Below are 44,509 nucleotides of genomic sequence, written 5' to 3'. Positions count from 1 at the left end.
CCACCGCGATTCCTGCGGCCAGCGGCGGATTCTCGGGCATCCCGGTCTTCGCCATCAGGCCGCTAGCCGCCTGCGCCAGCGTGTCGCGGCTCGGCCGCTTGACCCACGGCCCTTTCGGTCCCCATGAACTCGCCTGCGCATAGACGATTTTCGTATTATCCTTGAGCAGGTCGTCGAAGCCGAGTCCGAGGCGGTCCAGCACGCCGGGGCGGTAGTTGGTGAGCAAAACGTCGCATGATTTGGCGAGGCGATGGATGAGCGCGACGCCGCCGGGCTTCTTGAGATCGACGGTGATGCTGCGCTTGCCGCGATTCATCGCGGTGAAGTAGAACGAAACGTCCTGGTTCCTGGCCTCGGGCCCGCCGATCAGGCCGCACGTCAGCCATCGGCTCAAATCGCCGGTCTCGCGGTTTTCGATTTTGATTACGCTTGCACCCATGTCGGCGAGGACCAGCGCCGCGAACGGTCCCTGGATCTCCTGCCCGACTTCGATCACCTTGATGCCCTCAAGCGGCTTGCTCATCGTCCTTGCACTCTCCGTATGAGTTCGGTCGCGCCCCGAATATAGCGCGAATCGCACATTTGGCGTGTGCCGGCAAGAAGCGGGTGGGAGCGGCTTGGTGATCGCTCCGGGGCGCGGCTAATCTCGGATCGCGATGGAGCCAAGCATCTACAAGTATCCAGCGATTTTCCGCCGCGTGCACATGGAGAAGCCCGCCGAGATCGGCGCCGAGATCGATTTCATGCGCAAGGTCTGGCATCGCCATCTGAAGCGCCCCGTGCGCCGCGTGCTCGACGTCGCGTGCGGCGATTCTCCGCACGGGATCGCGCTTGCGCGCGCGGGAATTACGGTTGCCGGCATCGACCGCTCGCCGACGATGATCGCGGCCGGACGCAAGGCGGCGGGCGCTGCGCCGATTCGCTTTTACCGGAGATCGATCGAGCGGTTTCGGCTTCCCGAGCGTCCTTTCGACGCCGCCTTCTTCATGTCCGAGACGTTTCCGATCATGACCGGCAACCGCGAGCTGCTTTCCCATCTGGCGTCGGTCGGCCGGATGCTCGGACGCGGCGGACTCTATTGCGTCGATATCGATCGCCACGACGGCGTCGAGGTAGTCGCCGCGCGCAAGCTCTGGCGCAAGCGCAAGGTGCTGGCCGCCGGAACGCGAGTCGACGTGCGCGAATACCATTGTCCGATCGCCTGGTCGTCGGGACTGCATTCGATCTACGAGCTCGAGTGCACGATTCATTTTCCCGCCGGACCGGTGGTCACGCGCGACATCGTGCCGGTGCGCTACACCCTGCCGAGCCTGCTCGAGCTGGCTGCGCGCGCGAGCGGATACTTCACGATGGCGGCGTGCTATGCCGACCTTTCATTCACCAGGCCGATCGAGAAGTGCTACGGGCGCTGGCTCGGCGTGTTGCGCCGCGTATAGTTGCGATATGGCATCAGCAGCCGCCGGGCCAGGGAAAGAATAGATGGCGACGCGCGAAGCCGAGCGGGCGGCCCGGATGCTCACCGCGGACGAAGCCGCCGCGCAGCTCGGGGTCAAGCTCGGCACGCTCTACGCCTACGTCAGCCGCGGATGGCTTCGCAGCTATCGCCGGCGTATCGGACGCCAGGCGCTCTACCGCCGCGACGATATCGACGCGCTCCGCGATCTGGCCACCGCCGAGGGCGGGCGGCGCGGACGCAGCCTGCCCGACGCGTCTTCGTGGGTGACCGTCGCGCAACCGCCGTCGAGCGACGGTTCAACCTATGGCGTGATTGTCGCCGAGTCGGCGGTCAGTTCGATTATCGAAGGGCGGCTCGCCTATCGCGGTTATCCGGTGGAGGAACTGATCGCGCGGGCGCCATTCGAGGAAGTTTGCCTGCTGCTCTGGGAGGGCAAACGGCCGCTGCCCGGAGCGCTCGCGGCGCTACGCCAGGCGATATCGCGGGCCGAGGCGCCCGAGCGGGTCATCGGCGCGCTGCGCGCGGTTGGCGAAGACGCCTCGCCGCTGTTGCGCCTGGAGGTCGTGATGCCGGCGCTCGCGTCGCTTGAACGCCATCGCGGCACCCGTCCCACGGTCGAGCAGGGCACACGAATCATGAGCATCTTGCCGCTCGCGTTCGCGCGCGGCCGCTCGAGTTCCAACGGCGCCGGCGCGGGCGGCGCGGGGATGGCGGCGCGTCTGGCCAACGTCGCCTTGCACGCGCCCGCCGCCGAGTGGGAGATCGCGACGCTCGATCGCATCCTGGTCGCATGCGCCGAGCACGAGCTCAACGCCTCGACTTTTGCCGCGCGCGTGGTGGCCTCGACCGGCGCCGACCTTTACGCCTCGGTGCTGTCCGCGCTCTGCTCGCTCTCGGGCCCGATTCATGGCGGTGCGTGCGATCGGATCGAACAGATGTTCGCGCAACTCGACGCCGGCGCCCGTTTGGAGGACTGCCTCGCCGCGTTCAGCGTCAAATGGCGGCTGCCGCCGGGCTTCGGCCACGCGATCTATCCGTCCGGCGATCCGCGGGCGGTGCTGCTCAAGAAGGAAGCCGCTGAAATCGCGCGCCGGCGTGGCCGCCGACTGTTCGAGACCGCGCTCCGCGTCGAGGAGACCGTGTGGCAGCGCGAGCGGCTGCGTCCGAATCTCGATTTCTACCTGACCGTATGCGCCCGGATGCTCGGATTCGCGCGCGGGCTGCCGGCCGCGATTTTCGCTGTCGGCCGCGCCGCCGGATGGATCGCGCACAGCCTCGAGCAATACGCCGATAACCGGCTTATCCGACCGCGGATGCGCTATCGGGGCGTCCCGATGCGCCACTGGACCTGAAGGCGCGCGCTCGGCTTGCGCGCCTTTGACGGCGGACGCTCCGGGGTCGTATTAAATGACATCGCAGAGGTGAGCCGATGAAAGCGATTGCCAAGACCCGCCCGGCGCCCGGCGCGGAACTTATCGAAACCCCGGTGCCGCGTCCGGGCGAGGGCGAACTGCTGGTTAAGGTCGCGGCCTGCGGTATCTGCGGCTCCGATCTCCACATCTATGAATGGGAACTCGGCGCCGAGCGCGCGGTCGGCCGCCTGCCGGCGGTGCTCGGCCATGAGCCGGCTGGCGAGGTGGTCGAAGTCGGCGCCGGAGCGAGCGGCTTCAAGGTGGGCGATCACGTCGCGCTCGATCCGTTCGGCCAGTGCGGTCGATGCGGCTCGTGCACGGCAGGACGCTTCAACTATTGCGATTCGCCGACGCGCCTTAGCGGCGCGTTCGCCGAATTCTGCATCGCGCCGGTCACCAATTCATGGCTGGTGCCGAAGTCGATGGACATGGAGAGCGCCGCGATGCTCGAGCCGTACGCGACCGGCGTGCACGCGGTCGAAATCTCCGGTCTCCACGCCGGTGACAGCGCGGTAATCGAGGGGCCGGGGCCGATCGGGCTAAGCGCGGCGCTGTCGGCGCGTGCGCTCGGTGTCACTTCCATCGTCGTCACCGGGCTCAAGGTGGACTCCGAGCGGTTGGAACTCGCGCGGCGGATGGGCTTCAAAACCGTATGCGCGAGCGATCGCGACTGGCTCGACCAGGTCCGTGCGCAGATGCCGCCGGGCGGCGCCGACGTGGTCTTCGACGCGTCGGGAGCGCTGGATTCGGCGCGCCATATCGTGCGCAAGGGCGGTGCTCTGGTCCAGCTCGGATGGCCGGCGCGCGACGTTGCCGGGACGGAATTGCGCTCGCTTTTTTTCCACGGCGTCAGCATCATTCCCTCCCGCGTGCGCACGCCCGAGACCTGGCGGCGCGCGATCGCGAGCGTGGCGAGCGGCGCGGTTGATCTTAAGCCGATGGTTACGCATCGCTATGATCTGGATCACGGGCTGGAGGCGTTCGAGCTTTTGAAGGCGCGTCAGGGGGTCAAGGCTCTGATCTTGCCGGGTGCGTGAGGGTGCCCGCGATGGCTTCGGGAGCCGTCGCGGTTGCAACTTAAAGTTGTACTTCAGAATAGAGGTTAAGCAGCGATGAAGGACGGATACAGGATCGTCGACGTCGACAGCCATATGATGGAGCCCGAGTGGCTGTGGGAGAGACATATCGAGGACCGCTACAAGAGCGCCGCGCCCAAGATGGGAATCGCGGCCGCCTCGGGACGCCGCACCTTCCTCGTCGAAGGCGAGCCGTTCACGCGCGAAAAGGGCAAGTACCCGATGGCCGCGCCGGCGTTTTTCAAAACCGTGGCCAAAGCTATGGAGCGGTTCAAGCGCGCGAGCTCGACCGGCTTCAGCCCGCAGAGCCGTCTGCAGGACATGGACGAGCAGGGCGTGGACATCCAGGTGCTCTATCCGACCTTCGCCGGCCAGATGCTCGGGCGGCGCTTCAACGATCCCGAACTGCTCGCCGCCTGCTGCCGCGCCTACAACAACTGGGCGATCGAATACTGCTCGGCCAACTCAAAGCGGCTTCGTCCCGCGGCTATCCTGCCGATGCAGGACGTGGACAAGGCCGTCGCCGAGGCGAATCGCGCGGCCAAGCTGGGCGCGGTAAGCTTTTACGTGCGGCCCAACCCGGTGGACGGCTATTCGATTTTCGACGATTACTACCTGCCGCTGTGGACCGAGGTCGAACGCCTCGGCCTTCCGATTTCGACTCACGATTCGGCGTCCTCGTCGGTGCCATCGTTCGGCGACCGGATGAACACCCACGTGAGCGGCCACATCCTGTCCCATCCGTTCGAGGCTATGGCGGCGATGGCCGGGCTCATCTGGTACGGCGTGCTGGAGAAGCTGCCGAAGCTCAAGGTGGTCCACGTCGAGGCGGACGGCGGGTGGGTGCCGTACTGGCTGCAGCGGATGGAGCAGCATTGGAAGTACGGCGGGAATGCCGAACATGAGTATCTGACCAAGCCGCCGACCGAATACTTCAAGCACAACTTCTGGGTGGCGTTTCGCGGCGACGAGCCGACGATGAAGGCGGCGGTCGAACTGATCGGCGACGACAATTTTCTCTGGGACACCGACTACCCGCATCCCGACGGAACTTTCCCGTGGGGTATCGAAGCGATGCTGCGTCAGCCGATCGATCAGGCGAGCAGGCGCAAGATCCTGTGGGACAATGCGGTGCGCGCTTTCAATCTCAACTGAGAGGCGATCCGGCGAGGCTATAGGATGGATTTCGAATACACACCCGAACAGGAGGCCTTCCGCAAGGAGGTCCGCGCGTGGCTGCGCACCAATCTGCCGCCCGAGCTGTGCGTTGACGACGCGATGGACGAGCGGATCGCGCCCACGCGGGAGATCTTCGAGAAGCGCCGCCATTGGCAGGCCAAGGTCAACGCCGCCGGTTACGCGGGCCTTGCCTGGCCCAAGGAATACGGCGGACGCGCTGCGCCGCTGATGGAGCAGATCATCTTCGACGAAGAATACTCGCGCGCCCGCGCGCCTGTGCTGCCGGGCTACTCCGGCCTGCAGCTGCTCGGGCCGACCATGATGTACTGGGGCAGCGACGAGCAGAAGAAATACTACATCCCGCGCATCTTGAGCGCCGAGGACATCTGGTGCCAGGGTTACTCGGAGCCCGGCGCGGGCTCCGACCTCGCCGGACTGCAGACCCGCGCTGCGGACCATGGCGACTACTTCGTGGTCAACGGCCAGAAGGTGTGGACCTCCGGCGCGCAGTACGCCGATCGCATTTTCATGCTCGTGCGCACCGACCCGGAGGCGCCCAAGCACAAGGGCATCAGCTATCTGCTGGTTGACATGAAGAGCCCCGGCGTCGAGGTGCGGCCGCTGGTCCTGATGAACGGCCATCGCCACTTCAATGAGGTCTTCTTCGACAACGTCCAGGTACCCAAACAGAACCTGGTCGGGCCGCAGAACGAAGGATGGAAGGTCGCGATGACCACGCTCGGCTTCGAGCGCGGGATGGCGAGCGGCGGCGGCCATTCGTCCCAGGTGCGCCGGCTCGCGGAACTGGCGCATGCGGTGAAAATCGACGGCCGGCCGGCGTGGGAGCAGGAGTGGGTGCGCCAGCGCCTGGCCGAGTTCATGACCGAATGCGAGGCGCTCAAGTACACGCGGCTGCGCTCGCTAACGCGGCGGCTGAGGGGCCTGCAGCCCGGACCCGAGGGCTCGGTGTTGAAGCTCGCCGGCTCGGAGCTGGGGGTCGCGATCGCGCGCTTCGCAAGCGAGCTCCTGGGCCATCACGCGCTGCTGAGCGAGCCGATGGGTGAAGTGCCCGACGCGCCGCGCTGGCTCAACCGGCTGCTCAGCTCGCGCCAGTACACGATCGCGGGCGGCACGAGCGAGATCCAGCGCAACATCATCGGCGAGCGCCAGCTTGGCCTGCCCAAGGGCTGAGCGGCCGCGGTCCGAGAACGGATGAAACGGGCACGCGCCGCGATCGCGGCGCATGCCCGTTCTATTCGCGAATCGTGCGACGGACTATCCGGCGAGCTTGCGGCGCAGGACCTCGTTGACCACCTTGGGATTCGCCTTCCCGCCCATCGCTTTCATCACCGCGCCGACGAAAAATCCGTACAGCTTGTCGCGCCCGGCGCGGTATTCGGTGAGTTTTGCGCCCTCGGCCGCGAGCACCTTATCGCACGCCTCGGCGATCGCGGCCTCGTCGGACACTTGCGCCATCTGTTCTTGAATCTCCGCCAGTTTGGCTGCAACGCTGTTCTTGCTGTAGAAGGTTTTCGGCTCGCGCTGACCTGTCTCGCACCACTTCGAAAATGCATTTTTTGCGGCGTTCAAGCTCAAGCTTCCCATAAGAACCATCACCAACAAGCGGGCGGTTCCCTCGGCTGGCGGGACGGCCTCTTTTAGTCCCTTTCCTGACTCGCGGACCGCACGCAACACTTCGGTCATAACCCAATTGGTTGCGAGTTTCGTAGCATTCATACGTTCGAAGCCAGCTTCCGTCAGCTCGCTACCCCGGAGTTGCTCCAACACCTCCTCGAAGTAGCTAGCCACCTCGCCATCGCTCGTTATTACGCCGGCCTCGTACGCGCTGAGGTTAAAATCCCGTACATAGCGCGCCCGGCGCTCAGCCGGCAGTTCGGGCATCGCCGCGTGGACTTCCTCGACCAGGTCCGGCGGCACGACGAGCGGCGGCAGGTCGGGTTCGGGAAAGTAGCGATAGTCGTTGGCGAACTCCTTCGAGCGCATCGGGCGCGTCACTTCTCGCTCGGAGTCCCACAGATGAGTCTCCTGGGCGATAGGGCGCCCGGCGCTCAGTTCTTCGATCTGGCGATTGACTTCATATGCGATCGCCTTCTCCACGAAGCGAAAGGAGTTGAGATTCTTTATTTCGGTCCTGGCGCCTAACTCCGCAGTCCCGCGCGGACGCACCGAGACATTGACGTCGCATCGCAGACTTCCTTCTTCCATCTTGCCATCGGAAGCGCCGACGGCGACGAGGATCGCGCGCAGCTCGCGCAGATAGTCAACCGCCTCTTCGGGCGAGCGGATATCCGGCTCGCTGACGATCTCCATCAGCGGCACGCCCGAGCGGTTGAAATCCACCAGGCTCGCGTTCTCCGCATGGATGTTCTTGCCGGCGTCCTCTTCCAGATGGATTCGCACGAGCCGGATGCGTTTCGGCTCTCCGCTGGCGTGCGCCGGCAGCTCTATATAGCCGCCGCTGCATAGCGGTTGATCGTACTGACTAATCTGATAGCCCTTGGGCAGGTCGGGATAGAAATAGCTTTTGCGCGCGAACACCGAGTGTGGCTCGATTTTGCAGTGTGCAGCAAGGCCCGTGCGAATAGCCAGTTCGAGAACGTGGCGATTGAGCACCGGCAGCACTCCCGGCATCGCCATGCACACCGGGCAGACGTTATGATTGGGTGGCGCGCCGAAATCCGTCGCGCATCCGCAGAACAGCTTGGAGCGCGTGAGCATGTGGGCATGGACTTCCAGCCCGATTACCATCTCGTATGCGTTGTTAGTCCGCATTTCCTTTGATGTCCGTGGATGCTTTTACCGGCGTCTCAACCAGTGTGTTACGCGCGACGTCAATCGAGACCGCGACCCCTACAAAGTTCAAATCGGGGCCGAGCGGCGTCGGAACCTACACGTCGGCTTGGAGGAGCCTCACATAATCCGGCGACCTTAGTCCATCCTGTCGATTCATAAAATATCGCGCTGCCGCATCGTCGGGAGTGAGATGGGAGACGCGGGAGAACCCGAGCCCGATCAGGTGCTGCGATATCGCGTCGGGTGTGAAGTAGGTTAGCCATGGTTCACCGGCCTCAGCGGCTAACTTCAGAACAGCTTGGAGAAAAGCCGTTTCTTCCGGAGTCCATGAGTCAGGAGGAAGTATAAACTCAATGATGATTGTGCTCCGTTTCGGCATCGACAAAACGAACTGCAAGGTAGAGTCTATGGCTCGTTTGGTCAAATACTGGGTAACGCCGAGCCACGAAAAGAAGGTAAGCGCTCGATGATCCAGAGAGGATGTGGCGAGGCCCTCCGTCAACGACGCCCGCTCGAAGTCAATCGGGCAGAACTCCACATTGGCCGGGACGGCTATCCCGCGCTTAGCCAGGTATTCGCGCTTGACCTTCTGACTCTCCGGGTGGTCGACCTCGAAGATACGAAGTTTTGCAGCCCAGCTCGGCTGGCGGTACGCGAACGTATCCATCCCTGCACCGAGCAGGACGTATTGCGCGATACCATTGGCGACCGCCTCCTGGAGCGAGTCCTCCGTGTAGCGGCTTCGCAGTACGAAGATGGAGCGGAACCAAGTTGGAGGTCGGAAGAGAGAGTCCGGCGGTGCTGCCAAGATCTCCTCACGGCTGGAACCCTCGACCAGTCCCACGGCAAGAGGATCGTCGAGAATTTTTGGGTCGGCGTCCAGGACCTGATGCACCGCCCTGAAAATCGCGGCACCGAGCATCGTGCGGCTGGGCTTTCGCTGCGCCATTAACTTAATCCGGTCGTTACTCGATGTTGTGTTCAGTTGTGCGATGCCAACTTAAAGCCGCGGCGCGGGCTGCGCAAATCCGCCCGAGCGCTCCCACGCGTCGCCTGCCCGCAGGATCGCCTCCTCGCCGAAAGGAGGGCCGATCAGTTGCAGGCCGATCGGCATTCCCAAGGCGTCGGCACCGCACGGCACCGACATCCCGGGCAGCCCGGCGAGATTCACCGAGATGGTGAAAATATCCGACAGGTACATCTTGAGCGGATCGTCGGTCTTTTCGCCGAGCCGAAAGGCGGTAGTCGGCGCAACCGGCGCCGCGATCAGGTCGCACTGCTCGAATGCGCGCTCGAAGTCGCGCCGGATGAGCGTGCGCACCTTTTGCGCCTTCAGGTAGTAAGCGTCGTAGTAGCCGGCGGAGAGCGCGAAGGTGCCGAGCATGATGCGCCGTTTGACCTCGGCGCCGAAGCCTTGTGCGCGCGTGCGATTGTAGAGCTCGATATTGTTGTCGGCGCCGGCGCGCAGTCCGTAGCGCACGCCGTCGTAGCGCGCCAGGTTCGCACTCGCCTCGGCGGTGGCGATGAGATAGTAGGCCGCCACCGCGTAGCCGGTGTGAGGAAGCGAAATCTCGACCGTCCGCGCGCCCATCGCCTCCAACCGCTGGAGCGAGGCGTGCACCGCGGCTTCGACCGCCGCGTCCATCCCCTCGACGAAGTATTCTTTGGGCACCCCGATGTGCATCCCGCGCACCTCGCCAGTTAGTGCGCGTTCGTAGTCGGGAACCGGCCGCGCCGAGCAGGTCGAGTCGCGCAGGTCGGCGCCGGCGACTGCGTACAGCACCGTCGCGGCGTCGCGCACGGTGCGCGCGAACGGGCCAACCTGATCGAGCGACGACGCGTACGCGATCACGCCGTAGCGGCTCACGCGACTGTAGGTCGGCTTGATCCCGACCACGCCGCAAAACGAGGCCGGCAGCCGAATCGAGCCGCCGGTGTCGGTGCCCAGCGAGGCGAGACATTCCCCGGCGGCGACGGCCGCGGCCGATCCGCCGGAGGAGCCGCCGGCGACGCGTTCGAGGTCGTGGGGATTGCGAGTCGGTCCATAGGCCGAGTTTTCCGTCGACGATCCCATCGCGAATTCGTCAAGGTTGGCCTTGCCGACGAAGACCGCGCCCGCGGCGCGCAGCCGCTCGATAACGGTCGCGTCGAACGGCGGGACGAAGTTGTCGAGGATCTTCGAGGCGCAGGTCGTGCGCACGCCGCGCGTACAATAGATGTCCTTGATGCCGAGCGGGATGCCGCAGAGGTCGGGCGCGCCGCCCTGGGCGAGGCGGCGGTCGGCGTCCTCGGCTTGCGCTATCGCCTCGGCCGCGGAGACCGTGATGAAGGCGTTGAGGCGCGGCTCGACAGCGGCGATGCGCTCGAGGCAATCGCGGGTGAGCTCGCGCGCGCTGATTTCGCGCCGCCGCAGGCGCTCGCGTGCTTCGGTTATCGTGAGCCGGTTCAGGTCGGACCCCATGTTGGTCGCCAGTCTCTACTCGATGATTTTTACTGGATGGTCTTTATTCGATGATCTTGGGCACTTTGAAGAAGAAGCCTTCGCGCGCGGGCGCGTTGGCCAGCATCGCGTCGGCCGCCGCCGGATTGGTCACTTCGTCCTCGCGCATCGGCGTGCCGGCCTCACCGACCTGCGCCGTCGGCTTGACCCCGCCGGTATCGAGCTCGTTGAGCTTGTCGACGTAGCCGAGCATTTCGCTCATCTCAGCCTGGAGCCGCTGCTCCTCGGCCGGTGCAAGCTCCAGGCGCGCGAGCCGCGCGACGTGGCGGACTTGCTCAAGACTGATTTTTTCCCGTGCCATCGCGGTTAATCCTAACATCGGTTGTGCGCCAAGTCAGGTTCCGGGGCGAAGACGGCTTGCCAGCGGCCATGGAGAACCCTACCTTTGTGAGCAGTGAAACTCGCGGGCCGCGTTGGCGCTTGGATCGAGGAGCTCTCGAATCTGCGCGATTTCGGATGGCGCTCGCTTGCGGGACTGGACCGGATCGCGCTGGGGCGCAGGGGCGAGCGCATCGCCGAGCGCCATCTGAAGCGAAAAGGATACCGGATCCTGGAACGCAATTTTCGCGGCGCGGGAGCGGAGATCGACCTGGTCGCGATGGACGGTGAAACGCTGGTCTTCGTCGAAGTCAAAACCCGGCGCACGGCGCTCGCGGGAACGCCCCAGGAAGCGGTGAACTGGCACAAGCAGCGCCATCTGCGGCGCGCGGGCGAGATATACGCGCGGCGCCATCGCATGGACGGCCGCCCGATCCGCTTCGACGTGGTCGCGATCCTTGAGGACGGCTCCGGCCGCCATCTCGAACTTTTGAGGGACGCCTTCTGAATGCTTGATATCCGACTCATTCGCGAAAAACCTGACTTCGTAAAAGCCGAACTCGCCAAGTGCGGCGTCGATCCCGCCGAGATCGATCGGATGCTGGAGACCGATGCGCGCCGCCGCCGCTTCCAGCACGAGCTGGATGAGCTGCGCGCGCAGCGTACCCGCGAATCGCGCGAGCTGGGCAAGGCGTCGCCCGAAGAGCGCGAGCGGCGCCGCGCCGAGATGCGCGCGCTCGGCGATCGCATCTCGGTCGACGAGCGCGAGCTGACTGAGACCGAGCGGCAGTTCGAAGAATTGATGCTCGCCATGCGCAATCTGCCGCGTCCGTACGTCCCGGCCGGGAAGAGCGAAGCCGACAACAGGATCGTTCGCAGCGAAGGTCAGCCGGGCGAATTCGCTTTCAAGCCGCTGCCGCACTGGGAGTTGGGCGAACGGCTCGGGATTATCGACTTCGAGCGTGGGGTGAAGCTCGCGGGCACGCGCTTTTACGTGCTGATGGGAATGGGGGCGCGGCTCGAGCGCGCGCTCATCGCCTGGATGCTCGACCTCAAGACGCTGGAGCAGGGTTACCTGGAAGTGATTCCGCCGCTGATGGTCAACAGCGCGACCGCCACCGGCACCGGCCAGCTGCCGAAGTTCGGCGACACGATGTACCGCGATATAGAGGAGGACTACTGGTTCATTCCGACCTCCGAGGTGCCGCTGACCAATCTGTACCGCGATGAAATCCTCGAGGCCGAGCGGTTGCCGATCTACCTGACGGCCTACACACCGTGCTTTCGGCGCGAGAAGATGTCGGCCGGGCGCGACGTTCGCGGGATCAAGCGCGGCCATCAGTTCGACAAGGTCGAGATGGTCAAGTTGGTGGCGCCCGAGAGTTCGGACGAGGAGTTGGAAAAACTGGTCGAAAACGCCTGCGAAGTGTGCCGGCGGCTCAAGATCCCGTTCCGCGTCGTGCAGCTTTGCACTGCCGACCTCGGGTTTTCGAGCGCAGCGACCTACGACATCGAGATGTGGGCGCCGGGGTCGGAAGAGTGGCTCGAGGTCAGCTCGTGTTCCAACTGTACGGACTTTCAGCCGCGCCGCGCTAATCTGCGTTTTCGGCGCGGCAAGGGCGGGCGTCCCGAATTCGTCCACGCGCTGAACGGTTCAGGGCTGGGATTGCCCCGCACGCTGATTGCCGTGCTCGAGAACTATCAACAGGCGGATGGCACCGTGGTAGTGCCCGAAGTATTGCGGCCCTACATGGCCGGAGTCGAAATAATCCGTCCGCGGTAAAGGAAAAGCACGGCAAAAAACTCGTCTGCCGATCTTAAGAGGCTGTCGATAAATAAGACACGATCGTGACACGCGACGCTTAGTTAACACGCACGTAACATTCGCTCGTTACCTTTCAACCGGGGGGATTGTAGCCTTTCAGTAGATCACAGCGGAGCCGCCGTAGATTCAAAGGGCAGTCTGGCCGCAAACAGTTGTCACCTTGGCCGAAATTCTCGAAGCAACGCATGACAATGTAGGTGTGGCCGCGCGCCCGGCGCGCGTCGGCTCTTTTCGCGTCCACTTGTTCGGCGATCGGTTCTTTAACCTGGTCACCCTTCTGCTGACGCTGGTCGGACTCAGCATTCTGGTCGGCCTTGCAATCGCGCTGGTGGTCGATTCCTCGCCTTCGATCAGAGCCTTCGGCTGGTCCTTCGTCGTCAGCACTGACTGGGACCCGGTCAATGAGAAGTTCGGCGCGTTGCCGTTCATTTACGGAACGCTGGTCTCCTCGACCATCGCCCTGGCCATCGCCGTGCCGCTCAGCCTCGGGGTCGGACTCTGCCTGAGCGAGATGGCGCCGGCGTGGCTCGGCCGGCGGCTCGGCTTCATGGTCGAGTTGCTGGCCGCAATACCTTCCGTCGTGTATGGGCTGTGGGCGATTTTCGTCCTGGGCCCATGGCTGCGCGACCATATCGAACCGGTGCTGGGCAAGGCGCTTGGATTCACGCCGCTCTTTCAGGGTCCGCGCGTCTCGGTAAGCATGCTGTGCGCCGGCGTCCTGCTTGCGATCATGGTGGTGCCGTATATTGCCGCGGTCTGCACCGACGTCTTTCGCGCCGTGCCGCAGTCCCAGCGCGAGGCCGCGCTGGCGCTGGGCGCGACGCGCTGGGAAATGGTGCGGATCGCCGTCCTGCCGTACGGACTTTCGGGCGTGATCGGGGCGATCATGCTGGGTCTGGGTCGCGCGCTCGGCGAGACCATCGCGGTTGCGATGGTGATCGGCAATTCCCCGCAGATATCGGCGTCGCTGTTTGCGCCCTCGGCCACGCTCGCCAGCGTGATCGCCAACGAGTTCACCGAGGCGACCTCGACGCTGTACCTCTCGTCGCTGGTCGAACTGGGCCTGGTGTTGCTGGTAGTCGGACTCGTGCTCAACGTTGTCGCGCGAGCGCTGGTGCTGGGCGCGACGCAGCGCCGTTTCGAGGAGGACAATTGAGCGCCACGTCTGCCATCCGCACGCGCCGGACGATCTGGCGCAAAATGAAGAGCGACCTGATGATGGGCGTGACCGTGCTCGCGACCGTCATCACCCTGCTCCCGCTGTTCATCATCCTGGCCTACCTGTTCGCCAAGGGAGCTTCGAGCCTTAATCTCGCGTTCTTCACCCATATGCCGGCGCCGGTGGGTGAAAAGGGTGGCGGGATGGCCAACGCAATCGTCGGCACGCTCGAGCTTATCGGGCTCGCGAGCCTGATCGGGGTGCCGACGGGGATCGGCGCGGGACTCTACCTCGCGGCCCATCGCGGCGGCCGTTTGGCCGCCGCGGCGCGTTTTGGCGCCGACGTGATGATGGGGGTGCCGTCGATCGTGGTCGGAATCTTCGCCTACGCGGTCCTGGTGCGGCCGATGAACGGGTTTTCAACCCTGGCCGGCGCAGTGGCGCTCGCGGTGATCATGATTCCGCTGGTGACGCGAACGACCGAAGAGATGCTGTTGCTGGTGCCGCACGAACTGCGCGAGGCCGCGCTGGCCCTGGGCGTGCCGGCCTGGCGCACGACCTTGTGGGTGGTGGCGCGCACGGCGGCCAGCGGAATCGCCACCGGCGCCATTCTCGCGATCGCCCGGATCGCGGGCGAGACCGCGCCGCTGCTGTTTACGGCCTTCGGCAACCGTTTCTGGTCGACTTCGCTGACCGAGCCGATCTCCTCGCTCACGGTGCAGGTCTATACCTACGCGATTTCACCGTTTCCCGACTGGCAGCGCCAGGCCTGGGCGGGAGCGCTCGTCCTCACGACCATCGTACTGGCGCTGGAGTTGGGCGTAAGATGGGTGACACGAGGAGATACGCGGGTCGCGCGCTAGATCGCCATGGCCGAAAAGCTGGTCGCACGTCATCTGAGCGCCTACTTCGGGCAAACCCGCGCGCTGCACGACATCACCCTGGCGTTTCCGGCCAACATGATGACGGCGATCATCGGGCCCTCGGGATGCGGCAAGTCGACGCTGGTGCGATGCCTCAACCGGATGCACGAAGTAGTCGCCGGCGCGCGCACCGAGGGTGAGGTGATGCTCGACGGTGAAGACATCTACGCGCCCGGCATCGATCCGGTACAGGTGCGGCGACGGATCGGGATGGTGTTCCAGAAGCCGACGCCGTTTCCGACCATGTCGATCGAAGACAACGTGGCCGCGGGCCTCAGGCTCAACGGTGTCGCGCTCAAGCGCCCGGAGCGCGATCGAATCGTCGAGCGGAGCCTGCGCCAGGCGGCCCTATGGGATGAAGTCAAGGAGCGTCTGCGCCGCCCCGGCGCGAGCCTCTCGGGCGGCCAGCAGCAGCGGCTGTGCGTCGCGCGGGCGCTCGCCGTCGAACCCGAAGTGCTGCTGATGGACGAGCCGTGCTCGGCGCTCGACCCGATCTCGACCGCGCGCATCGAGGAGCTCTTGTTGGAGCTCAAGGCCAATTACACAATCGTGCTGGTAACGCATAACATGCAGCAGGCCGCTCGCACGGCGGACCTTACTGCCTTTCTGTACACCGGGGATCTGATCGAATTCGGCGAGACCCGGCAAATCTTCACCAACCCGGCCCGCCGCGAGACCGAAGACTACATCACCGGGCGTTTCGGCTAACCGCGGGCCAAGGGGAGGAAGGCGCAAATGGACAGCTTGCAGCCGCAGCATACCAACCGCCAGTACGAGGAGGACCTGCGCGCCCTGCGCGGCAGCCTGCTCAAGATGGGCGGCCTGGTCGAACGCCAGATTGCCGAGGCGATGGAATCGCTGGTCAACCGCGATACGCCCAAGGCGCGCGAGACCATCGCCCGCGACGCCGAGGTCAATCGCCTCGACGTCGAGACCGACGAGCAGTGCATCCGGCTCCTCGCGCTCCATCAGCCGGCGGCGAGCGACCTCCGCTTCATCACCACCGGGCTCAAGATTACCACCGACCTCGAGCGCATCGGCGACAATGCCGTCAACATCTGCGAGCGCGTGCTCGAGCTCAACGAAGAGCCGCAGCTCAAACCCTACCTCGACCTGCCGCGGATGGCGGCGGCGGCGCAATCGATGCTGAAGGACAGCCTCGACGCGTTCCTGCGCGATGACGCCGAACTGGCCGAGGAAGTGATTGCGCGAGACGACGAGGTCGATCAGCTGAACTACCAGATGTACCGCGAGCTGCTCTCCTACATGGCCGAGGACCCGCACACCATCCCCCGCGCCACCCGCTTGCTGTTCATCTCGAAGTACCTGGAACGGATCGCCGACCACGCGACGAATATAGCCGAGATGGTCGTCTACATGGTCAAGGGACGGACCATCCGCCACATGGACAAAAAGAAACATGAATGAAGCAACCGCACAGCAGACGCGTCCCGCTTCCCGCCATCGTATCCTCCTGGTCGAGGACGAACGCGACATTCGCGAACTGGTGCGCTACAGCCTCGAGCAGGAGGGCTTCGTCGTGGACGAAGCCTCCGACGCCGACAGCGCGCTCGAACGCGTCAGCCGCCGCGCGCCCGACCTGATCGTGCTCGACGTGATGCTGCCCGGGATGTCCGGACTCGAACTGTGCCGCCGGATGCGCGCGCAGCCGCAAACGGCCGCGATGCCGATTCTGATGCTCACGGCCAAGGGCGCCGAGGTCGACCGCGTGCTCGGCCTCGAGATGGGGGCCGACGACTACGTGGTGAAGCCCTTCAGCCCGCGCGAGGTGCTCGCGCGCATCCGCGCGCTGCTGCGCCGGGCGCGGCTGCTCACCGAGCCGGGCGAGGTCGGCGGCTTCGAACGCGGACGGCTCAAGATGGACTTCGGCACTTACGAGGCCTTTATCGACGGGCGCCGGGTCGAGATGACGCTGCGCGAGTTCGAGCTGCTGCGGTTCTTCGTGCAGCATCCGCTGCGCGTGTACACCCGCGAGCAGCTGCTCGATCTCGTCTGGGGGCGCGACACCTTCGTCGAGCCGCGCACGGTTGACGTTCACGTACGACGCCTGCGCCGCCATATCGAAAAAGACGACGCCAATCCCGAATTGATCCTGACCGTCCGCAGCGTCGGTTATCGCTTCAATCCGGAAACGCTTGGGTAACTCGATAAAGCTCCGCCTCGCGGCGGCGGTGCTCCTGACGCTCGTGCCGCCGGCCATCCTGCTCGGCGCGATGCTCGCCGCGGGACGGCTGGCGTGGCCGTGGGCGCTCGTCGCGCTCGGGGCCGGTCTCGTCATCGGCATGATCGCGACTTCCGCCATCGCCGGAGCCTGGACGCGCAGCACGGAGCGGGTCGAGGAGGCCGCCGCGGCGCTCGAGGAGCGCCGCCCGCCCGCCCATCTGCATGACGAGGGCGCTGACGCGATGGGCCTTGCGGAGCATCGGCTGCTCGAGGTCGCCGACAAGGTCGCGCGCGAGCTCGAAGGCCTGGCCGAGCAGCGTGACGAGTTCGAGGCCATCCTGCGCAGCATGACCGAAGCGGTGGTGGTGACCGGGCGGCGCGGCGACGTGGTGCTGGTCAACGGCGCGGCGCGTGGAATGTTTGCGCTCGACTCCGAGACCGACTACGGCGGCCGCGCCTTCGTCGAGTTGTGCCGCGACCCGCGCCTGCAGGAATTCGTCGCGCTCTCGATGAGCGCGGGGGCGGAAGACGGGATGGTCAGCGCCGAGTTTCAGATTCAAAGCCCGGCGCCGCACTATCTTTCCGCCAACGCCGCGCCCGTGCGCACCAACGGCGGCGCCGCGGCGGCCTGGGTGCTGGTCTTTCATGACATCACGCAGCTCAAGTCGTACGAGACCGTGCGCGCCGACTTTATCGCCAATCTCACGCATGAAATCCGCACGCCCCTGAGCGCCCTGTGCGGCTACGCCGAAACCCTGGTCGCCGGCGTCGAGGACCGCGACACGCAGCGCCGCTTTCTCGGCATCATCGAGCGCCAGTCGCGCCGCCTCGCGCGGCTCATCGACGACCTGATCACGCTCTCCGACCTCGAACGCGGGCTCTCGCCGCTCAGGCTCGAACCGCTCGAGCTGCGCCGCGTCGCCGACGAGGCGGTCGAATTGATGCGCGAGCGGGCCGAGCGCCAGGGCGTGGCCCTGGAGACCCGTTACGCCGACGAAGTGGTGGAAGTGGATGGCGATCGCGACCGCCTGAACCAGGTCGTCATCAATCTGATCGATAACGCGATCAAGTACACGCCGCGCGACGGCCGCGTCACGATCGAGGTGCGCGCCGCCCGCCAGGCCGAAGCGGGCAAGGAGCCGCGCGAGGGCGTCGAGCTTGCGGTCGCCGACAGCGGCGAAGGCATCCCGGCGGCCGACATCCCGCGGCTCACCGAGCGCTTTTACCGCGTGGATCGCGCCCGCTCCCGTGAACTCGGCGGTACCGGGCTCGGCCTCGCGATCGTCAAGCACATCGTGCAGCTTCATCGCGGAACGCTGCGCATCGAGAGCCGCTTGCGCGAGGGCACCACGGTAACCATATGGCTGCCGGCGGCGTCCGCGCCGCAACAATCGGCCTGATCTGCGGCGCCCGCCAAATCCGCTAAATCCGCAATTTCCGATCATCCCATCGGACGCGCGGGCCCATCTGTCGGCCCGACGATAAACCGCCGCCGCACGCCGCTTGACGCCGCATTTGGCAAGGGGCTACGAGTCGGTAACCCGGAGCGCCCGAGGGGAAGCTTCGCCCCGAAAGGAAATTTCAAATGAACAATTTCAAAACGGTCGCCGACGCCATCCTGAATCGTCTCGTCACTTCCAGCCCGCGCGTTCCTGGCGTGGTCGCGATGGCGACCGACCGGCGCGGCAATTTCTACGAAGGCGCCGCCGGCCAGCGCGCGATGGGTGGCGCCGCCATGACCACCGATAGCGTCTTCGCCATCTTCTCGACCACCAAGGCGATCACCGGGATGGCAGTGCTGCAGGCGGCCGAGGAGGGGAAGCTCGATCTCGACGCGCCGGCGAAAAACTATGTGCCCGATATCGGCAAGCTGCAAGTAATCGACGGCTTCGACGGCGCGGGCAAACCTCTATTGCGCGCGCCGCGCCGCGACATCACGACGCGGATGCTGATGCTGCATACGGCGGGGTTGGCTTACGAGTTTTCCAATGAGACTTACTACCGTCTCGCCCATGAGCACGGGCAGCCCAGCGTCATCACCGGGACGAAGGCGTCGATTATGACGCCGTTGCTGTTCGACCCGGGCGAACGATGGGAATACGGGAGCAACATCGATTGGTGCGGGCAGGTGGTCGAGAGCGTGCGCGGCAAACGGCTCGGCGAGGTGTTCGCGGAGCGCATCTTCGCGCCGCTCGGGATGAAGGACACCGGGTTTGCGCTTTCCGCATCGATGCGCTCGCGCCTGGCCGACGTTCACGCGCGCGGCGCCGACGGTTCATTGACGCCAATGAATTTTGTGCTGCCGCAGGAGCCCGAAATCCACATGGGCGGGCATGGGCTCTACGCGACCGTCGGCGATTACATGCGGTTCATCCGCGCATGGCTCAACGACGGGATGGGCGAAAACGGGCGCGTGCTGCAAGCTGAAACCGTCCGCATGGCCGCGAAGAACGGGCTTGGCGAGAAGAAGATCAAGATGCTGCCGGGCGTGGATCGCACGCTGCTCAACGATGCCGAGTTTTTTCCGGGGCTCTCGAAATCGTGGGCGCTGACCTTCATGGTCAACGACACCGAAGCGCCGACCGGGCGGCCGGCGGGAGCGATCGGATGGGCCGGCCTGGGCAATCTCTTCTACTGGATCGATCGGCAAAACGGCGTCGGCGGTTTTTGGGCGACGCAAATTCTGCCCTTCGGCGACGCGGTATCGTTTACGGGCTACGTCGATTTCGAGGCCGCGGTTTATAAGAGCCTGGAGGGGAACAAGGCCGCGTGACCTCGGCAAACCGCCCCGGCGGGAGCAGGTCGGCGGCTCGCCGCGCGGCCGCTCCCGGGGTTGTGTGGCTCGCCACGCATGCTACGTGAGATGGCGTCTTGCGGCGATCCGTTCGATGTGAGAAATTTTTCTGTCCGGGCAAGCGCCGTTAGCTCAGCGGATTAGAGCATCAGACTACGGATCTGAGGGTCGGGGGTTCAAATCCCTCACGGCGCGCCAAAACACCCCCAATTTACATGCATTTTACGCGGACTAAAGGGCGGCCTATTTCGGCCACCATCCAGGTAGACGTCTTGTAGACGGTGCGCTCATAAAAACCACTGGGTCACTCGGCTACCGGGCCACTCAGCTAGCCTGCAGCCGAGTGACCTTGCCTCGCCGCAGCTCGGTGGCTTCGTGACGCTGGCTGCTGAGGTCTCGCCGGCCGCCGGCTCGGTTGTTCGGTCGCCGCGACGGTGCGGGGGGTATGGGGGGCGGAGTCTGATTGCGAGGTCGCGGAAACGGGCGGCTTGACCGCGCGCGAGATTTTCCTCAAAAAGTCCGGAGCTGTACAACAGTTGAACAGTATCGGGAAGAGTGTGCTCGGCCTCGGAGTTTTTCCGGGACGTTCTAGGGTGTGGAAGTGTTTCCGCGAACGTCCGGTGCCACGTCGCGCATCTCCGTGTCGCTTGTGCCGCAAAGAACAGGCTGGGCTGATAGACCGGTTAAAAAGTTGTCTACATGACACCACGCGAAGAGATCGAAGAGATCGTCAATCGCGAAACCCGTGCCTGGGATACTCAGCACGCTGATCTGCTTCTGAGCGTCTTCCACCTCGACATGGTTTGGCCCTGGCCGCCAACCGCGGATTCTCACGATCCGCAAGATTGGGTCATGGTCATGGGACGCTTCAACCGCCAGCGTTGGGGAGATTCATGGCGTCGACTATTCGCAACTTGCAGACTGATCCACAACCGCCGACAGATCCGCAGGATCGAAATCTCAGCCGAGGGTGATGCTGCTTTTGCAGTGGTCGATATTGACACGCTATGGCGCTCGGACAATGGCGAAACCTCACATTGGGCCGGGCGCGTTTGCAAGGTCTATGCGAAAGTAGGCGCCGAATGGAAGATGACGATGCATACCGGAGTTCTGCGGTTTCCGCGGCGCTCGAAAGCTTAGGCAATGACAGTGCGCTTTTTTGGGATCGAGGCTCACGGTCTCAAACCTATTGCCATTCCCCTTTCAGGCTCACCTCTCACCCAGTGCGAGCCCACGCATAAAAGGCCTGAGGCTCGCTCAAACGCGCGAACGCGGAGGCCGTCCCCGGGCCTATAGCCAAGCGGGAACGGCCGCTAAGAACGACATTCCGCGACCAAAAGGAGGCCCGCCAGTATTATGAGGGCACACCAGCAGGCCTTGGGAACCGGTACGCCCTGCGGGGGCAGAGGCGCCCGGCAATTTCTAGACCTACGCTTGTGCCTCGATTAGGTCCAACCGCCTGATAAGCGGCGCTAGAATTTCGCTGCCGCACAACCGCTCCGCTGAGGTCTCCTGACGCCGGCGCCCGCTCGGCTGAGCCACCGGGCAACTGAGCAACCTCGCTCGAAGCCCGGCGCAACCGGGTCGAGAAATCGCGGAATCGAAAAGCCGTCGCGCGCAAAAATTGGAATCGGAAAGTCCGAAGCAACTGAGCGCGCAGAGACGCCGCACCGTCGCGCATCACTCGGTTGCCGGTGGCTCCAACGGCCGCTACGACCACCACCATCGTCACCGCCATCACCGCCGCCACCGCCATCGCCACCACATCGCTATGTGGCTCGGTTTTCCCGGCGGCCACTCCGTCTCAACTGTCTTGCAGAGCATCTCGTTTTGAGATATCGTGAACGTCGGTGAGGGTAATCTCAGCGAAACCGCTAAAGGCCTTCGCTGCCAAGCATCCCAATGCTGCTGCGTCGTTGAGCGCATGGAAGAAGCTGATGCTAGGAGGTACCTTTCGCAACCTGGTCGAGCTGAAGCAAACGTTCGGCAGCGTCGACATGGTTCCTGTAAAGGGCCGCGACTTATATGTTTTCGACATCGGCGGCAACAAATATCGACTGGTCGCCGCTATCCACTTCAACACGCAAAAGCTGTTCGTGCGCCATGTGCTGACCCATCCAGAATATGATGCAGGAGGATGGAAAAAATGAAGACTCGAACTGTCACTCGGATTATGAAGAAGCCTTCGTCTGACATGATTTACGCTATTCGCAACGAGCGCGAGTACGACGCATCCGTTGTGCGTCTCAATGCTCTCGTGGACGAGGTTGGAGACAACCCTAAGGACCCCCGTTATCGGCAGATTGAGACTCTGAGCGTGCTCATCGAGGCCTACGATAGGGAGCATCATGAGCTGCCCGAGGCTTCGGGCGTCGAGGTCATTAAATTCCTGATGGAACAGCACGGTCTTACACAAGAGGGTCTGCCTGAAATCGGCAGCCAAGGCGTAGTCTCTGAAGTGCTTGCCGGCCGCCGAAACCTCAATGTCCGACAAATAGAAGCCCTCGCCGCGCGCTTCAGCGTCAGTCCTGGCGTGTTCCTGAGTGCTGTGCCGGCGCGGTCGCGCTGACTGAGCCGCTGGTAAATCGGTCGCACCATCGCGCGCTCCGCGCAGCCGGCGCCTCGCCGCAACCCCGTAACCCGCCGCCCGGCGCAACCGCACCGCTCCGACCCGCCTCCGAGCGCGGCAGCCGGTCTGTGCCGATATCAATGTCAGCACATCACTTTAGCGGGAGTTCGGCCTGAGTCTCGCTGCGCAACCGACCCACCGAGCAACTCCGTTACCGTGCGGCCGCGGTGGCGCGGTTGCGCAGTTGCGCCGTTGGCCAGTCGCGGCGAAGTCACCAGGTGACTGCCGTCGCGCCATCTCTCCTTAGCGATATCACCAAATGCTCGCAGCGGGGCGTGGAACTTCACATGCTAGTCAGCCGACGGCCGGAACACCCGTAAGGAACGGGGCTAGTCCGTTAGGATGAAATTGAACCAGGTTGGCCAAATTCCTTTGCACGTTTTTATCCGTCTTTTTCAGTGCAAACCACTCTTCAACGCCGTCGATCACGTCTTTGCAGAACATCGGAATGTCTAGATTCAGAGCGTTGTTAAAGACATTGCAGTGAAAGACATTTCCACCGGGGCGCAGCGTGAAGAAGATGCGCTGGTATTGCATCGCCGGATGTTTGAATCTTCCCTGATGCGCTACTCCACATCGAAGATAGTACATCTCGTCCGCATTTAGAGTGTCGGGAGGGTATTTTCGTCCGACCCAAGTATTAAACCATGCCTTGTAGCGCTCGCGCGAAGCTTTCCCGTCTCTAGACTCTAGCGCCCCACAGACATCTGGAAGCATCAAGGTCAGCACCAGCCCCGCGTACCAAAGCTTGTTCAGAAGACAGTTCTTTATCTCGCTAGTTAGCGTTTCCATTTCTCGATGATTCTCCGACTGGAACCAGACTGAGCACCTAGCCACTGCGCTCGACGCCACGCTGCAACCACCTGCGCGGGATAAAGGGTGAACGGCTTGCCCGTCTCGGGGTTGATCAGCGCCTCGGCCATGAAGGCCACCGGGTCGCGACGCCACCTATCTAGCCGTCGTTGCAAGTCCGTCATTTGTGTTCTTCAGAGAACAACCAATTGATCCTGTTTTGGTAGCTTGACTATTTCGTTTGCAATTAGATCGGCGTTTCAGGGACGGTGCGTTATTGGGTCGCTTGCTCCCGTTTTCGCGACTTTTAATCGGACCGCACGACAGGACCTGCCGAAGGCTGCCGCGCTCTCCCATTTGGATCGGGTAGAGAGGCAGGATTATGAGCACAAGACGGTTGCTGCCGATCTTCGTTTTGGCAATCGGCGGACTGGTGGTTCTCGGTTGCGGAGGCCAAAGAGAGGACCGCAATCGAGTCGGCGATACACTTTCGTACGGAACGGAAGGGCGCGCGACGCAGTTTGCGCTGTCCAATCCCCGGCAGAATGTTGTTTCGTCCGGATTCCCTGCGCAGGAGTAGCAACCCATGGCATCCAAAGCACTGATGGTAGTGGACTTTCTCCCCGTTGATCTTGTCCTTTCTTGGCGCTGGCGCTGCCAGTCCAAAGGAACGGCTATTCCGGGTTCCGAATTGTGCCTTGCGGGATTTCCGACGATCTTTCGGGGGTCCGAGTTCGGCATGTTTCGCCTGTCCGAATACGGCTCTCACAACGTCGATCGCGATAACCTGCGCTGCGCTTGCGGAGCAGGTGTCATTCCGTTGGCTGCCCTTGAGGCGACGCTTTCCGGCGCTCCCTTCATCGCGTGACGTTTTCGTAAGCCTTATGCCGCTAACCGATTCCCCCCGGCTTAGCGGATACCAAAGCGTATCCGAGAGACTGGCCCCAACTAACTGGCCCAACGAATACGCTTCTTCCTCCCCTTCTTTGTATCGCGCCAACCATTTTGCGCCGCCATCGGGTTTCGTCCATCGATGTAGACGTCTTGTAGAGTGCGCTTCTAGACCAGCCCACCTGGCTGCTCAGCCGCCCAACCCCGTCCCCCTCGCTGCAGCTCGGTTGCTTCGCCCTGCGCCGTCGCGAAGGCAGAAGAGGCCCGCCAGTATGAAAGGGAATCCACACCGGCGAGGCCGCGTTAAGGTGATATTAAGACTTTTGGCTGAACAGTTTCAGGACTTCCGGCCCAGTTGCTTCCCTTATCACGTTGCGTACCAATAGGAGCTTCCGAGGTTTGTGTGAGTTGGAGGGCTGCCAGTGTCTCCTAGAAAAAGTCGCCACCAGGTTTCCACGCCCGATTAAGGAGTTTGTCAAGCGCAGGCTCAACGAGCGCGGAATTTATACTATCAGAGACACGAAGGGCCTCGGCGAGCGTGGCTTTCATGATATCCGGGGTGTCGGCGAGATCAGAACGATCGATGAATTCAGGGAGCAGGCCTTCGCCATTCAGCGACGCTCACGGCTGCAGACGCCACAAGAGGTGAGCGCGCTCAAGAGCAAGTACGAGCAACCGATCTTCGGTGAAATCGCGGTGGAACGATTGCTTGAGCTACAGGCCCAGATAATCGACCCCACAAATATCCTGATGTTCACTGGCAGCCAGCTCACGCATACTTTGCAGATGCTGGAAAGCATGGAAGAGGCTGGCATCAGCGATCGAGAATTTCTGGCGACAGTACTCATACACGATCTGGGTAAGCTTGCCAGCCTCAAGGACGAGAAGTGGGAGAACCTCGAGGGTGGCGGCAAGTTCCCGATGGGCGAGAACGAGCCGGGCTCCGGTTTGGCGAATTGCACCTTCAACTGGGATCATGCATACGTGGTCCACGCCCGCTTCCATCCTTATGTGTCCGAGGACATGGCGTGGACGCTCCAATGGCATTCGATCCAAACGGAGTGTGAGCAGTTCATGGATGCCCACGATCGCGCGCTATTCGAGAAATATTGCGAGCCGTTCGTGCGCCATGACCGCACATTCATCTTTCATCACCTGCCCAAGAAGCGCCTGTCGGATTATTTTCCGCTGGTGAAGGAATTCTTCCCCGAAAAGGTGCTCTTTTAGACCAGGTCACGCCAAGCGGCGCGACCTTGCCGGCTCGGCCGGCTAATCCAGCACGCAGACAGAACCTTCTCAATTTTTCGCGCGGCGAGCGCGCCGCCTGCTCGCGGTCAATTTGTGGATCTTCCGCCCGCGCCTCGCGCCGGTGGCAGGATGCAGCGCAGCCGAGCAGTTGGATTTCGCCCGAAGCTCTTCGCGCCCGCGCACCGACCTTTGTCCTCAGCCGGCCAACAGCTTCTGCACAGTCTTATGCACGGCAGTCGATCTCGGAGGCTTCAATAACCACTCTAGAGCGTGTACAATCACAATAGGAATAGTTTCGGCATGGTTGGATGACCGTGGAGGAGGATGAGGGGATGGGGTTCCAAGACCGAGCGTACGAGACGCAACTCGCGAGGTCGGCGTGGCTGTTAGAGTTGGCCGATCATTGGTGCGAGCGCGACCCTGAGTTTGCCGAACAGTTGCGCACGAAGGCCCGCCAGGTACAAGGCGGTTCGTCCGAGGACCAACAACGATCTAGACCGGGTTGACCGCAAGGCCAAACGGAAGTCGGGCACGCACAATTTTGTTATGCAGCAGGGGAGGGCACCCGTGCTGGATTAGAATTGTGGATTCTACACCTCGGGCGCTGCGTGTCACTCCGTACTCTCCGCGCGATCTGCCGGTGGCACTCGCCTTCCTGGATGTGATCAGGAAACAGCAGTTCGGGCGTTCGCCTGTTCAACTACGCAGTGTGGAAAAGACCGCGGCACTCTCGCTGCCGTGCGCGCCACAGAGGAGGAATTCAGAGCCCGCTTCGGCGTGTGCCGTTTCGTGATGGGCCATGCGGGGGAGAAGATCGTCGTCGTTGTTCAAAGCGGCCATGGGGGTTTGAATGTCTATCGCACCTGGTTCATGGACGCCTGAGGAACCTAAAGTAGAAGGCTCCGAACACCAGGACAATGCCAATATTCACTGTCAGCCGTTCCCAGAATTGATTTCTGAAGAACGCGAAGTCTACAGCGACGATGACGGCTGCCATCGCCACCACGTAAAGCACGACCGCTGCCTGTCTGCCCATTTCAGATTCCTCGCTTAAATTGAAATCTCTTTTCAAACCGCACGCGTGTGCTTTGAAAACTTCGTACTAGTGCGGTAGTCTGGAGATAGGTTGTATCGCAGGGTGTCGAGGCGGCCATTCCGAGCGCCGAGGAATCCCGGCTTCCACGGAAAACGAATAAAGATCAGGGATTCCTCGGTCGCTGACTCCCTCGGAATTACACCTTGACGGATTTCCGAATATGCAAGTTATCTGCGGGACATCACACCAGCATTTGTTCAGGGGGCACGTGCCCCCTGCTCAACTACCGGCTCGGCGAAAGCGCCCTCGGCAAACGGAGCGCAGGACTACTCTATGGAGACCAAGCTTTTACGCAGCAGGTTCCGGGTGGAGGATGACTCGTTCTATAGTTCGTAACGAATCGCGATGGCTATTTGTGAACCGGCGGTAACCGAGTAATGTTCAACGGCCGATGGCCATCGGTATCTACCTGGTGCTCCTTCAAAAAATAAAGTCCGCCGCGAGCGATTCCTCGCCAAACCAGCCTATCTCAGTCAGGTAGTCACGAGCCAGCCCTTTCGCCACCTCGTCGGTTAGTCTGACTCCCGGGAGATGGCTGCGAACCGCGACGAAGACGACCACCCCGTCACTCTCGCGAAAGCCAACAAGGCGATCATTCGAGCCAACGTCGCCTGGCTTCGCATTGCGCCGGTCGTGTGCGTCGTCCATTTGAAACGACACATATTGAATCGCCTCTTCACGCGTCATGGGTTGCATCTCCTGCTTGCCGCTCTCCGCGTTCTGCCATGGCAGAGAGCTCAGGCCGTCAGCCCGGCAGCCCGGATTGATCAGCAAGCGTTGAGGGACCGAAGGCTCCGACAATTTACGAGTTACACTCGTGCCGCGCCTGCGTCCAGCAAGTAGCGATTCCTGCGCCGAAGGGGATGCCCCCGGGCATCATTCTTTCGGCTTCCCCAAAGCTTTCGGCGTTCGCCGTCCCAAAGATTTCGGCGCGCCGAGCCTGTACTTGTTACGAGGGCTGGACGAACTTCCGCACAGCCGCAACCAGGGTCTCGAGCGTGACTGGCTTGCGCAGCATCAGCTTGGCAGAGATCGGGCGGGCGCCGTCGCCGCTCGCGCTCAGCACCACCACCGGGATCTTCGCGAGCCGCGGGTCGCGAAGCTGCTCGCTCCGAAATTCCCAGCCATCCATGTTGGGCATCATCAGGTCGAGCAGAATCATCTGGGGCACCCTGCCGTCCGAAAGCATCCGGAGCGCAGCCCTTCCATCGGGAGCGTGAATTACCCTATAGCCTTCGGTCTGAAGGACTTCGACGATGGCGTCGGCGAGGTCGGAGTCGTCTTCTATCAGCAGGATTTGAGGCGAGCGAGTCAAAACGAGTGTCTGACGGTTGCAGCCCGCCGGCTACGGCATGATTGAAAGTGGCATCGTAATGCAAAAGCGGGAGCCGCCCCCTTCGCGGCGTTCCGCACGGATCGAGCCGCCATGCTGAGTGACGATTTCGCGCGCGATGTACAGTCCCAGGCCAAGGCCGCCGCTCTGCGATGCCGCCCGCTCGAAACGATTGAAGATGCGCGTCAGCGCATCGGGATCGATTCCCACCCCGCGGTCTTCGACCATCATGACGCCGTCCGCGCCTTGACGCTCAACTACCAGCGAAACCGGATGCCCCGGCGCATATTTGAGCGCATTTGAAAGCACGTTGAGGATCGCCTGCTCGATGCGAAAGCGATCGCATCGGACGATGACGCTGTTCTCTATCTTGAGACGAAATTCGCACCGCGCCTTGCCTGCCTCTTCCGACATCTGCTCGACCAGGTCCGCGACGATTTCGCCGAGGTCGTGGTTGGCGACGTCCAACTCGAGCTTGCCGCTCGCGATGCGAGTGACATCGAGCAACCGGTTGGTCAGTTCCGTCATCCGGTCAGCTTGATTGCGGGCCTTTGCAACGCTCTGAGCGAAGCGGCTCGGATCGGCATTGGCGTCCAGACGCTCGAGCAAGGCGAGCTGAAGCATTAGCGTGCTGAGGGGAGTCCGTAGCTCATGCGACGCGATCGAAAGGAACTCATCGCGCAGCCGGATTGCCTCCTGCGCTTCTTCCCGGCGCTGGCGCTCGCTCAAGTCGGTTAGCACGACGGCGATCAGCGGGCTGCCGTCCATCTTGACCGGGTTGAGCGAAATCTGGGTCGGCAGGATGACGCCCGTGCGGTACCGGAGCGACATTTCCGACCTGATCGCACTCGAGCACCCGCGCTCGATGAGGGCAGCGAGAGCTTCTGTTTCCCCGGCCTCCACGAACTCGCCGATCTTATGACCCATAACGGTGTCGAGCGGCGTATCGATCATGCGGGCGAATGCGCCATTGCAATACAGGATAGTGCCGTCGGGAGCGAGAGACGCCGCGCCTTCATTCATCGACTCCACCAGCACGCGATACGGATGTTCCGCGCCGCGCAAGGTGAAGACCTGCTCGCCCTCCGGTCCGGAGACGACGAGCGCGTCAACCTCACCGCTGCGGATGGCGTCGAGGGTCTCCTCGGCCTCCTGCAGCCGTCGGCGCAATTCATCGAGCTCGAATTTGATCGGGGTGCGCCCGGTTTTCATTTGGCACGTTTCGAGCTGATGGCGAGGTTCGAGATGACCTTGTCGCGGTCGGACAAGTCGCCGACCATTCGGCACAGCGGCGGCGGCTCCTCCTTGACCAGCGTAGGCGCCGCGATAATGTCGGACTCGCTCGCACGCCCGGGCTGCTGGTAGATGTCGACGACCTCGAGCCGGTAGCGCCCTTTGATCAGGCCTTCACAGATGGCGCGCAGATTGCGGATGGCGCGAGTCGAGCGCGGCGTCGTGCCGGTCGTGAACAGGCGAAGAACGAATTCAGGCGCCCTGCGCTTGGAAGCGAGCCGGGACTTCTTGCGGGCGGGCAGGCGACGCAGGTTTCCCATAAAAGTCCAAGGAGCTCAGGCCAGTCTCAACTCCAAACTTATCAGCACGCGCTCAGTCTGGGAAAGGTCACCGATGATGTGACGGATCGGGACCGGAAGCTTCTTTACCAGGGTAGGGATGGCGACAATCTGGTCGGTCTTGGCTTGTTCCGGATGGCGCATCAGATCGACGATCTCGACTTCATAACGTCCGGGCATATGGGCATCACAGATCGCGCGGAGATTTCTGATCGCGGCAGTCGAGCGCGGCGATTGCCCCGCAACATACAGTCGCATGCGCCAGAATTCGTCCCCGGCCGATCGTGCGGGCGTTCCGGAGACACGCTTCTTGGCTGAGGCCGCCCGCGCGGGGTGCTTTGATGCAGTACTTTTTTTCTTCACTTTTTTCTCTGCCTTGATGCCGTCCCGTTGGCCCCGCGGCTATGGCCCATTTCGGCGCGATCGGAGGTTATGCGTTCTGCGGCCTCGGCATCGTAGGCTAAGCCGGCGCTGGCTTCAGTTTCTTCTGCCTCGAATTCGGCGCGAAGCGCTGCGATGCGCGCCTCCATCACCCGACGTTTGCGCTCGAGTTGCGCTACTTTGTGTCGGCTCTCGTCCTTCCGGCGAAGCTCGGCGTCGCGTTCGCTCGCTTCCTGCGCGACCCGCGCCGACCCGGTCAGCATCCCCGCAGGTCCGAGATAAACATTGGCCAGATGGATGCCATCTGAGTCCAGGGTGAATTCGCGGATCTGATTGGAATGGCTCATGCCCCGAGCCTTGAGGACGAAGAGGCCGCGGTTGCGCTCGCCGGAGAGTTCGATATCCCGCACCTGCAGCCAAACGTCAAGAATAGAGGAGATACCGACCTCGGTGGCTTCAAGCGCGGTTCCACCTTCGGTCAGGTAGGTCATGAAGGCTGTGATGCCGCTGGTTTTGAGGAAATCGACCAGCCTGGTGAGCATCACCTTTACGGCGCTCGCATTATCCCCGGCTGCAAAGTTGACCGGATCCACGATAACCACGGCCGGTTGGAACGCCTGGACTTCCTTGTGAATTGTCACCAGGTGCTTTTCGAGGCCGTATATCAATGGGCGTTGTGCCACAATCGAGAGCAGTCCGCTCTCGATATGGGGAATCAGGTCGATGCCGATTGAACGCATGTTGCGAGCAATCTGATCGGGAGACTCCTCAAAGGCGAAATACAGGACGCGCTCCCCCCTTTCGCACGTCGCGCGCGCCAGCGCGCTGGCGAAGCTGGTTTTCCCGGTGCCCGCGGTGCCCGAGATCAGCACTGTGGTCCCGCGAAATAGCCCGCCCATCCCCAGCATGGCATCGAGATCGGCGACGCCGGTCGGCACAATCTCGTTGGAAATCTTGTGCCCCAGTCCCAGGGACGTAATCGGGAATACCGAGAATCCTCGTTCGTCGATCAGAAACGGATATTCGTTGGAGCCGTGCGTGCTCCCGCGGTATTTCACGACCCGCATACGCCGCGTCGAAACCTGGTCGGTGATGCGATGGTCGAACAGAATCACGCAATCCGCAACGTACTCTTCGAGACCGAAGCGGGTGAGCGATTTTTCGCCGCGCTCGCCCGTGATAACCGCGGTGACGCCAAACGATTTCAAAAACTGGAACAGGCGGCGAATCTCGCTGCGCAGCAGGCCTTCGTTGGAGAATCCCGAGAACAGGGTCTCGATCGTGTCGAGAACTACGCGACGCGCGCCGATCGATTCGATTGCGTGGCGGAGCCGGATGAAGAGTCCCTCCAGATCGTACTCGCCGGTCTCGGACATCTGCTGCGGATCGACATGAACGTGATCGATCACCAGCATCCGTTGGCGGATGAGTTCATCGAGCTCGAATTTGAGTGAGGCGGCGTTAGTGACCAATTCTTCGCTGGTTTCCTCGAAAGCCATCAACACGCCTGGTTCGGAGAATTTCCGGGCGCCATTAGCGAGGAATTCCGTAGCGAACAGAGTCTTGCCGCATCCGGCGCCCCCGCATACCAGCGAAGCGCGGCCGCGCGGAAGACCGCCTGCAGTGACCTCATCGAAGCCCTCGATGCCCGTAGGCGCTTTTTCCAGACGATGGAACGGCTGAACCGAAATGCCGTTCGGCCCCTCGGCGACAGAGGTGACGCGCCTGGACCTGGAAGCTTTCTTCATTACGCTCTGACTCCCAAAGAACTCAGTCGGGAACCCGTTGAAATGTGCTCAAGATGCAATGTAACCCGCAAAAGCGCAAGTGACTGGCGGGTTCGATGCTCTCGGCGTGGAGCCGGGCCCATCAGGACCGTCGCGCCCATCAGCAGCAGCCTTGCAGGTCCAACCGCAGTCGGCGATTGGAGCGCCGAGGTTCGAGGCGCTGTTTTCCACGCGCTCGATCCGTTCGGTTAGCTTCTCAGTGCGCTCTCCCTTCCCCGCAATCACGCTATTGGTTTTTTTAAGTGCGCGGGGCTTAGGCACTCTCGGTGGCAGAAAAGACCGGCACATCTGCGCAATTTTTGTTTAGAAGCACAGATGCGATAGGCTGCGTCGCGCGGGCCTGTGGAAATAATCCAAAGGAGAACATCGAACATGGGCGAAACGCAAAGGCCGAACGATCAGTCTTCACAGGACCTGCTTCTCGGAATCGCAACAGGCTATATGCTCTCCCGTGCCGTGCACGTCGCCGCAGAGATGGGGATCGCCGATCTGCTGAGCGATGGCCCCGAAAGCGTCGAGGAACTGGCGCAGGCGACGGGAGCGCGGCCGCAACCGCTTTACCGTCTGCTGCGCGCGCTGGCCGGGAACGGGATCTTCGCGGAGGATTCATCCGGGCGCTTCGAATTGACGCCGCCCGCCGCCTGGCTGCGCAGCGGCGTCCCCGGTTCGCTGCGCGATGCCGTGCGGCTGGCGGGGGACATCACGGGCGAAGGAAAGTGGTGGAACCTGTGGAGCGATTTGCAGCGTTGCGCGATGACGGGTGAGCCGGAATTCGATCGCGTGTACGGGACCGATTTCTATTCGCATCTGGCCGGCTCTCCGTCGGCGAACCGATGGTGGTCGAGGGGTGTCGCGAGTTTCGCCGCCGCAGAGGTCGCTGCCATCGTTGACAGCTACGATTTTTCGTCGTTTAAGCGGATCGTCGACGTCGGAGGAGGGCGCGGCGGCCTTCTCGCAGAAATTCTCAAGCGCAATCCAGCCGCCAAGAGCGTGCTCTATGACCATCCGCTCATCGTGAAGGAGGCTGAGTACCTGGCCGCAGCCGGAGTTCTCGACCGCTGCGAGCTGGTCGGCGGCAATTTTCTTCAATCCGTTCCGGCCGGCGGCGATGCATACATCACGAAGAGAATCCTCATGGACTGGGACGATGAGGATTGCGTCAAGCTACTGCGCCTGTGCCGCGAGGCAATGACGAAAGACGGGCGCGTACTTACCATCATCGCGGTCCTGCCGCCGGGCAACCAACCGCATCCCGGCAAGATTATCGACCTCTTCATGATGATCCAATTGAAGGGGCGGGAGCGCACCGCGGACGAGTTCCGGGATCTGTATAAACGTGCAGGGCTGAAGCTCACGAGGATTGTCCACAATCCCTCGGCACTCTCGATCGTCGAAGGAGAGCGCGATTGACCCGCCGCCACTCCTCACGGCTCGTTACCGCTCATGCAGGAGTGTAAACTGACCCCGATGAATCTCCGCCACGCTGCCGCGCTCGCGCTGGTCGTGTATCTGCTTGTGCCTCCTTTCCAGGAGAGCCCGGTCTCACAAGCGTGCGCCGCTGGCTCAAATGCCGCGTGCTTGCGCCAGACGTTGAATCCCTCAGCGCCCATCGGCGATTGGCGGCTGCTTCAGGCTTTCGACACTGCCGAGGCATGCAAGACCTTCCGCGATGACCGGATACGAATCTTTGAGAAATGTCCGGGGCGTGCTCAGGAGGGGGATTCGAATTGCCCTGGAAGTCCGGAGCTTACGAGGTTCAACCTGGAGTTGGTCCGGCAGGGCAGATGCATCTCGCTCGACGAGCTGCGCCAGTTGGTGAAATAGCGCATGCCCGCCGACGGCCGCGTCATGGCGGGGAAGATCTGGGAATATCCAGAAAGATCGGCGGTGCCCCCTTGGCCCGTCGCCCCAAGAGTTTCATGTAGCGGTCTGATGTGACGGTCTGGCCGGGCGGGCTCCGGGCGTTCCCACCGGAATCATCACAAACAACCAAAAAATAGCCGGCAACTTCCGCGGGTAGATTATCGAGCGCGGCTCAGTTGCATAGCCGCAACGGCCTTTGCGCGCGACGCTGACAGAGGCGGTTTGAGAACGGCAAAGGCCGGAAAAGCTGACGGCATGCTGCTTGCTGACATGCTCTTCTCTACAGACGGGTAAACCTCCAGCTGCCAGACATCAGATCCGTCCTGCCCCTGAACGAGGTGGCACGATGACGCGAATCAAAGTTCTGACTGCTTTGGTCGTTATGTTGGCGACCGGATTGGGCACGATAGTCGTGCTGGTCCAGATCGTTCCCGGCAATGCCGACGGACGGGCTCCGTTGACGCTGACTGCCAGCGCAATGGTTACTGCCGGGCTGATCGTGGCCGGAGTATTGAGGCGGCCTGGATGACCGTCAGGAGACAGGTCGTCCTGGTTTGGGTGGCTTTGACGGCCGCCATCGTGTGGGGAGAACTGCTCTACGACGCGCGTCCGCAGTTGGCGCCGACCGTCGCGTTTTCCGCCTTGTTCAGCGCGGCGGGCACGACCATCATCCTCGCGGCGCTATACGCTCTGGATTCGATTGTGGGCCGGGTGCTCGGCAGAGCAGTGCATAAACCTTGAAGACGAGGCGGGGATGTGGCTATGGGCTTCCGGGACCGAATGTATGAGACGCAACTCGCAAAGTCGGCTTGGCTGTTGGAGCTGGCCGATCATTGGAGCGCACGCGACCCCGAGTTTGGCGAGCAGCTGCGCATGAAGGCGCGCCAGTTACAAAATGAAGAAGAAGATCGGCGCCCGGTCCACGACTGACCAGTCATCCTCGTAGTCATCGTACCGGAGCGAAAGGTTCGCCAACGTCGTGCCGACGGCGACGCCGAGCGCGAGCCGGCGCATCCTTTCCTTGTCTTCGACAAGACGCATGCCGCGGCGCTACTGGTGCGCGTGCCGCGCGCCGGTCTGGATCGACTGGAGATAGGCGACCAGATCCCGAATCATCGCACGGACGGCGGCTTCGTCGTGCGTTTGCGAATAGAAGCGTTTGCCCCATACCGGCATGTCGCGCGGACCGTGAGCCTTGACCTCGGCGCGGCCGTCGATAAAGCGGGCGACCTGGTCTTCGGGCAACGGATTCCCGAAGCGGTCCGAAAGCAGCCGCAGATTGGCTGGCGGAGTCGTCAATGAGTGCGCCACCGGACCGTCGCCTTCGCCGGTCAGCCCGTGACACGATCCACAATATTCGAGGTAAAGTTCGCGTCCCTGCCCAACCGCATCATCGGCTGCGCGGGCGGTCGAAGCGAAAATCAGCAGCACAAGGATAAGCGCGAAGGTCCATCGCAGCGTCAAGATCATCAGGGTTCTCCCGGCGTCAGGTTACTCTACGCGGGTGGTGAAGCAAAACCGCATCCGCCGCGGCCCGGGCTCGCTCACTTCATTGCCGGCGGGGCCTGATGCTGCAACTGGAACGCGATGAACAGCAAATAGGCTACGACCAGGAATCCGAGCAGCCATCTGGCGATGGGCGCCGCCCGGTTCACGAAGAGCGAAGCGGCATGACGCCGGCGCGAGCTTCGTTTCTGAAAAGTCGAGAGCGCGAGCAGAAAGACTATCAGCAGCGCGATCGCGGAGAGCAGCTCCGCGCTGACTTGTGCCGTGGACATGATGGCGAATCATACTCCCAATCCCGAACGATTGTACATTATGGGATCGCATCTGCCATGACAGCGAACTTGCCGCCGCCTAAGGCGGAGACCTTCGATTAGAATCCGCCGGCATATCTGGCTATGCTCGGTCCGCATCCGGCGAAAGCAACGCCGATCAAATGTAGCGATGGACGAGCGGGGAACGTCGAAGCACATGGCGGTCATTTCATCGACGTTGTCGGTTAGGGCGATGCGCGACATGGCGCTACGGGCATGGCGCTCCAAACGCGTATTCTCGATCACTCTGCTGGTGATCGCGGTGCTGCTCGGCGCTCGCTATCGCTTCCACAAGTTGCAGCGCTGGGACATGAATGATGCTGAGGGCAGTACATGGGCTGCCGTCATCGCGCCGAACGTTTGCGAAGTCGTCAGGACTTTCTGGCAAGTCGAATTCGGCGGCAAGCATCCCGCCTACGACCTCGTGCTGTACGAGTGGGTGCGCGCCTTTGGCGCCAGCCTGTTAGCGATGCGCGCGATGTCGGCGTTGCTGGGAACGATCGCGATCGTGCTGCTGTTTTTAGCCGTGCGCGAGGTCTCCCGCGCGCTGGAAGGAGAGGCGAGCGCCGAAAAAGGAGAGATAGCAGGCGCGTTCGCCGCACTGATCTTTGCGCTCAACATCACCCTCCTGATTTCGAGCCGCACGGCACGCGAGTTTTCGCTATTGATTGCGGTGGAACTGCTGCAAATCATCTTCTTCATGCGGGCTCAGCGTCGCGGCGTATTCGACGACTACCTCGGCCTCGCGATTTTTACCGCGCTGATGCTGCCGATCAATTACAGCGCGAGTTTCCTACTGCTCGCCGAAGCGCTGTGGCTACTGTGTCTGCTGGCGGCAAAACGGACGGGAGCGGCACGTGCCCTCCAGCTCAAAGTCTTTCGTCCCGGCTTTGCGGTATTGGCGGGCATGTCGCTGCTCATTCCGCTCCTTCCGGACGCGTACGCGACTTCGCGCGCCGGCATGGCGTGGATCGGGGCGAAGCTCATTAAGCCCGAGCCTAACTCATGGCCGTACACGGTCCTGCGCGACGCGGTTGGGGAGTCGGCGCTGTTCTGGATTGTTGCGGCCCTGATCGCCTTCGGCGTCTGGCGGCAATGGCGTACGGCGCTTCTGGTGCCGGGCTTCCTGGCGATTTGGACGGCGGGGCCGGTGCTGGCGGCATTCGCTGAGAGCCACATAACCCGGCCAATCGAAATGCCGCGCTACGTGATTATCGCCTTTGCCGGACTGTTCGCGTTCGCGGGCTTCGGGGCGGCCTGTGTACGCAGCACCGCCATACGCATCATCCTCGCGGCACTAATCATCGCTATGTCGATGCGGACCGCGGACCGTTTGCTCAAGCTCAAGGTCTCGCCCAACGGCGACTGGCGGAAAGCGGCCGCCGTCGCAGTCAAACATACCTCGCCTGGCGAGCAGATAGCGGTCTTCGCGCCCTACGACCTCTGGGTGGTGCAATTCTATCTGCCTTCGGAACGCCGCATCGCGGCCGTCCAAATGGATAGCAACCCCATTCAGACCAAATGCGGCACGGCGCCGGTACTGATTTTCGACCAGCACACAAGGGCCATCCCACCGCAGATCGCGGCGATCAAGGCATGCTATCCGCGCGTGATCGCAAGCTTAAACCGAATCGAAGTGCGTGTGCGCTGATGTAGCGTCCCTTCGGCGCGTTGCGTATGAAGACGCGCCGCAGTCGCGGCGCGGGCTCATGCCTGGAGCAGCGCGGCAGAGCGGCTGGAGCAGCGCGGCAGAGCGGCTGAAGGACAGCGGGCGGCAGTGACCGGAATTCGCCATCGCCCGGGGCGGCGACTTTTCGATGAGATTCGCCGGGCAGACTCGCCGTTGCATCTGTTCTTGGGCTATTCTCATCCTCCGGGTTAAGCCGGATGCTCGTGAAAACTTTGTGGAGAGGGAAGATGCGGTTGCTGTTCGGTAGTCGCCCCGTAAGAGAGTTATGCATCTGGATGGTCGCCCTGCTGCTGCTCGCGAGTTGTGCTGCAGGCGCGCGCGCGGAGACCGGCGGCAAACAGGATTTCGAGCAGAATTGCGCCTCCTGCCATGGCAAGGACGGCAAGGGTCATGGAGAGGCGCTGTACGTCATTCCCGGAATCAAGCCGCCGGACCTCACGCTCCTCAGCAAGAACAGTGGAGGCGTATTTCCGGCGGAGCAGGTATATAAAGCAATCGACGGAAGATCGGGCATTCCCGCACACTCACGCATCGACATGCCCTTTTGGGGAACAACCTTGCAGGACCAAGGAAAGGAGTTTACCCCCGAGAGCGAAGCGAAGGTCAAGGCGCGGATCTCGAACATGGTCGCTTACATCAAGAGCATCCAGGAAAAATAGGCACTACCGACCCGCGAGAGTGAGCGAGGCCCACTTGAGCACACGGTCCTCATGGAGAAATAAGCGATGAAGACTCGCTTCCGAAGGATTCTGTGTCCGATCGATTTCGATCGGATCTCGATTCCCGCGCTCGAGCTGGCTGTCGGTATGGCCAAGCAGCACGGCGGCCGGGTCTATCTCTTTTACATCACGCCCAACGTTCCGACGGCCCGTCAGAGCGCCGAGATCAAGGCGCTCACGACTGACAGCCTGCGCAGCGTCGCGCGCAAATGGCTGCAGGGGAAGGTTCCTTATCAGATCATCGTGCGTTCCGGCGCGCCCGTCTCAGGCCTGCTCAAGGCCGAGGAGGAGCTGTCGATCGATCTGGTCGTGATGGCGACGCACGGACGCACCGGCAAGAAGCATACGCTGCTCGGCAGCGTTACCGAGCAGGTGGTGCGCCGGTCGATCTGCCCGGTTCTCACCATCCGGCCAATGTAAACGGGCGGGACCGCTGGCTATCGGTCGGCGCTGCCGGGAAGCCTCTGAAAACCGGCAACCGGCGACCTGGCCGAACGGCCATCGGTTTGACCTGCGCGGCCGGCCCGCCTTTTTTACGGTCGACCTCAGGAAGGCGGTAGGGGGCCCTTCGTCTCGTCGAGGCATCTGGTCGGCGGGATGGCTTGCGCCAGACGCCGGCGCCGATTTGGATACTTCGCCTGGTTGGCCTGTTTGAGATGGCGCTTGTAATTTGCTTGCCAGGTGGCGGCGGCCTTTTCGCAGGCCTCGATCGTTGGAAAGCCGGTCTTGATCGTGCGCGGCTCCGGCTCAGTGACGATCAGCGCCCATCCGACCAGCGCGAGCGTGGCGAGATGGTATCGGCTCATGCAAGGCGTGTTAGCAAATGCGAGCGGAAAAGCAAAAGTGATCTGGGTCCGTACGGCGCGCGCGCGCGCACAATGATTCGAGGAATTGGACTGGGACGAGCGAGGATGCTAGGGAGAATGGCAGGGGACAATAGCGGTGGATGACCGCGATATGCGCTCCAATCTTTTGCGGTACCCGCCTTGGGTCCTGATGTTATTTCTCCTGCTGGCCGGTTGTGCGACTGCGGACAGGGATGCCGCGAACTTCAAACAAGCGCAGAAGCTCCGCCAGAATGCGCTGTTGGCGGCGCGTCAAGGCGATACCGCGACCGCCCTCGAGGACATAAACCAGGCACAGATATTGGAGCCGCTGGCGACAAGATCTCCGGGCCTAAGGCCGCCGCCGCTCAGCGGGCCCGAGCATCGGCCGATAGCGCCCGCCGGCGGCCAGACGACAACCTGCAACAACGTCGGCATCAACCGTTTTTATTGCTTCTGACCCGCCCCGGTTCCGGGACGCAGGTCGGCGCTCCGGCGCGGCCTTGCGTCAGTCGATAGATTCTACTGTCAAGAGAGATTCTTATATCCAGAGGGTGGGGCCGGAAGGTTACGGCGCCGCTTATTGGGGGCCGAGAGGGCTGGCCTTACGCGGCCAACGCTGAGAACGGCCGGAATCGAAGCCTGGCCCGATTGAAGAGGAAGATTGGAAGCTACCAGGAGATGACGTTCGTCATTACGTACCAGAGGGCGACGAGCCCTGCCGCCATGAACACGAACATCCTGACGTTTTCCCAGAAATGACCTTCGTTGAAGGCCGTCTTTCTTTTCATTTCGAGGGTCCCTCGCGTCCCATACGTCGCGCCGGTTACTGTTTCGACGGATTTCTCGAGTCTATACTATTCTGAGGCGCGAGGGCAGCCCTTTAGCATCGTTTCCAAAGGCGACCATCCAGCCTCTCGCGTCCAAGCTAACTATGAGGCGCGGCCGACTGGGGACTTTCCAGGGTGCGGTTTACGCTGCGATGTCGCCGAGCCGGGGATCCGGGCGCTTTTTCAGCGCCGTATAGGTCGCGACACCCTCGATGCACTTGCGGCGCGGCGGTACGAAGACGCCGTCAAAGTCGGCAGGGCGCCCCGTGAGAGCCCTGTAAGTAACGACCGCCTCGACGTGCTGGAGGCTGGCTGGCGCGAAGTAGCCGTCAAAGTCAGCGGGACGCTCAGTGAGCGCGGTGTAAATGCGCGGCTCATCGGCTACCACGGACACATCATACGCCGCGGTGCCCGACATGACAGATACGATCGTCGCTTTTGAGCTATCGATCTCCAAAGTGGTGTGGTCCATTTTCATATCCTCCGAAAGCTTACCGCATTCGCGAAAGTTCTTTCGCATTGGGTATAGAGCAAGCACGATACCAACAAGACAGTGCTCTCGAATTGCTCGTACAATTGAAGGTGAATTCGGCGCCGCGGCCGCTTGCTCCTCCTCGAATGTCCGAACGATTGCAATTATGAGACAGACACCGCTGGGCTATCCGCGAGAGCGGGCGTTCGTTAGTGAGACAGCGAAAAGAATAAAGACGCGGGAAGGAGAAAAACTAAGGCGAGGAAATCAAGCGATCGGCTGGCTACGCCGCGACGCGGCTGGAAAGCGGCGTTCGAGCCGCAGTCCAGCCGCTCGCCGCCGCTACTGCGCGATCCATCCTCCGTCAACTGCCATCGGCAGCCCGGTCACGAATGACGACGCGTCAGAGCACAGCCATAACACAGCCTCGGCGATCTCCTCCGGCTTGCCCATCCGGCCCACCGGTTCGGCGTTCTCGAGGTCTTTCTCCGTGTAGGTCTCGAGCGTGCTCGCGTCGAGCATCCTCGCGACCATCGGCGTCCGGATCACACCCGGGCAGACGGCGTTGACGCGGATACCTTTCTGCGCATACTCGAGCGCCGCCGTCTTGGTCATCATTACGACGCCGCCTTTGGACGCGTTGTAGGCGACCAGTCCGCGAAATCCGACCAGGCCAGCTACCGAGGCGGTGTTCACGATCGCGCCGCCGCCGTGCTTGAGCATCTCCGGGATTTCATACTTCATGCACAACCACACGCCCTTTAGGTTGATCGCGATGACGCGGTCAAAATTCTCCTCGGTGCATTCGGCCGTGACGGCCATGCGGCCCTCGATACCCGCATTGTTGTGCGCGCAATCAAGGCGTCCCCAGGTCTGCACGACCTTGTTAACCATCGTTTCGACCGGTTTGGCGCTCGAGATATCGGCGTGGATGAAAATCGCCTCGCCGCCCGCAGCGCCGATCTCGCGCGCGGTGCGCTCGCCGCCTTGCGCCACATAGTCCGCGACGGCGACCTTCGCGCCCTCGCGCGCGAACGCCATCGCGGTCGCCCTGCCGATACCTGACCCGCCGCCGGTGACCAGCGCGACTTTGCCTTTGAAATTTGCAGCCATCGATGCTTTGCCTCCCGCCTCTTCATCCCGCCAATGGCGCGTTTAATCAAGGGACGCACGGGTTGTCTGCCGGAGGAACCCTCTTTAGTGAAAATCAGCACTACAAAGGCCGGCACAGATGAGATTGGGCCGCAGAAGGATGCAACGAAGGTAATTATCCGGAGAAATACTGCCCATCAAAGCTAATTGAAGATGAGTTAATCTATCCAATGCGAAATAATTTGCAGTTAAATAGTGAATTCAGCAGATTTATTATGGAATCGCCTTATTATATCTGTTACAAAGCTGTACTAGATGTTTAGACAAGCAAATAGCGCTCTTGATTTCTTTGCGGTCGCCGTCGTCGACCTCCTCATAGAGCCTACTGGCTCAACACTTCCAGTCAACTTTTGCGGCAACCGTACTAGGGAGAGATAGATGTCCTGGCTCAAGAAGATTGTTTCCACGATTGGCGGGCAAAAGATTGAGAAGACGGCGGAAGCCGTTCTTGAGGCTATGCCCACAGTGCAATGCGCGACCGCAGCGTCTGCCGCAGTGGCTGAGGCGCCGAGCAACTCTGACGACGAAGCGGCTGATGAAGGCACGAAGCAGCGGCGTTACTTCGTCAAGAAGGGCCTCTTCGTCGACAATGAGGAAGAGCGTGCGGCGGCGCACAAGGTCCAGGCAGCTTCCGAGGAAGTTCCCGACAAGCGTCCCGTCGCTCTCAAGGAGCTCTTTCCCAAGCTCTCGCTCCGCTGAGAGACCGCGGCGGCCGTCCTCGATCACTGCGGATCGCGGCGCCTCGTGACGGTCTCGCGGTCCGCGCCGTCGCCGGCACCTTTGCTGTCGAGCACGCCTTGTCCTTGACAGGCGGGCGGTGAAATTAACAAACCAGATCGGTATATGATCTCGTCCGCTCGGGCCTCGCGGCCCGGACGAGGAGGATCCTACGATGTCTACCGATCATGCTCCGGACCCGGCGGCGGTCCGGGCGCGCCTGAGCCATCCCGTCGTCGATTCCGACGGTCATTGGCTCGAATTCGCGCCGGACATTTGCGAGTACCTCGAGCGCGTCGCGGGACGCGGTGCGGCTGAAGCCTTCAACTCGCGCAACGGGCGAGTTGCGCGCGACCTCGAACTTACCGTCGAGCAACGCCGCGACCTGCGGCGTCCGCAGCAGGGATGGTGGACGTTCCCGACGCGCAACACGCTCGATCGGGCGACCGCGATGGTGCCGCGGCTGCTCTACGAGCGGCTCGACGAGCTCGGGCTGGACTTCTGCATCCTTTATCCCACGACCGGCCTCGCCGTCCCTTTCATCAGCAACGACGAGCTGCGCCGCGCGGCCTGTCGCGCTTTCAACATGTACGCAGCCGAACAGTTCGCGCCGTATGCCGACCGGCTGACGCCGGCAGCGGTGGTCCCGATGAACACGCCGGCCGAGGCGATCGAGGAGCTCGAGCGCGTCAAAGCGCTCAAGCTGAAGGTGGTCGTGATGTCGAGCGTGATCAAGCGGCCGATCCCGGCGGCGGCGCGCCGCTCGCCCGAGCTCGCGCGCTACGCGACCTGGTTCGACATGTTCGGCCTCGACAGCGAATATGACTACGACCCGGTCTGGGCGAAATGCGTGGAGCTCGGGATCGCGCCGACCTTTCATTCGAGCGGGCGGGGCTACGGGATGCGCGTGTCGGTGTCGAATTTCACCTACAACCATATCGGGCATTTCGCGGTCTCGGCCGAGGCGGTGTGCAAGGCGCTGTTCCTGGGCGGCGTGACGCGGCGCTTTCCTGCGCTGAAGGTCGCGTTCCTCGAAGGCGGCGTCGGATGGGCCTGCAATCTGTACGCGGACTTGATCGGGCATTGGAAAAAGCGCAACGCCCGCGCGCTTGCCGAAGTCGATCCGGTCAATCTCGATCGCGGGCGCCTGGCCGAACTGTTCGGGCGCTACGCGGCGCCGCGATGGAACGAGCAGCTTGAGCACTGGACACCCGAGGGCGAGGGCGGAATGCCGGCGATGCCGGGGGCGGGGCGCTACGACGATTTCGCCGCGTGCGGAATCGAGCGCGCCGAGGACATCCGCGATCTCTTCTGCCGCAACTTTTATTTTGGCTGCGAGGCCGACGATCCGATGAACGCGTGGGGCTTCAACGCGCGGGTCAATCCATACGGCGCGAAGGTCAAGACGCTGTTCGGCTCCGACATCGGACATTTCGACGTGCCCGACATGCGCGAGGTCCTGCCAGAGGCGCGCGAGCTTGCCGACGACGGCCTCATCACGGAACGGGACTTCCGCGATTTCGTGTTCGCCAATCCGGTCGAATTCTGGGGCGGGATGAATCCGGATTTCTTCAAGGGTACGCGGGTCGAAAAGGAAGCGGCGGCGGTCCTCGGGGGAGCTCGCGCTTGAAGATTCCGCTTGCGCTTGTTGGCAGCGCCGGCGCCGGCGCGTAAGGTTTACGCTCGCCGTCAAGAAGGACCGAAGGATTAATGAAAGTATCGCTCTTCTATCTTCCGTCGGTGGGCAACAAGGCCCAGGTCGAAAAAGGGATGGTCGGTCTGCGCGGCGAGCTTTACGATCAGATGCTGCGTGAGGTTTCCGAGCAGGCGCGCCTCGCCGACGATCTCGGCTACGACTCGATTAGTTTCACCGAGCATCACTTCCACGCCGAAGGCTTCGAGCTCTCCAACAATCCCGTGCTGCTCGATCTCTATATCGGGATGCAGACCAGGCGCCTGCGCGTCGGCCAGCTCGGCATCGTGCTGCCCGCCAACAACCCGATTCGTGTGGCCGAGGATATCGCGATGCTCGACCACATGACCGGCGGGCGCGCCAACGCCGGCTTCGCCCGCGGCTACCAGCGCCGCTGGGTCGATATCATGGCCCAGCAGACCCACGGCATCCACGGCGCCCAGCCGCATCAGCACGACGAGATCGACGCCGCCAATCGCGCCGCGTTCGAGGAATGCTTCCGCATCATCAAGGCCGCATGGACCGACGACATGCTGAGCTACCAGGGCAAGTACTGGCGCGTGCCGCCGGGCGAGACGCCGTGGGCGATCGAGGCCACGACGAAGTGGGGCAGGGGCGTCGAGGACGGCATCGTCAAGGCGGTGAGCGTGGTGCCTAAGCCTGTGCAGAAGCCGCATCCGCCGATTTTCCAGCCCTTCGCGTCGTCGGAGCGGAGCATCCGATGGTGCGCGCAGGAAGGTGTGACCGCGGTGATTCCGCCGCTCTTCCCGGCTTTCGAGCGGCAGTTGTGCGACATCTATGGGGAGGTCTCGGGGCGCGCGCCCGGCGAGGGGATGGGCGTGCTGCGCGATATCATCATCGCCGACACCGATGCGGAAGCGCACGCGATCTGGCATGAGAGCGGATATTTCTGCGGACGCGAATGGTTCCTCCCGTTCGGGTTTGCCAAGGGGCTGGAAGATCCGAAGACCGGCGAGACGCCTGATCTCTTCGACAACGGCCTTGCGCTGGTCGGCACGGTCGACACGGTGACGCGCCAGGTCGAGCAGCTGCTGAAGCGGCTGCCGGTCTCGTGGATCTTTGCCTGGATGTACAACGGTTTGATGGCGCACGACCGGCTGATGAAGACGATCGAGCTCTTTGCGACCAAAGTCCTGCCGCGGGTCGCGAACGCGGGCTGAGCGATCGTCGCTGCGCCGTCGAGTTTTCCGGCGGATGTCTAACTAATTTCCGGTGCAAAAGTGATTTTCCCGGTTGAGGGCGTAGCTTCGCGCGGAAACGCGCGAAGCACAACCGGGGCTGTTCAGGGTTTCGCCGCAGTGATCAGGACCCAGAGATTATTGCTGAGCACGCCCCAGCCAACC

Annotated in this window: 49 protein-coding genes and 1 tRNA gene; 30 read left to right on the top strand and 20 right to left on the bottom strand. The window is 62.5% G+C overall.

Annotated features, from left to right (window positions below; genetic code table 11):
• Nucleotides 1-523, bottom strand: a 523-nt coding sequence (locus VMI09_11445) for a CaiB/BaiF CoA-transferase family protein (protein HTQ25301.1), incomplete at its 3' end; no start/stop codon positions are given.
• 133 nt (nt 524-656) lie between these two features.
• On the opposite strand from VMI09_11445, the gene VMI09_11440 reads away from it, so the two are divergent.
• The 5 genes from VMI09_11440 (at nt 657) to VMI09_11420 (ending at nt 6,314) form a co-directional block, all read left to right on the top strand.
• Nucleotides 657-1,436, top strand: coding sequence for a methyltransferase domain-containing protein (locus tag VMI09_11440; GenBank protein HTQ25300.1), 780 nt, complete (start codon nt 657-659; stop codon nt 1,434-1,436).
• A gap of 43 nt (nt 1,437-1,479) precedes the next feature.
• A complete protein-coding gene (locus VMI09_11435) occupies nt 1,480-2,808 on the top strand; it encodes a citrate/2-methylcitrate synthase (protein ID HTQ25299.1) in 1,329 nt (442 codons plus the stop codon).
• A 77-nt stretch (nt 2,809-2,885) separates the two neighbouring features.
• Entirely contained in the window at nt 2,886-3,905 is a 1,020-nt protein-coding gene (locus tag VMI09_11430; protein ID HTQ25298.1) for an alcohol dehydrogenase catalytic domain-containing protein, read from the top strand.
• A gap of 75 nt (nt 3,906-3,980) precedes the next feature.
• On the top strand, nt 3,981-5,099 hold the full coding sequence (locus VMI09_11425; protein ID HTQ25297.1) for an amidohydrolase family protein: 1,119 nt from the start codon (nt 3,981-3,983) through the stop codon (nt 5,097-5,099).
• 24 nt (nt 5,100-5,123) lie between these two features.
• On the top strand, nt 5,124-6,314 hold the full coding sequence (locus tag VMI09_11420) for an acyl-CoA dehydrogenase (protein HTQ25296.1): 1,191 nt from the start codon (nt 5,124-5,126) through the stop codon (nt 6,312-6,314).
• A gap of 84 nt (nt 6,315-6,398) precedes the next feature.
• On the opposite strand, the gene gatB is transcribed toward VMI09_11420, so the two are convergent.
• The 4 genes from gatB to gatC all read right to left on the bottom strand — a co-directional run bounded on the left by gatB (nt 6,399) and on the right by gatC (nt 10,738).
• The gene (gene gatB / locus VMI09_11415) at nt 6,399-7,916 is read right to left on the bottom strand and encodes an Asp-tRNA(Asn)/Glu-tRNA(Gln) amidotransferase subunit GatB (protein HTQ25295.1); all 1,518 of its coding nucleotides are present in this window, start codon (nt 7,914-7,916) and stop codon (nt 6,399-6,401) included.
• A gap of 115 nt (nt 7,917-8,031) precedes the next feature.
• On the bottom strand, nt 8,032-8,886 hold the full coding sequence (locus VMI09_11410; GenBank protein ID HTQ25294.1) for a class I SAM-dependent methyltransferase: 855 nt from the start codon (nt 8,884-8,886) through the stop codon (nt 8,032-8,034).
• 51 nt (nt 8,887-8,937) lie between these two features.
• Nucleotides 8,938-10,398, bottom strand: a complete 1,461-nt coding sequence (gene gatA, locus VMI09_11405) for an Asp-tRNA(Asn)/Glu-tRNA(Gln) amidotransferase subunit GatA (protein ID HTQ25293.1) — start codon at nt 10,396-10,398, stop codon at nt 8,938-8,940.
• Between the two features lie 43 nt (nt 10,399-10,441).
• Complete coding sequence (gene gatC, locus VMI09_11400; GenBank protein ID HTQ25292.1) at nt 10,442-10,738, bottom strand: Asp-tRNA(Asn)/Glu-tRNA(Gln) amidotransferase subunit GatC; 297 nt, start codon at nt 10,736-10,738, stop codon at nt 10,442-10,444.
• Nucleotides 10,739-10,831: 93 nt separating this feature from the next.
• On the opposite strand from gatC, the gene VMI09_11395 reads away from it, so the two are divergent.
• The 13 genes from VMI09_11395 to VMI09_11335 all read left to right on the top strand — a co-directional run bounded on the left by VMI09_11395 (nt 10,832) and on the right by VMI09_11335 (nt 22,209).
• Nucleotides 10,832-11,263: a YraN family protein gene (locus VMI09_11395; protein ID HTQ25291.1), complete on the top strand. Its 432-nt coding sequence runs from the start codon at nt 10,832-10,834 to the stop codon at nt 11,261-11,263.
• Complete coding sequence (gene serS / locus VMI09_11390) at nt 11,264-12,538, top strand: serine--tRNA ligase (protein HTQ25290.1); 1,275 nt, start codon at nt 11,264-11,266, stop codon at nt 12,536-12,538.
• Between the two features lie 241 nt (nt 12,539-12,779).
• On the top strand, nt 12,780-13,736 hold the full coding sequence (gene pstC / locus VMI09_11385) for a phosphate ABC transporter permease subunit PstC (GenBank protein ID HTQ25289.1): 957 nt from the start codon (nt 12,780-12,782) through the stop codon (nt 13,734-13,736).
• Complete coding sequence (pstA, locus tag VMI09_11380; GenBank protein ID HTQ25288.1) at nt 13,733-14,602, top strand: phosphate ABC transporter permease PstA; 870 nt, start codon at nt 13,733-13,735, stop codon at nt 14,600-14,602. Before pstC ends, pstA begins: the two co-directional genes overlap by 4 nt.
• Nucleotides 14,603-14,608: 6 nt before the next feature.
• Nucleotides 14,609-15,370, top strand: coding sequence for a phosphate ABC transporter ATP-binding protein PstB (gene pstB, locus VMI09_11375; GenBank protein ID HTQ25287.1), 762 nt, complete (start codon nt 14,609-14,611; stop codon nt 15,368-15,370).
• 27 nt (nt 15,371-15,397) lie between these two features.
• Complete coding sequence (phoU, locus tag VMI09_11370; protein ID HTQ25286.1) at nt 15,398-16,090, top strand: phosphate signaling complex protein PhoU; 693 nt, start codon at nt 15,398-15,400, stop codon at nt 16,088-16,090.
• Nucleotides 16,083-16,826, top strand: a complete 744-nt coding sequence (locus tag VMI09_11365; protein ID HTQ25285.1) for a response regulator transcription factor — start codon at nt 16,083-16,085, stop codon at nt 16,824-16,826. Before phoU ends, VMI09_11365 begins: the two co-directional genes overlap by 8 nt.
• Entirely contained in the window at nt 16,819-18,246 is a 1,428-nt protein-coding gene (locus VMI09_11360) for an ATP-binding protein (GenBank protein HTQ25284.1), read from the top strand. Before VMI09_11365 ends, VMI09_11360 begins: the two co-directional genes overlap by 8 nt.
• A 185-nt stretch (nt 18,247-18,431) precedes the next feature.
• The gene (locus VMI09_11355; GenBank protein HTQ25283.1) at nt 18,432-19,619 is read left to right on the top strand and encodes a serine hydrolase domain-containing protein; all 1,188 of its coding nucleotides are present in this window, start codon (nt 18,432-18,434) and stop codon (nt 19,617-19,619) included.
• 142 nt (nt 19,620-19,761) lie between these two features.
• Nucleotides 19,762-19,838, top strand: a tRNA-Arg gene (locus VMI09_11350).
• Nucleotides 19,839-20,339: 501 nt separating this feature from the next.
• On the top strand, nt 20,340-20,780 hold the full coding sequence (locus VMI09_11345) for a nuclear transport factor 2 family protein (GenBank protein ID HTQ25282.1): 441 nt from the start codon (nt 20,340-20,342) through the stop codon (nt 20,778-20,780).
• A 710-nt stretch (nt 20,781-21,490) separates the two neighbouring features.
• Complete coding sequence (locus tag VMI09_11340; GenBank protein HTQ25281.1) at nt 21,491-21,790, top strand: type II toxin-antitoxin system HigB family toxin; 300 nt, start codon at nt 21,491-21,493, stop codon at nt 21,788-21,790.
• On the top strand, nt 21,778-22,209 hold the full coding sequence (locus VMI09_11335) for a hypothetical protein (protein ID HTQ25280.1): 432 nt from the start codon (nt 21,778-21,780) through the stop codon (nt 22,207-22,209). The genes VMI09_11340 and VMI09_11335 overlap by 13 nt, the downstream gene beginning before the upstream one ends.
• Before the next feature lie 354 nt (nt 22,210-22,563).
• On the opposite strand, the gene VMI09_11330 is transcribed toward VMI09_11335, so the two are convergent.
• Both VMI09_11330 and VMI09_11325 read right to left on the bottom strand, forming a co-directional pair.
• Entirely contained in the window at nt 22,564-23,061 is a 498-nt protein-coding gene (locus VMI09_11330) for a hypothetical protein (GenBank protein HTQ25279.1), read from the bottom strand.
• Nucleotides 23,049-23,246 carry a hypothetical protein gene (locus VMI09_11325; GenBank protein ID HTQ25278.1) on the bottom strand — a complete coding sequence of 66 codons (198 nt, stop codon included), beginning with the start codon at nt 23,244-23,246 and terminating at the stop codon, nt 23,049-23,051. The genes VMI09_11330 and VMI09_11325 overlap by 13 nt, the downstream gene beginning before the upstream one ends.
• Nucleotides 23,247-23,647: 401 nt before the next feature.
• Between VMI09_11325 and VMI09_11320 the strand changes: the two genes are divergently transcribed.
• Both VMI09_11320 and VMI09_11315 read left to right on the top strand, forming a co-directional pair.
• Nucleotides 23,648-23,929 carry a hypothetical protein gene (locus tag VMI09_11320; protein HTQ25277.1) on the top strand — a complete coding sequence of 94 codons (282 nt, stop codon included), beginning with the start codon at nt 23,648-23,650 and terminating at the stop codon, nt 23,927-23,929.
• 431 nt (nt 23,930-24,360) lie between these two features.
• Nucleotides 24,361-25,179 (top strand): hypothetical protein, encoded by an 819-nt coding sequence (locus tag VMI09_11315; protein ID HTQ25276.1) that lies wholly within the window; start codon nt 24,361-24,363, stop codon nt 25,177-25,179.
• An 889-nt stretch (nt 25,180-26,068) separates the two neighbouring features.
• Here VMI09_11315 and VMI09_11310 read toward each other — a convergent pair.
• From VMI09_11310 to kaiC, 7 genes are all read right to left on the bottom strand, one after another.
• The gene (locus tag VMI09_11310; GenBank protein ID HTQ25275.1) at nt 26,069-26,236 is read right to left on the bottom strand and encodes a hypothetical protein; all 168 of its coding nucleotides are present in this window, start codon (nt 26,234-26,236) and stop codon (nt 26,069-26,071) included.
• 480 nt (nt 26,237-26,716) lie between these two features.
• Nucleotides 26,717-27,070 (bottom strand): hypothetical protein, encoded by a 354-nt coding sequence (locus VMI09_11305; GenBank protein ID HTQ25274.1) that lies wholly within the window; start codon nt 27,068-27,070, stop codon nt 26,717-26,719.
• Nucleotides 27,071-27,245: 175 nt separating this feature from the next.
• Entirely contained in the window at nt 27,246-27,611 is a 366-nt protein-coding gene (locus tag VMI09_11300) for a response regulator (GenBank protein HTQ25273.1), read from the bottom strand.
• A gap of 30 nt (nt 27,612-27,641) precedes the next feature.
• Complete coding sequence (locus VMI09_11295; GenBank protein HTQ25272.1) at nt 27,642-28,841, bottom strand: PAS domain-containing sensor histidine kinase; 1,200 nt, start codon at nt 28,839-28,841, stop codon at nt 27,642-27,644.
• Complete coding sequence (locus VMI09_11290) at nt 28,838-29,182, bottom strand: circadian clock KaiB family protein (protein ID HTQ25271.1); 345 nt, start codon at nt 29,180-29,182, stop codon at nt 28,838-28,840. Before VMI09_11290 ends, VMI09_11295 begins: the two co-directional genes overlap by 4 nt.
• 15 nt (nt 29,183-29,197) lie before the next feature.
• On the bottom strand, nt 29,198-29,563 hold the full coding sequence (locus VMI09_11285; GenBank protein HTQ25270.1) for a circadian clock KaiB family protein: 366 nt from the start codon (nt 29,561-29,563) through the stop codon (nt 29,198-29,200).
• On the bottom strand, nt 29,560-31,329 hold the full coding sequence (kaiC, locus tag VMI09_11280; protein ID HTQ25269.1) for a circadian clock protein KaiC: 1,770 nt from the start codon (nt 31,327-31,329) through the stop codon (nt 29,560-29,562). The genes VMI09_11285 and kaiC overlap by 4 nt, the downstream gene beginning before the upstream one ends.
• Before the next feature lie 411 nt (nt 31,330-31,740).
• On the opposite strand from kaiC, the gene VMI09_11275 reads away from it, so the two are divergent.
• The 3 genes from VMI09_11275 to VMI09_11265 all read left to right on the top strand — a co-directional run bounded on the left by VMI09_11275 (nt 31,741) and on the right by VMI09_11265 (nt 33,972).
• Nucleotides 31,741-32,778: a methyltransferase gene (locus tag VMI09_11275; GenBank protein HTQ25268.1), complete on the top strand. Its 1,038-nt coding sequence runs from the start codon at nt 31,741-31,743 to the stop codon at nt 32,776-32,778.
• A 799-nt stretch (nt 32,779-33,577) separates the two neighbouring features.
• The gene (locus tag VMI09_11270) at nt 33,578-33,760 is read left to right on the top strand and encodes a hypothetical protein (GenBank protein HTQ25267.1); all 183 of its coding nucleotides are present in this window, start codon (nt 33,578-33,580) and stop codon (nt 33,758-33,760) included.
• On the top strand, nt 33,757-33,972 hold the full coding sequence (locus tag VMI09_11265) for a hypothetical protein (GenBank protein ID HTQ25266.1): 216 nt from the start codon (nt 33,757-33,759) through the stop codon (nt 33,970-33,972). Before VMI09_11270 ends, VMI09_11265 begins: the two co-directional genes overlap by 4 nt.
• 147 nt (nt 33,973-34,119) lie before the next feature.
• Here VMI09_11265 and VMI09_11260 read toward each other — a convergent pair whose 3' ends face one another.
• From VMI09_11260 to VMI09_11250, 3 genes are all read right to left on the bottom strand, one after another.
• The gene (locus VMI09_11260; protein ID HTQ25265.1) at nt 34,120-34,272 is read right to left on the bottom strand and encodes a hypothetical protein; all 153 of its coding nucleotides are present in this window, start codon (nt 34,270-34,272) and stop codon (nt 34,120-34,122) included.
• Nucleotides 34,273-34,281: 9 nt separating this feature from the next.
• A complete protein-coding gene (locus VMI09_11255) occupies nt 34,282-34,701 on the bottom strand; it encodes a cytochrome c (protein HTQ25264.1) in 420 nt (139 codons plus the stop codon).
• 74 nt (nt 34,702-34,775) lie between these two features.
• Nucleotides 34,776-35,009 (bottom strand): hypothetical protein, encoded by a 234-nt coding sequence (locus tag VMI09_11250; GenBank protein HTQ25263.1) that lies wholly within the window; start codon nt 35,007-35,009, stop codon nt 34,776-34,778.
• A gap of 169 nt (nt 35,010-35,178) precedes the next feature.
• Here VMI09_11250 and VMI09_11245 point away from each other — a divergent pair, with 169 nt between their 5' ends.
• From VMI09_11245 to VMI09_11235, 3 genes are all read left to right on the top strand, one after another.
• Nucleotides 35,179-36,699, top strand: a complete 1,521-nt coding sequence (locus VMI09_11245; GenBank protein ID HTQ25262.1) for a hypothetical protein — start codon at nt 35,179-35,181, stop codon at nt 36,697-36,699.
• A 314-nt stretch (nt 36,700-37,013) separates the two neighbouring features.
• Complete coding sequence (locus tag VMI09_11240; protein HTQ25261.1) at nt 37,014-37,397, top strand: cytochrome c; 384 nt, start codon at nt 37,014-37,016, stop codon at nt 37,395-37,397.
• Between the two features lie 66 nt (nt 37,398-37,463).
• Entirely contained in the window at nt 37,464-37,877 is a 414-nt protein-coding gene (locus VMI09_11235; GenBank protein HTQ25260.1) for a universal stress protein, read from the top strand.
• A gap of 125 nt (nt 37,878-38,002) precedes the next feature.
• Here VMI09_11235 and VMI09_11230 read toward each other — a convergent pair whose 3' ends face one another.
• Nucleotides 38,003-38,263 (bottom strand): hypothetical protein, encoded by a 261-nt coding sequence (locus VMI09_11230; protein HTQ25259.1) that lies wholly within the window; start codon nt 38,261-38,263, stop codon nt 38,003-38,005.
• A 136-nt stretch (nt 38,264-38,399) separates the two neighbouring features.
• On the opposite strand from VMI09_11230, the gene VMI09_11225 reads away from it, so the two are divergent.
• Nucleotides 38,400-38,741, top strand: a complete 342-nt coding sequence (locus tag VMI09_11225; GenBank protein ID HTQ25258.1) for a hypothetical protein — start codon at nt 38,400-38,402, stop codon at nt 38,739-38,741.
• Nucleotides 38,742-39,253: 512 nt separating this feature from the next.
• Here VMI09_11225 and VMI09_11220 read toward each other — a convergent pair.
• Both VMI09_11220 and VMI09_11215 read right to left on the bottom strand, forming a co-directional pair.
• The gene (locus tag VMI09_11220; protein HTQ25257.1) at nt 39,254-39,583 is read right to left on the bottom strand and encodes a hypothetical protein; all 330 of its coding nucleotides are present in this window, start codon (nt 39,581-39,583) and stop codon (nt 39,254-39,256) included.
• Between the two features lie 342 nt (nt 39,584-39,925).
• Nucleotides 39,926-40,696 (bottom strand): SDR family oxidoreductase, encoded by a 771-nt coding sequence (locus tag VMI09_11215; protein HTQ25256.1) that lies wholly within the window; start codon nt 40,694-40,696, stop codon nt 39,926-39,928.
• A 417-nt stretch (nt 40,697-41,113) separates the two neighbouring features.
• Here VMI09_11215 and VMI09_11210 point away from each other — a divergent pair, with 417 nt between their 5' ends.
• From VMI09_11210 to VMI09_11200, 3 genes are all read left to right on the top strand, one after another.
• The gene (locus VMI09_11210; GenBank protein ID HTQ25255.1) at nt 41,114-41,434 is read left to right on the top strand and encodes a hypothetical protein; all 321 of its coding nucleotides are present in this window, start codon (nt 41,114-41,116) and stop codon (nt 41,432-41,434) included.
• A 193-nt stretch (nt 41,435-41,627) separates the two neighbouring features.
• Nucleotides 41,628-43,082 carry an amidohydrolase family protein gene (locus tag VMI09_11205; protein HTQ25254.1) on the top strand — a complete coding sequence of 485 codons (1,455 nt, stop codon included), beginning with the start codon at nt 41,628-41,630 and terminating at the stop codon, nt 43,080-43,082.
• 80 nt (nt 43,083-43,162) lie between these two features.
• Nucleotides 43,163-44,326 carry an LLM class flavin-dependent oxidoreductase gene (locus VMI09_11200; protein HTQ25253.1) on the top strand — a complete coding sequence of 388 codons (1,164 nt, stop codon included), beginning with the start codon at nt 43,163-43,165 and terminating at the stop codon, nt 44,324-44,326.
• Nucleotides 44,327-44,509 lie beyond the last annotated feature (183 nt).

This window comes from Candidatus Binataceae bacterium (assembly GCA_035500095.1).
Lineage (GTDB): Bacteria > Desulfobacterota > Binatia > Binatales > Binataceae > JAKAVN01.
This window is presented reverse-complemented; position numbering and strand designations above follow the sequence as displayed.

Bases quoted from the DNA above. Each gene is read 5' to 3' on its own strand.
- VMI09_11310 (HTQ25275.1), bottom strand. From the start codon at position 26,236: ATGGGCAGACAGGCAGCGGTCGTGCTTTACGTGGTGGCGATGGCAGCC.
- VMI09_11270 (HTQ25267.1), top strand. From the start codon at position 33,578: ATGACGCGAATCAAAGTTCTGACTGCTTTGGTCGTTATGTTGGCGACC.
- serS (HTQ25290.1), top strand. From the start codon at position 11,264: ATGCTTGATATCCGACTCATTCGCGAAAAACCTGACTTCGTAAAAGCC.
- VMI09_11255 (HTQ25264.1), bottom strand. From the start codon at position 34,701: ATGATCTTGACGCTGCGATGGACCTTCGCGCTTATCCTTGTGCTGCTG.
- VMI09_11435 (HTQ25299.1), top strand. From the start codon at position 1,480: ATGGCGACGCGCGAAGCCGAGCGGGCGGCCCGGATGCTCACCGCGGAC.
- VMI09_11210 (HTQ25255.1), top strand. From the start codon at position 41,114: ATGTCCTGGCTCAAGAAGATTGTTTCCACGATTGGCGGGCAAAAGATT.
- VMI09_11260 (HTQ25265.1), bottom strand. From the start codon at position 34,272: ATGCGTCTTGTCGAAGACAAGGAAAGGATGCGCCGGCTCGCGCTCGGC.
- VMI09_11420 (HTQ25296.1), top strand. From the start codon at position 5,124: ATGGATTTCGAATACACACCCGAACAGGAGGCCTTCCGCAAGGAGGTC.
- VMI09_11265 (HTQ25266.1), top strand. From the start codon at position 33,757: ATGACCGTCAGGAGACAGGTCGTCCTGGTTTGGGTGGCTTTGACGGCC.
- VMI09_11205 (HTQ25254.1), top strand. From the start codon at position 41,628: ATGTCTACCGATCATGCTCCGGACCCGGCGGCGGTCCGGGCGCGCCTG.
- VMI09_11215 (HTQ25256.1), bottom strand. From the start codon at position 40,696: ATGGCTGCAAATTTCAAAGGCAAAGTCGCGCTGGTCACCGGCGGCGGG.
- VMI09_11410 (HTQ25294.1), bottom strand. From the start codon at position 8,886: ATGGCGCAGCGAAAGCCCAGCCGCACGATGCTCGGTGCCGCGATTTTC.
- VMI09_11220 (HTQ25257.1), bottom strand. From the start codon at position 39,583: ATGGACCACACCACTTTGGAGATCGATAGCTCAAAAGCGACGATCGTA.
- VMI09_11320 (HTQ25277.1), top strand. From the start codon at position 23,648: ATGGCATCCAAAGCACTGATGGTAGTGGACTTTCTCCCCGTTGATCTT.
- VMI09_11335 (HTQ25280.1), top strand. From the start codon at position 21,778: ATGGAAAAAATGAAGACTCGAACTGTCACTCGGATTATGAAGAAGCCT.
- VMI09_11235 (HTQ25260.1), top strand. From the start codon at position 37,464: ATGAAGACTCGCTTCCGAAGGATTCTGTGTCCGATCGATTTCGATCGG.
- VMI09_11440 (HTQ25300.1), top strand. From the start codon at position 657: ATGGAGCCAAGCATCTACAAGTATCCAGCGATTTTCCGCCGCGTGCAC.
- VMI09_11240 (HTQ25261.1), top strand. From the start codon at position 37,014: ATGGTCGCCCTGCTGCTGCTCGCGAGTTGTGCTGCAGGCGCGCGCGCG.
- VMI09_11345 (HTQ25282.1), top strand. From the start codon at position 20,340: ATGACACCACGCGAAGAGATCGAAGAGATCGTCAATCGCGAAACCCGT.
- VMI09_11430 (HTQ25298.1), top strand. From the start codon at position 2,886: ATGAAAGCGATTGCCAAGACCCGCCCGGCGCCCGGCGCGGAACTTATC.
- VMI09_11245 (HTQ25262.1), top strand. From the start codon at position 35,179: ATGGACGAGCGGGGAACGTCGAAGCACATGGCGGTCATTTCATCGACG.
- VMI09_11290 (HTQ25271.1), bottom strand. From the start codon at position 29,182: ATGGGAAACCTGCGTCGCCTGCCCGCCCGCAAGAAGTCCCGGCTCGCT.
- phoU (HTQ25286.1), top strand. From the start codon at position 15,398: ATGGACAGCTTGCAGCCGCAGCATACCAACCGCCAGTACGAGGAGGAC.
- VMI09_11330 (HTQ25279.1), bottom strand. From the start codon at position 23,061: ATGGAAACGCTAACTAGCGAGATAAAGAACTGTCTTCTGAACAAGCTT.
- kaiC (HTQ25269.1), bottom strand. From the start codon at position 31,329: ATGAAGAAAGCTTCCAGGTCCAGGCGCGTCACCTCTGTCGCCGAGGGG.
- VMI09_11325 (HTQ25278.1), bottom strand. From the start codon at position 23,246: ATGACGGACTTGCAACGACGGCTAGATAGGTGGCGTCGCGACCCGGTG.
- VMI09_11425 (HTQ25297.1), top strand. From the start codon at position 3,981: ATGAAGGACGGATACAGGATCGTCGACGTCGACAGCCATATGATGGAG.
- gatA (HTQ25293.1), bottom strand. From the start codon at position 10,398: ATGGGGTCCGACCTGAACCGGCTCACGATAACCGAAGCACGCGAGCGC.
- VMI09_11295 (HTQ25272.1), bottom strand. From the start codon at position 28,841: ATGAAAACCGGGCGCACCCCGATCAAATTCGAGCTCGATGAATTGCGC.
- gatB (HTQ25295.1), bottom strand. From the start codon at position 7,916: ATGCGGACTAACAACGCATACGAGATGGTAATCGGGCTGGAAGTCCAT.
- VMI09_11275 (HTQ25268.1), top strand. From the start codon at position 31,741: ATGGGCGAAACGCAAAGGCCGAACGATCAGTCTTCACAGGACCTGCTT.
- VMI09_11230 (HTQ25259.1), bottom strand. From the start codon at position 38,263: ATGAGCCGATACCATCTCGCCACGCTCGCGCTGGTCGGATGGGCGCTG.
- gatC (HTQ25292.1), bottom strand. From the start codon at position 10,738: ATGGCACGGGAAAAAATCAGTCTTGAGCAAGTCCGCCACGTCGCGCGG.
- pstB (HTQ25287.1), top strand. From the start codon at position 14,609: ATGGCCGAAAAGCTGGTCGCACGTCATCTGAGCGCCTACTTCGGGCAA.
- VMI09_11365 (HTQ25285.1), top strand. From the start codon at position 16,083: ATGAATGAAGCAACCGCACAGCAGACGCGTCCCGCTTCCCGCCATCGT.
- VMI09_11250 (HTQ25263.1), bottom strand. From the start codon at position 35,009: ATGTCCACGGCACAAGTCAGCGCGGAGCTGCTCTCCGCGATCGCGCTG.
- VMI09_11200 (HTQ25253.1), top strand. From the start codon at position 43,163: ATGAAAGTATCGCTCTTCTATCTTCCGTCGGTGGGCAACAAGGCCCAG.
- VMI09_11355 (HTQ25283.1), top strand. From the start codon at position 18,432: ATGAACAATTTCAAAACGGTCGCCGACGCCATCCTGAATCGTCTCGTC.